Source organism: Candidatus Rokuibacteriota bacterium (genome assembly GCA_016188005.1).
Taxonomy (GTDB): domain Bacteria; phylum Methylomirabilota; class Methylomirabilia; order Rokubacteriales; family CSP1-6; genus UBA12499.
The window spans coordinates 1-48,335 of sequence record JACPIQ010000136.1; the positions used below are offsets into that span (position 1 = coordinate 1).

The following is a 48,335-nucleotide window of genomic DNA, read 5'->3' on the forward strand; positions in this document are numbered from 1 at the left end:
CCGAGCCAGCGCGGCGGCTGGCGGTGGGCTTTGACTTGCTCCCGACTCCGTAGTAACTACGCTCCTCGGGCGAGAATCGCGCGTGATTTCAGCCCGTTTCCCGAAGCGCCCACCAGCTCCGGGGTAAACTCACGCTAGCCGACGCCGTACTGCTCGATGCGGCGATAGAGGGTGCGCCGGGAGATCCCGAGCGCTCGGGCGGCCTGGTCCTTGTCCCCGCCGTGGTGGCGAAGGACGCGGAGGATCAGATCTCGTTCGGCCGCCGCGAGGGTGGGTAGACCGCCTGTCGCCGCGGGCTCTTCGGACCGGGAGCGCAGGACCGGGAGATCCTCGAGCGTGATCTCTTCCCGGGCGCCGAGGGCATAGGCGCGATGCAGGAGGTTCTCCAGCTCCCTCACGTTGCCGGGGAAGTCATACGCCATGAGGGCCTCCATCGCCTCCGGCGCGACCCCGCTCACCCGCCGGCCCAGCTTCTGGTTGAGCTGGCGGAGGAAATGGGTCACCAGGGGCAAGATGTCGGCCCGACGCTCTCGCAGGGGCGTGACCAGGATGCGCACCACGTTGAGCCGGTAGAAGAGGTCCTGGCGGAGGGCGCCGGCCCGGACGGCCTCCTCCACGTTGCGGTTGGTGGCGGCGATGACGCGCACCTCCACCTTGAAGGTCTTGACGGCGCCGACGGGGCGCACGTCCTTGTCCTGGAGCACGCGCAGGAGCTTGACCTGCAGCGCCGCGGGCAGCTCGGCCACCTCGTCGAGGAAGATCGTGCCGCCGTGGGCGGAGCGGATGAGGCCGAGGGCATCTGCCACCGCCCCCGAGAAGGCGCCGCGCGCGTGACCGAAGAACTCCGACTCCATCAGCTCCGCGGGAATGGCGCCGCAGTTGACCGGGATGAACGGGGCCCGGCTGCGGGGCGACCGGTGGTGGATCGCGGCCGCCACGAGCTCCTTGCCGGTGCCGCTCTCGCCCTCGATCAGCACCGGGGAGTCGCTGCTCGCCACCCGGTCGATGAGATCCCGGAGCTGCTTCGTGGCGTCCGACACCCCGACCAGCTCCATGGCACCCAGCTGGTCCCCCACCCGGGCGCGCAGCGCATGCACCTCCTGCCTGAGCAGCCGCCGCTCCGTCAACCCGCCCATGAGGTGGCGGAGCACGTCCAGATTCAAGGGCTTCTCGAGGTAGTCACAGGCCCCCGCCTTCAGGGCCTGGACGGCCGTCTCCACCGTGGGACGGCCCGTCATCATGACCACGTCGACGTCGAGGTCCCGCTGCTTGATCTCCCGGAGGAGGTCGATCCCGCTCATGCCCGGCATCATGATGTCGAGGAGTACCACGTCCACGAGGCTCCGGCCGAGCGCCTCCAGCGCCTCCTCGGCGCTGCCGGCAGTGGAGGCCTCGTACTCCCACGAGGCGAGGACCTCGGCGAGCAGCTCCCGCAGCACCTTCTCGTCGTCCACCACGAGGACACGCGGTCTGTCCATGCCAGACCCAAGTTACCCGAGTCAGGCCAGGTTGCCAACCTCCTCGTCGGCGCCGCTCCTCTCGCTACAGCTTCCGCTCCATGACCACGCAGTCGACACCCGGGCCGGCGTAGTCGGGGACCAGGGGCAGCGTCCCGGACCACGCGGCGCCCTCCTCGCGAAAATGGAAGCCCATCTGACGATGGAAGGCCAGCGACCCCTCGTTGTGAGGCACGGTGATGGCCACCACCTTGACGCATCCGCGGCTGCGCACCAGGTCGAAGAAGTGCTCGTACAGCGCCCGCCCGATCCCCCGCCCCCTGAAGGCCGGGGCGGTGCCCACGAGGTGGACGTACGCCTCCTCGGGCCGCCCCTGGGAGATGAACCCGACCAGGAAGCCGGCCACCTCCCCGGCCTCCTCGCAGACGAAGCAGGTCTGCGGGAAGTGCTCGAGGTAGAGGGGATGGAGGAGATAGCGGACCTGATCGTTCCACCAGGTGTCCACGACCCTGCAGAGGTGGAGGAAGTCGAGCCGGGTCATGGGGCGGATCATCCGCTGGACGGGAGCACTCATGAGCTGCCTCCTGACCTCCTCGAGCACCCGTGCGACAGGGCCACGCACCACGAGGGCCGCCCAGGGGTCGAGACGGGTCTCGGTCCGGTTGAGGATGACGACAGGCATGCCTCGTTCCCGGGTCATCTCGGGGAGGTTCGAAGCCGGCGCCACCTGCAGCGACGTCCCGAGGACGAGCATGAGGTCCGCGCTCCGGGACCACCAGGCGGCCAGCGCCAGCCGGCTCGCGTCCAGCGCCTCTCCGAAGCTCACGGAGTCCACCTTGAGCGCTCCCCCGCAGCGGGGGCAGGTGGGGGGCCTTCCGCTTCCTTGCGGGGGCACGGACGCCGACGGCAGGCGCGCCTCGCAACCGAGACACACGGCCGCACGTGCATTGCCGTGCAGCTCGACCACGCGCTCCGCCGGAAGGCCCGCGGCCTGGTGCAGGCCGTCCACGTTCTGCGTGATGACCCCCAGCAGCTTGCCCTCGCGCTCGAGCTCGACGAGCATCGCGTGGCCGGCATTGGGCGCCGCCCGCTCCAGCGCGCGGCTGAAGCGCCAGTGGAGCCGCCAGTGAAGGCGCCGCGAGGAGGCCGACTCCAGGAAGCGAGCATGGGTCAGCGCCTCGGCATTGGCGTCGTACCAGAAGCCGGTCTGGCTCCGATAGTCCGGGAGTCCGGACTCCGTGCTCATGCCCGCCCCCGACAGCACGACGATGCTCGAGGAGCGGCGGATGAGCCGGACGAGGTCGGCGATCTCTGCCTCGGGCAATGGCCCGGCCGGTGCGACCGCCTCGATCTCTCCCGGCAGCGTCGCCTCCGAGAGGGGGCGCGGGCGAATCCCCAGGGCGGCCGAGGCCGAGGGGCTCTTCGCCGCGACGAGCAGGCCCAGCACCAGGACGTGGGCCATGGCGGTGACGGGGTATAGCCCCAGGGGCGCGAGGGCCCAGACAAGGCCCACCCACCCGAGCACACCAAGCCCTGACATCCCGGCCGCGAGGGCGAGCGTCCGTCCGGTCAGCGGGAAGAACACGCCGGCCGTCCCCAGAGCCACGGGCAGCGCCGTGTAGGCGTAGCCGCCGATCCAGAGCAAGCCCTCGAGGCCCCCCAGGAGCATGGCGGTGCCGAGTCCGAAGGAGAGCCCCGCGAGGCCGACGCCGAGAGCCGCCCGGGACACGCACCAGAGCCCGATGGCGGCCGCCACGGCGCCCGGCAGTGAGGCGAGGACGAAGGACGCGACCATATCCCTGAGCGCCGGGGTCGCCCAGCCCGCCGCCGGTCCTGCGAGCGCCGGAGGGATGATCGGCGCCAGCTGCCCGACGCCGAGGCGCCCGAACAGGAGTCCCGCGCCCCAGATCACCAGGACGAAGGGAACCCCGAGCACCGGTAGCTCCCGCCGCGCGAATGGGGGCAGGAGCCGACCGTGGAGCCAGGTCGCCAGGACGGCAGCCGGCAGCACGAGGAGGAAGGCCGGCGAGGAGGGCGGAAAGAACGCCGCCCACGCGAGCCCCACCATGGCCGCGTTGTAGCCGAACAGCCCCTGGCCCAGCAGCCCCCGGTTCCAGCCCAGCCCCCGGGCCATGGCCGTGGCGACCAGCAAGCCCAGGAGAGCTCCGAGCGCCGCGGGGGGAGAAAAGAGAGTGAAGGCCAGGAGGAACCACGCCCCCGCCGTCGGGGAGGCGGCATAGAGGACCTGGCCGGCCCCGCCGAGTGCCGCGCGGAGGAGGCTCAGCGCCGACCCCGGGCGTGCCCGTTCGCGTGGGCGGCGCCGTTGCCGTTGCCGTTCCCGTTCCGGCTGGCAGCCGCGCGACGCGGCGCGAGATGGACCGGCATCTCGTCCAGACGCACCAGGTCCTCGGTCCGCTCGCCCCTGCGGAGCACATGCGTCTCCCTCCCGGACACGACGACGACGGGAGGCCGCGGGTAGATGAACTGCATGGAGTTGGACACCGTGTAGGCGCCGGCATTGCGGAAGAGGAGCATGCTGCCCCGACTCACCGGCGGCAGCGACACATCCCGCCGCAGCACGTCGATCTGCATGCAGAGGGGGCCGACGATGTCCACACGCGCGGAGTCTCCCTCGGCCTCGCGCCCGGTGACCACGTCGTGCCTGAAGTAGTAGGCCGTGGGCAGGAGGTTCACGCCCCCGTCGACCACGACGAGCGTGCGCCCGTCGGGCGTCTTCTTGACCGCCACGACGCTCACCAGGAGGGAGACGGCGTCGTCCACGATGGAGCGCCCCGGCTCCAGGATGAGCAGCGGGCGGCGGGGCAGCCGCTTGACTCCGGCCTTGAGCGGCCCCGCGATGGCCTCGGCGTACTCGGCGTAGCTCGGGGTCGTCATCTCCCCGGGCAGGAGCTGGCTGAGGATGGTGTTCCGCGAGGCGTAGCCGCCGCCCAGGTCCAGGTACTCGATGTCACCGAGGCGCTGCGCCTCGACGGTCATGGCCAGATCCAGGAGCCCGGTGATGGCGCGCTTGTAGATCTCCACGTTGGCGAGATAGGTCCCGGCGTGCAGGTGGAAGCCCGCGAGCCGCAGGAGCTTCGAGCCGTGGATCCTGCGGCACACCTCCAGCGCCTGGCCCGACTCCATGTTGAAGCCGAACTTGTCCCACGGCGGATCGTTGAGGCGCATGTTCACCCGGATCCCGATCTTGACCGGACGCCTGAGCTGCCGCGAGACCTCCTCGAGGTCGGCCAGCTCCTCGAGGTTGTCCACGTTGACCCGGACGCCCAGCCGGGTCGCCTCGAGGAGGTGATCGAAGGGCTTGTAAGGGCCGTTGTAGACGATCTGGGACCCGGGCATGCCCAGCGCCCGGGCACGCTCCAGCTCGAACCCGGAGACCACCTCGGCCCATGCTCCTTCCTGGTGGAGGGTGGCGCAGATCCCGGACACGTAGTTGGTCTTGTACGAGTAGGCCACCACCGTCTCGGGATAGCGGGAGCGGAAGGCCGAGAGGAACCCGCGCAGGTTCTTCCGGAGCGTGGCCTCGGAGACGACGTAGAGCGGGGAGCCGTACTTGCTCTTGAGGCTCTGGGCGCTCACGCCGTCCACCGCCTCACCGACCGCGATGGGAGGGGCGCCCGGACCGCCGCCGCCCCACTGCTTAGTGAGCGAGCCCAGCTCGCGCCGCATGATCAGAGGCCGCTCGTAGAGTTCCCGCGTGGCTGGTGTCATGGGAGAAGGCTCCTTCGGTGGCCAGCTGGCCTAGCGTGGTGATCGGCATCGCGACGTCCATCGCCACCCGGGACAGGAACAGGCCGTCCCGGTACGTCGCGGGCAGTACGGGGGCTGCCCCCAGGCAGAGCCCCACGTACTGGCGGGCCAGCGGCCGCCCGGCAGCGGCGGCCAGGGAGATCCAGGAAGGAAAGCCGGGCGTCACGCCCGTGAACCAGAGGGCGCCGGCCTCGTCCCGGATCAGGTGAAGCTCACCGGGGCCGGTCCAGCGCGCGACATCCAGGATGCGGCGGGCGGCAGCCAGGACCGCGGGGTCCGCGGTGGTCACGGCGGACCAGAGGGCTCCGTTGCTGCCGCGCTGGAGCGGCAACGCCGCGGCCAGCCCCAGCACCCGCCCGTGGCCGCCGCAGAGGACGGCGACGCTGATCTCCGTCCCCAGCGTGGGCTCGTGGGCGCGCGTCGCCATGCCCCAGGGGCGCGCCATCGCCTGGACCAGGGCCGGGATCTCGGCGAGCGTGGCGGCCGAGGCCAGGCGCCCGTCGGTGGTCCGCAGGAGCAGGGGCCACGCGCACGGTCTGAGCGCCAGCTTGCCCAGGCTTGCGGGATCGAGGCCCGAGCCGCGCGGCAGCCGCACCCCGGCAACCCTCGACACCCCGAGAAAGGGCAAGCCTGCAGCCTGACGGGGCGACGGGAGCAGGTGGCGGACGCCGGCCCGGGCGAGGGCCTCGCGGCGAGGCGCCAGCGCCACCACGTCTCCGGGCGAGCCCGGCAGCAGGACGAAGCGCCGACCCCGGGCCAGCTCGCTGACCGCCGCGACGAAGGCCTCCGGCTCGCGGCGGGGGGAGGGTACCACGACCACCTCGTCGGCAGCGGGGACGGCCTGGAGGCCGTCCGAGAACGCGCTCTCCGCCAGCGCGACCACGCGAAGGCCGGCGGCGCCGGGCCCCCTCTTGAGCGACTGGGCCGCGGCCAGCCCGGCGCTGGGCTCGTCCGCCCCGGTGATGCCAGTGATCGCCACCCAGGTCGGCTTCGCGGTCATGGCCTCACCTCCCCCGCAGGACCACATGACGCGAGGATGTCAGCGCCTCCACCCGGTCGAAGGGATGGAAGGCATCCTCCACCGACCGGACGAAGAGCTGGCCCGGGCGGACCTCGCGGAAGGGGCGGACCTCTCTCCCCATGGCCAGCTGCACCGCCGCCCATGGCAGGTTCTGTCCCGCCGCCGCGGTGAGATAGGTCCAGGCGGGGAAGCGAGGATTGATCTCGATGAGGTAGAACCGGTTCGAGGCGGGATCCCGGATCATCTCCAGCTCGGCAGGACCCACCCAGTCGATGGACCGGAGCAGGTGGCCGGCGCGCTCCACGACCTCCGGCAGCCGCACGGTGACCCCGGCCCAGCCCTTGCCCCGGTCCGTGACTCCCAGCTTCCGCATGGGCACGGCCCCGACCAGCTCGCTCTTCCGGTTGAAGAGCACGGTGACGTTCAGCTCGTCGCCGATCACCCGCTCCTGCGCCAGGAGCGGGAATCCCCACTGGCCCACCAGCCGCTCGAACTCCGCATGCGCCTGCTCCGCCGTGCTGACGAGCCTGGCGTCGGCGAAGGACCCCTTGAGGAAGAACGGGAGCGCGAGGTCGCGGAGCGCCGCCGTCATGGCCGTCTGCGACAGGAGCGTGACCGTGCGCGGGGCGGCAAAGCCCGAAGCCTCGGCCAGCGGCGAGAGCACGGACTTGGCGCGACGGCGGATGGCTGCCGCGTCGGGCACGAGGGTGTGGATGCCGAGCCCCGCCAGCGAGCGGCGCGTCCCGGCGCAGAGCCCGACGTCGGGGTCCAGCGCAGGGATGAGCACGTCGATGGGCGTTTGCCGCCTGACGTCTGCCAGGGCCTGGACGAAGCTCCGGTCCCCGTAGGCCGGCGCCGGGATGAGGAAGACCTCGTCGATCAGGTCCGTCGCGTAGAGCCCGGTGAATCGGTGGTCGAACGCCAGCCCGACCAGGGTCTGGCGGGGCCCGCGCGCCTCCCTGAGGCAGCGGGCCACCGCCACCCCCGGCCCCGGATTGTCCGAGGCCGCGAGCCCCGTGATTGCAACGGTCGGGCTACGATTCGGAGAGGAGTCCATGGATCCGCACCTGGGAGAGGAAGGCCAGCACGTCGGCGAGGGCCCGGGCTGGCGGGATCCCGTGGGATCTCGCCAGCCGCTGGGCAATGTCCTCGGGCGCTGTGCCCTGGCGGTAGAGGCGGTGGACGAGGGCGCCCGTGGCGTTCAGGGTGAACACGTCACCGCAGTCCTCCCTGAAGAGAAAGCGCGACTCCATCAGCGCGCCCCCGCCGTCTTCTTCGGCTCGGTGGCGCGGAGCCCGGCCAGGACCGGCGGATAGGCCGGATACATCTCCTGCGCGGTCAGGAAGATCTCCCGCGCGGCGGGCTGGTCGCCCTTCTTCGCGAGGCAGCTGGCCTTGCCCACCATGGAGGAGACCAGGTCGGGGTCGCGGTCCAGCGAAGCGTCGAAGCGCTCGACGGCCTGCTCGCACTTGCCCGCCAGCACCGAGACCCAGCCGAGAATGGACTGCGCGTCCGTCAACACCGGGTAGCTGCCCGACTCCGGGAACACGACCCACACCGTGCGGTGCTCCGCTCGGCGCTTGGCCTTGAGCGCGCGGTTGAGGCTCGCCTCGGCCTCGGAGGTCTTGCCGAGCTTGTAGAGAGCGTAGCCGTGGCCGAACCACGCATTGCTGTCGGCCGCGTCGTCCTTGGCGATCTCCTCGAAGAGCTTGCGCGCGGGCTCGAAGGCCTGCCATCTGACATAGCCCCAGGCCAGGTCGCTCCGGAGATCGCGGTAGTCCTTGCTGCCTGTCAGCTCCCGGAAGGGCTTGTCGTCCGCGTAGCCCGGGATGAGGGTGAGGGCGTAGCGGTAGGCTGCCTTGGCCTCCCCGGGGCGGTTGAGCTTCACGTAGGTCCAGCCGAGCATGCGATTCACCTCGGGGGAGGCCGGAGCGATTCGGTAGGCCGCCGTGAAGGCCGCCAGGGCCCCCTTGGCATCCCCGCTGGCGAGCAGCGCCCGGCCGTGGGCGGCCTGGTAGTCGAGCGAGCCGGGCACGAGCGCGGCTGCGCGCCCGAGCGCGGGAACTGCCCCACCGTGCTGGCCCAGGCCAGCCAGAGCCAGCCCCTGCCCGTACAGGACATCGGCGTCCTCGCCGGCCTTGACGAGCTCCTCGAACTCGACGGCAGCCTCCTGGAGCTTGCCGCCGTAGTAGTGGCTCCAGGCATGTCCGCGGCGGGCCTCTCGCACGTACTCGGCCGGAAGCCCGGCGGTGCCGCTCACCTTCTTGAACAGCGCTGCCGACTCACCGAACTTGCCCTGGTTGTACGCGGCCCAGGCCCCATCCAGCTCGGGGGCGCGCACGCGCCTCAGCTCGGCGAACCCTCGCAGGGCGGCGGCGTAGCCGGGCGCGTCGGTCAGCGCCTCGGCGAAGAGCTTCTGGGCCTGCTCGGGCTGCTGGCGCCGGAGCGCGATCCAGCCGATGCCGACCTTCGCCTCGGCCGCCTCCAGCTTCGAGGCGGGCCGGATCTGCTTGAAGGCCTCCTCGGCGCGGTCGACCTTGCCGAGCGCCAGCTCGGACCAGCCGATGCCGCCGCGAACGAAAGGAAGCGCCGTGACCGGCAGATCTCCCGGGCTGACCAGGAGCGCCTCGAAGGCCTTGATGGCCTGCTCGTGCTTGCCGAGGTAGAAGAGTTCCCAGGCCCTGTCGTGGGGGCCGAAGCGCGCGGTGCGGAGGGCGGCGAAGCCGTTGGCAGCTGCGGCCAGGCCGGGGATGGTCCCGTTGGCCTGGACGAAGGCCTTCTCGGCCTTCTCCCACTCCTTGCTCCGCAGCGCGATGAATCCGAGCCCGGCCGTGGCCTCGGCGCCGTTCGGCAGCTGGCGCAGCGACTCCCGGAAGAGCTTGTCCGCCTCCTCCGCCTCGCCGAGCCCGAGGCGCGACCAGCCGAGACCGTTGAGCACCAGCGGCTTCATGGTCTCGGGCAGCCGGCCCGGCTCCTTGCGCAGCCGCTCGAAGGCGGCGACGGCCTCTCCGTGCTTGCCGCCGTAGTAGAGCGCCCAGGCATCGTCGAAGGCCTTGTAGCGCTTGCCCCTGAGCTCGCGCATCCCTTCCAGCGCCCGCCCGTATCCGGGCAAGGCCACCAGCGCGCGGCCGAAACCCGCCTCGGCCTCGTCGAGGCGGTCCCGCTTGAGGGCGACCCACGCGAGCCCCGCCTCGGCCTCGGCCGGGCGCATCGTCTTGAGCTGGGTGAAGACCTCCGCGGCCCTCGCGGAGTCGCCCGTCTGCAGGTAGCTCCAGGCGAGGAGGGACTGCACCTCCGGCCATGCGGGCTTGCCCTTCAGGGCCGCCACCAGGTGCGGAATCGCCCTGGCGGGCTCGCCCTTGGCCACGAAGAGATCACCCAGGCCCCGCTGGCCCTCGTGAGGCTTGTTGGTCCCCGACGGCGTCTGGGCCAGGTGCTCGCGGAATGCAGCCTCGGATTCCTTGAACTTGCCCTGGGCGAGATGGACGAACCCGAGCCCCAGGTACGGCTCGTCCCATTTCGACGACAGCCTGTTGAGAGCGGTGAACTGCGCGTGCGCGAGTCGCACCCATCCCTTCTTGAAATAGGTCCAGCCCAGGCCCTTCCGGGCCGAGGCCAGGTCTGGGTTGTTGATGGCCGTGACATCCGCGGCGATGTCGAAGGTGATCATCTCGTCGGTCGTGGGACGCCGCTGGGCCGGAGCCTCGCGCAGGACGCTCTTGAAGCGGACCAGCGCCTCGTCGTAGCGCCCCTGGCCCCAGAGGCTCCACCCCATGAGGAGGCGGGCATCCATCGCGTCCGGCGACTTCGCGAGGATGGCGCCCAGCGCCTTCTCGGCCTCGGCGAACTTCTCCGCCTTGAAGAGCTTGACCGCCTCGTCCTGACTGGGCGCCGCCACGGCGCCGGCGAGCGCGCCGGCGAGCCCGACCAGAACGACGCACGCCACCACCGACACCAGAGATCTCCTGCTCATCGCGGTCCCTCCCCTCGCCCCGACCCGCCTGGTCGCGGTGACTGGCGGATGGAGCGGCCTCCCGGTGACCAGCAGCTGCGGCGCGGCGGCACCCTGTGACAGCGCCCGCACGCCGGATGTTGTGGCATGGGGGACTCAGGTGCACGGGCGATGCCACCGGCCGCATGAGTCAGAGCTCCCTGAAAATCACCGAGTTGGCTCTGGAGGGGACGGGAGGAGCCCCGGGGGAATGCCAGGTTGGCACGCCGCCTTGCCGGGCTGGCACATCCGCGGAGCCTGAACCTTTCCCCGGTGCCGGACGCAGATGGCGGACATCGCGATCGGTCGGGCGGCGGCGCTGGACAAGACCGGGTGCAACGCCCGGGTCTCGAGAGGAATGGCCGCGGGGCCCGCGGGAGAGGCGGCCGGAGCGCGAGGGCGGGCGCCGAGGAACGAGTCTGACGGCTCCTTGACCGTCTCGCAGGTCCGGTGCTAGACTGCGCGAGTTTCACATCCAAGACAATGCGTTCACCCAGTTGAACACCTCGGGCCTGCGCACGCCCGGCACCGGCCTCGCGTACGACGACGACTGGTTCGGGCCGCCGTGGCGGCAGCCCGAGATCGCCGTGCTCCTGCACGGCATCGCGGAGTCCGCGCAGGCATGGCGCTGCTGGGTGCCGCACCTCGCCGCTCAGCTTCGCGTGGTGCGCCCGGACCTGCCGGGGTTCGGCCGCTCGCCGCTGCCCCCGCCGAGCTTCGACTGGTCGCCTCCCGCCTTCGCAGCCGAGGTGGCCCGCCTCCTCGATGCGCTCGGTCTCGACGCCGTGCACGTCGTCGGCGCCAAGTACGGTGGAACGATCGCGATGCAGTTCGCCGCCGACTTTCCCGACCGCACGCGGACGCTCTCCGTGCTCAGCTCCCCCGTCGCCGCGGCCGGATCAGGCGGGCGCGTCGACCTCGCCACGTTCGCCGGGCGGATCCGGCGGGACGGCGTGCGGGCGTGGGCGGCAGAGACGCAGCGCGCCCGCCTCGGCCCCGACGCCTCCGAGGAGCACGTGCGGTGGTGGACCGAGGGGCTGATGGCGCGCGCACGCCCCGAGGCCTGCATCGGGGCCACCGCCGCCGCGGGCCGGCTCGACATCCGGGCCGCGCTGCCGAGGATCCAGGCGCCCGCGCTCATCTGCACGACCGAGGGGAGCGCGCTGCAGTCCGTGGACACCGTCCGTGCCTACCAGGCGCTCATCCCGCGCTCGTCGCTGCGCGTGCTGCCCGGGGCGGCCTACCACGTGGCCGCGGTGCGGCCCGACGAGTGCGCGCGCCTGGTCCTGGAGTTCATCGCCGAACAGAGGAGAACGCCGTGGCATTCCTGACCCTGCCCGACGGCGCGCGGATCGCCTACGACGAGCACGACTTCACGGAGCCCTGGAGGCCGGCGCGCCCCGTCATCCTCGTGCACGGGTTCAGCAAGAACCGCCGCTTCTGGTACGACTGGATTCCCGCCCTCGCGCGCCGGTACCGGGTGATCAACCTCGACCAGCGGGGCCACGGCGACTCGAGCCTTCCGCCCCGCGACTTCACCATGGGGCTGGAGCCGTTCGCCGCCGACCTCGTCGGCGCGCTCGACCAGCTCGGGCTCGACGCCGCCACCTTCGTCATGGCGGAGTTCTCCTCGTCGGTGGCCGTGGAGCTGGCCGCGCGGTATCCGGGGCGCGTGCGCGCCCTCGTGCTCCCCGGCTTCGGCTACAACTGGCGCGCCTCCCCCGCGGTGGACTGGGAGGGCTGGGCGCGCACGGCGGAGCGCGAAGGGGCGGAGCAGTGGGCGCGCCAGACGAACCACCTTCGCCTGCCCAGGGACGCCGACCCCGAGCTGCGCGAGTGGTACGTGACGCAGCAAGCCCGCGTGCCCGGCTGGCTGCTCGCAAAGGTGTTCCGCTACGCCGGGCAGCTCGACCTCACCCCTCGCCTGCCCCTCGTCAAGGCTCCCACGCTGATCCTCACCGGCAGCGAGTCGCAGCAGGACACGCTGGAGAGCGTCCGCCGGGCGGCCGGGCGGATGCCGCGGGCCGAGATGGTGGTCCTCGAGGGAGCGCCCTTCAACGTGATGAGCGCGCGGCCGGCCGACAGCATCGCCGCCACGCTCGCATTCCTCGAGCGGAACGCCTGAACAGGAGACGACGACGAGGACGACGCCGATCCGTGTGATGTCCCTGGGGGCCCTGTGCGCGCTCGCCCTGGGGTGGTCGAGCCCGGCCGCGCCGGCCGAAATCACCGTGAAGATCGCGGACCACTTCCCGGCGGGCCACGTGATCCCGCAGACGCTCACCAAGCCGTGGATGGCGCGGGTCGAGGAGCTGTCCGGCAAGCGCGTCGGGTTCACCCACTTCCCCGCCCAGCAGCTCGTGAAGCAGGTCGAGGCCCTGGGCGCCGTGCAGCGGCGGGTGGTCGACATCGCGCTCGTCAACCCCGGGCTCTTTCCCACCGAGTTCGCCCTCACGGGCGTCACCTTCCTGCCGAACGGCTACGACTCGGTCGCTCACGGTGGCCGCGCCCTCCAGCGGCTGTTCCAGCACGCCGCGATCCAGGACGAGTTCCGGCGAGCCGGCGTGCGGGTGCTCCTCATCGAGCCGCTCGACGCGTACGAGGCGCTGACCGGGAAGCCCGTGAAGACGCCGGCGGACCTGCGCGGGTTGAAGATCCGGGCGGCGGGCGAGGGCCAGGTGGCGGCCGCGCGGGCGCTCGGCAGTACGCCGGTCACGATGGCGGCTCCCGAGATGTACACGGGCATGCAGCGCCGCACGCTCGACGGCCTGCTCTTTCCCTACAGCGTCGCGAAGTCGTACAAGCTCGGCGAGGTGACGAAGCACGGGACCATCGGCGCGAACATCGCCTACGCCCACGTCCTCTACTGCGTGAACGAGACCGCCTGGAGCTCGTGGCCGGCGGAGGTGCGGGCGGCCATGATGAAGGCGGCGGAGGAGATCATGCCGCGGGCGTGGGTGGACCTGGACAAGTCCACGCTGGCGACCATCGAGTCCTTCCGGGCCTCCGGTGTCACGGTCACCGACGTCGCCAAGGGCGGCGCGCGCAAGGAGTGGGAGGACGCGCTCCGGCCCGTGCGCGACCAGTGGGCGGCGAGCATGAAGGCGCGAGGCCTGGCTGGGTCCGAGGCCCTGGAGGCGTGGGACAAGGCGCTCGCCGGGAGCCGCTGAGCCCCGCGTGTTCGCCCTCGTCGATCGCGCCTGCCGTCTCGTCACCGCGGCCGTGACGTTCGCGACGATGCTGCTCATCGTCGCGGACGCGACCGGGCGCAGCCTCCGCATTCCCGTTGCCGGGGCCGTGGAGATCATCGAGGAGTACCTCATGGTCGCCATCGTCTTCCTGGCCATGGGCTTCGCCTATGGCGAGGGGCGGCACATCCGCATCGAGCTGTTCGCGCGGTGGCTGCCGTGGATCGGCCGCGCCCCCGTCCGCATCGGCGTCGCCGCAGTGTCGCTCGTGTACTTCGCGCTCATCGCCTGGCAGGGCCTGGGCCAGACGCGGGAGGCCCTCGCCATCGACAAGCGGTCGGCGAGCGAGCTGGCCTACCCGATGGCCCCCGCCTACGCGCTCGTCGTCGTCGGCTCCCTGATCATGTGCCTCTGGCTGCTGCGCGACATCGCGGCGCTGGCCCGCGGCCGGGTCCGTGGGGCGGAGGGCCACATGTGACGGTCGCGATCCCGATCGGCCTGCTCATGGTCCTCTTCATCGTCGGCATGCCGATCGGCATCGCCCTCGGGGTGGCAGGCCTGCTCGGCCTCTACCTCGCGGGCGGCGCCGACGTGGCCCTCGGGCTCCTCGCCCTCAATCCCTACCGGGAGTCGGCCAGCTTCATCCTGTCCGCGGTGCCCATGTTCGTGCTCATGGCGGAGTTCTCCACGCGCGGCGGTCTCGCCCGTGACCTCTACCACGCGGCGTACAAGTGGACGGGGCACTGGCCGGGGGGCCTCGGGATGGCGGCCATCTTCTCGTCGGCGGCGATGGGCGCGATGTCGGGCGCGAGCACGGCCTCCGCGGCCGCCATCGCCGGCGCGAGCATGGACGAGATGACCCGCTACGGCTACGACCGCTCCTTCGCCGCGGGGACCATCGCCATGGGGGGGACGCTCGCCATCATGATCCCGCCCAGCATTCCGATGGTGATCTACGGCGTCCAGACGGAGACGTCGATCGGCCAGCTCTTCATCGCCGGGGTCATTCCCGGCATCCTCACCGCCCTCCTCTACGCCGCCGTCGTGTGGGGCTGGGTGCGCTTCGTGCCCCGCATCGCCCCGCGCGTCCTCCCCTTCTCGCGACACGAGCACCTGGAGTCGCTCAAGCCCGTCTGGACGATCGTGGTCCTGGTGACCCTCATCATCGGCGGCATGTACGCGGGATTCTTCACTCCGACGGAAGCGGGCGCCGTGGGAGCGGCGGGCGCCCTCGTCATCACGATCGCGATGGGCCGCCTCGGACTGCGTGAGATCCTCCCCGCGCTCTACAACACGGCGATGACGACGACGATGATCATGACGATCGTGATCGGCGCTCACTTCTTCAGCTTCTTCCTGACCATCGCCGGCGTGACGCAGACGGTGAGCAGCATCCTCACCTCCGTGCCCCTCAGCCCCGTGGCCACGCTCGTGCTGATCATCCTGCCGATCTACCTCGTGCTCGGCATGTTCATGGACAACGTGCCGATCTTGCTCCTCACGCTGCCCGTCGTGTTCCCCGCGGTGACGGCGATGGGGTTCGACCCCATCTGGTTCGGCGTCATCGTGATCGCGATGGGCGAGGTGGGCCTGGTCACCCCGCCCGTGGGCCTCACGGTGTTCGTGGTGAGCTCGGTGGCCAAGGTGCCCCTCGACGAGGTGTTCCGCGGCGCCCTGCCCTTCCTGCTCGCCGAAGCCGCCGCCATCGCCCTGCTCATCCTCGTGCCCGGGCTCGCGACGTTCCTGCCCAATCTGATGCGCTGAAGGAGGCTTCCCCATGTCTGATCAACATCGGCGGCGGCATCCCCGGCGAGATCGACAAGGCGATCCTGGGCATGCCGGGCAAGTACACCTTCTGCCTCGGCGAGAACGAGGAGGAGAGCCCGTGGGAGCCCCTTCACGTCGCGCGCGGCCTGTCGCCCGTCATCATGGCGTCCGCCACGAGGTGGAGGGCGCCCTCGGCGTCGCCGGAGAGGATCAGCACGTTGTTCGTGCCCTGGGCGCCCACGACCGTGACGGCGCTCGCCTCTTCGAGCACGCCCGCATCCCGGTGGAGCGCTTCCCCGCCCGCGAGATCGTCCCCAGCAAGCCCATGTCGATCCGCGCTGTCATCGATGGCGCCGTGTGCGCGGTGCGGTCTCCCGAGGACCTCCTCGTCGTGGTGGCGGGCGGCGCCGAGCCGTACCACATCACCTACTGCGCGAGTATCGGCGACTGCCGGGCGATCACCCGCGCCATCGGGGGCTGACGACCTCGTGGAGGTCATCGAGACGTTCGCCGCCTCCCCGGGCGAGCGTGCCGCCGACCGAAGCAGTCCGCGATGCGCGTCCTCGACCTCCTCGAGGTGCTTGCCGCCTCGCCGGAGGCGCTCAGCCTCAGTGACCTCGCCCGCCGGCTGGCGATTCCCAAGAGCAGCGCCTCGGCGCTACTGGCGACGCTGGCGAGGCGGGGCTACGTGACGAGGAACGGTGGGAGCCGAACGACGGCGGGCTGATGGCGCTGCGGTTCGTGCGCGAGCAGCAGTACGATCCCACGATCCTCGCCGCGCATTGCTTCGCCGAGGTGGACCCGGAGTTCGCCGGGCGGGTCAAGCCGGGTGACCTCGTGGTGGCCGGCCGGAGCTTCGGCTACGGCAACGCGCACATCCAGGGCTTCCTCGGGCTCAAGGGGCTGGGCGTCGATCTCCTGGCCGAGTCGATGTCCCGCGGGGCTTTTCGGGCGGCCATCAACGCCGGCGTGCCCCTGGGTGTGCCGGCCCCGGGGCTCTCGGTCGGGAATGCCGGGCCGGCAAGGGCCTCTCGCACCTTGCTCTTCTTCAGCCCGGGGCCAGAGGCCCGCAGGAAGTCGATGACGTCGCAGAGCTGCGCGCCCTCGGTGAGCGCCCACAGGTACTCCTCCTCCTTCTCCCTGACCTCGCGTGCAAAGGCACCGCCCCATGCCCCCTCATCGACCAGGCGCGCCAGCTTCTGGATCCTGGCCTCGTACTCGCCGAAGCGGCGAGGCACCGAGCCGCGGCGAAGGCCAAGGCTTTCGCAGAAGCTCAGCGCGGCCCGCAGTTGCCTGGCAAGGTCGCCTATGGAGACCGTCTGCAACCGGCGCCCCCGATCTGACCGTGGCCGTGTCGGGCCGAAATGTCAGAAAAATGCCAGAAAATCGAAGGGGGCTACGGGCTCTGCCCGTAACCCCCTTGAAGATTGGAGCGGCCGACCGGATTCGAACCGGCGACGTCCAGCTTGGGAAGCTGGCATTCTGCCACTGAATTACGGCCGCTCGACGTCCCTGATTCTAGCCCGTGCGCCCGGGCCCTGTCATCCCCTTACTTCGCGTCCCTGACGGCCATGTCGTAGCCCTTGAGCCGCTCGTCGCCGCGCGCCTTCCACACCAGGCGCTTGGTGGCGCCGTAGAGGTCCAGCTGCTGGTAGAGCGGCATGGCCGCGGCGTCCTCGACCCAGGGCCGGTTGATCTTGTGGTACAGCTCGAGCCGTTTCTTGGAATCCATGGTCTTCTGCGCCTCGTCGACCATGCCGTCGAAGTCGGCGTTGTGGTAGTTGCCGAGGATCCTGCCGGAGCGGAAGAGCGGGCCGTAGACGGTCTCGGCATCGTACGCCGGGGTGCCCCAGCCGATGAGCCACACCGGCCCCGCCTTGTGCACGTAGGCCATGGTGTTGAGGTACGTGCCCCACTCGTGGATCCTCAGCGTCGTGCGGATGCCGGCCTTGGTGAGCTGTCCCGCCACGGCCTCGGCTACCTCCTTGTCGCGCACGTAGCGCCCCTGGGGGCCGTTGAGGACCATGTCGACCCCGTTGGGGAAACCCGCGGCGGTGAGGAGCTGCTTCGTCTTCGCCAGGTCCTGCTTGATGGGCTTGAGCGCGGGGTCGAAGCCGAAGTGCTTGCTCGTGAGCATGGTGGCCACACGCACGCCCTTGCCATCGAGCACGTTCTTGACGATCTCGTCGATGTCCACCGCGTGATTCATGGCCTGACGCACCCGCTTGTCGGCCACCGGCCCCGGGTACGGGCCGACCAGCTTGTGCTGGGCGTCGAACTGATGCGTGTAGTACATGAGCTGGATGGTCCGGACGCTGGGCGCCGTGGAGAGGAAGAGCTTCGGGTGGTTGGCGATGATGTTGGCAAGATGCGGCGGAATGTTCACGGCCACGTCGATCTCGCCGTTCTGGAGCGCCGCCACCCGCACAGCGTCGTCCGGGATGGGCCGGAACACCAGCGTCTTGATCTTCGGGGCACCCCGCCAGTACTGCTCGTTGGCCTCCAGCTCGATCCGATCATCCTTCACCCAGCGGACGAACTTGAAGGGGCCCGAGCCCACGGGGTTCCTCGCCACGTGGGCCAGCTCCTTCTCCTTGTAGTACCTGGGCGGGAGCATCGTCGGCTGGCCCGTGGCCATCAGCGTGTCGAGGATCGGCCACGGCGCCTTCGTGTGGATGCGCGCGGTGTAGGGATCCACGACCTCGACGCGCTCGATGGGCGAGAAGGGGGAGGCGCCCCGGAGCTTGAGCTTGGGGTCCACGAGCCGCTCCAGGCTGAACTTGACCGACTCCGCGTCGAAGGGCTCGCCGTTGTGGAACTTGATCCCCTTGCGCAGCTTGAACTCCCAGACCGTGGGGGCCACGTTCCTGTACGACTCGGCCAGCGCCGGGACGATCGTGAGTTCCTGATTCCGCTCGAGCAGCGTGTCGAAGACGTTCGCCGCCAGGTTGGCGGCGGGGGTCTCCTGATGGTTCATGGGGTCGAGGGTCGTGGGATCCACACCCTGGGCGATCACAACGGTGCCCTTGGGAGCGGCCGAGCCAGGGAACGGCCAGGCGGCCAGCAGCGTGATGAGCAGGATGCCGAGTATCCAGGGCATGGGAGCCTCCTTGTCGTGAGTCACGGGCGCGGCGGGATGGCGCCTACTCTAGGGACTGTCCCCGGCGGAGTCAAGCCGCGCAGCGCCCCCGGTCCGCAGGGAGGCGAGCGCCTCCTCGCGGGTCGTGACCAGACCGAGGGTCTGGGCCTCGCGCGCCCGCGCCAGGAGGCGGCCCACCTCGGGCCCCGGCGCCAGGCCGAAGGCCGCCATCACGTCCTCGCCCCGGAGCAGCGGCGGCTCGGCGGCGAGCGCCTGCTCCTCGGCGACCCCCGACAGCAGCGTGCGGACGACCTCGCCCCCGGGGCCCACCCACACGGCGAGCGGCGACTCGCCGCGCACCGCTGCGGCGTCGGCCAGGGCCAGGAGCAGCAGGTCGCGGGCGTCGTTGCCCAGGTCGCGGAAGAAGCGGTGGCGCGCGCGGCGCGTGATGGTGCCGGCGCGAGTGAGATGCATCGGGCGCAGGTGCTGGCGCACGAGACGCGCGAGGAACTCCGCCGCGCGGCCCGAGAGACGGAAGCGCCGCGCCACGGCGGCGGCCCGCTCCGCGCCGAGCCGGTCGTGGCCGATGAAGCGGACCTGATCCTCCGCGAGGGCACGGGTCTCGGGCTTCGCCACGTCGTGGAGCAGGGCGGCGAGCTTGAGTGCCTCCCGCCGCGTCAGCCGGTCTCCCAGATCCTCGGCGAGGTGGGCCCGCAGCTCGCCGCCCCACGGCGACAGCGCGCCGAGATCCTCGACCAGGAGATCCATGGCCTCCACGGTCCGGAGCGTGTGCTCCCACACGTCGAAGCGGTGCGGCGCGGGCTGGAGCGTCGCCTTCATCGCGGCGCTCTCCGGGAGCAGCACCGCGACGACGCCGAGGTCGTCGAGCATCCGCAGCCCCTGCCCCGCGGCCCGGTCGCCGAGAAGCGCGACGATCTCGTCGCGGACCCGCTCGGCCGCGACTCGGGCCAGGCGCGGCGCGGCGGCCCGCACGGCCGTCTCGACCTCGGCGTCGAGCGTCCACCCGGGAGCGAGCGCCAGGCGCACTCCGCGCAGCGCCCGGACGGGGTCGTCCCGGATCGCCGAGGGAGCGCAGAGCCGGACGCGGCGTGCCGCGAGATCGTCGAGTCCGCCCGTGGCGTCGGTGACGGGCGCCTGCCCGGTGACCACCAGCGCCTCCACGGGCACGGCCAGAGCGTTGACGCTGAAGTCGCGTGCCCGCAGGTCCTCCTCGAGGGTGGGAGCCCGGAAGTCGCCGAGGTCCAGTTGCACCGGAGCGGCGACCCGCCCCATCCCCCGCCCTCCGTCGAGCACCACGAAGGCGGCCGAAAGGCGCGCGGCCAGCGCGCGGCCCAGCCCGAGCGCTCCGGAGGGCACCGCCACGTCCAGCTCGCTCACCGCCCGGCCGAGGAGCGCGTCGCGGACGGCCCCGCCCACGAGCCAGGCTGAGGCGCCCGGACCCAGCAGCGAGGCAAGCTCCGAGAGCGCGTGCCGGATGTCGCCGGGGAAGCGCTCGAGCGATACCTGCGCGGTGGTGGCCGTCACGGCGGGCCGAGCAGGCGTGCCGCGTTGTCGAAGAAGAGCTTCCGGTAGACGGCCAGCGGCAGATCGCGCATCCAGAGCGCCTGGCGCTCGTCCTCGTAGGGCCACGGGAGGTTCGGAAAGTCGCTCCCGAAGAGGATGCGGTCCTGCCACTGCAGCAGGTCGTCGTTGCTGACCTCGATCTGGTTGATGTTGCTGAGCCCTTGGTGCTCGGCGCGGAATGGGGCGAAGGCCATGGTGGTGTCCAGGTAGAGGTTCGGGCACCGCTCCATGAGGGCGAAGAACTCGCGCGTCTCGAAGGAACCCATGTGTGCCACGATGACCTTGAGCCCCGGGAAGCGCTCCATGACGCGCGCGAAGGCGGGGAAGCCGTCGAAGCCGTTGGGCCAGGGGGCGCTCCCCACGTGGATCAGGAGGAGCCGGTCGAGGGCGAGCAGGCGCTCGTAGACCGGCATCACGCGCGGGTCGTCGGGGAAGAAGCGCTGCACGTTGATGTGGAGCTTGAAGCCCTGGAAGCCGTAGTCGGTGAGCGCCTCCTCCGCCACCTCCAGCATGTCGGGATCGTCGGGATGGATCGTTCCGAGGGGCAGGCCACCGGGCACCCGCGCCCGCGTCGCGTGCAGCCAGGCATTGATGTCGCGGGCGATACCGGGCTTGTGGGCGTAGGAGAAGTACAGGAAGCGCTCGACGCCGCGCTCGCGGAGGAACCCCGCGACGAGCGCGGGGTCGGTGGGCGACCGGAGCGTCCAGTTCGAGCGCTCGGCGAACCACCGCCGGATCGCGCGGAAGAGCCACTCCGGGTGCAGGTGGGTGTGGACGTCGATGTAGCGGAAGCCCGGCGGCGGCTCCGTCATCGAGCGCTCACCACGAAGCGGCCGGGCCAGCCGGCCACCTCCACGGCCGCGCGGAGCACCCCGCGTCCCTCGAGCCGCGCCAGCGCCGCCGCCATGTCGCCGGGCGGCAGCCCGAACAGCCGCGCGAGCCGGGCGGGGGTCGACCAGCGGGCCGCGGCGAGATAGCGGGCGAGGAGCCGGTCGACGGCGGCGGCGCGCGTGAGCCGGCGCCCCTCGGCCACGGCCTCGGGCAGCCAGCGCTCGAGCAAGTCCCACCGGTAGGAGAAGCTCGGCTCGTAGCGCTCCTCCGTCTTCGCGATCCACAGTCCTTGCTGCAGCTCCGCCATCGCACGCTCGAACTCGCGCGTCTTCGCCGGCTCCAGCATGTGGCAGTCGGCGCGCAGCCCGCGCGTGTACTGCGGGGACTCGCGCACGAGGCTGTCCATGAGGCGCCGGGCGGTGAGCGACAGCCGGCCCGCCGCGTACTCCGCGCGGTAGTCGCGGGCCCGCTGGCGTCCCCGCCCGAGCGCGTAGAAGGCGGGGAACAGATCCAGCGCGACGAGCACGGGATGTCCCTTGAGGAGCTTGCCGTAGTAGACCTGGCGCCGTGCAGGCAGCGTGTCCTTGAGCTCCCACGTGAGCCCGATCCCGGGGTCGTGGTGCGACCGCCGCGGCCAGCGCGGACGCTCCCGTCCCGCGACGGCTTCCCACAGGCACGCGAGCCCCTCGGGGAAGACGTGGAAGGTGGAGCAGACGCCCACGGCCTCGACGAAGCCGAGCGCGCCGGCCGCGGACCGGATCCGCAGCGCCGGGCGCTGGCGGAAGGCCGTGCGGCGCGCGATCAGGAGCGCCGCGGCGTCCGGTCCCGTCACCGGCTCGGGCCGGCGGGCCCGCGCCGCGCCCGCTCCCTGCGACATCACCCGCCGCTCAGAGGAGGATGCCCTGCTCGGTGACCCGGTACTCGGCGATCTCGTCGCTCATGGCGCTGCCGCGGTGCTTGACCACGGCCAGGAAGCGCCCGATGCGGCTGCCCACGCGCTCGCTGCCCATGACGAGGATCGTGTTGGCGACCGCCCCGATGTCCCCGCTGGCCACCTTGCGCCCGATCAGGTGCTCGAGCTGCGTCTCTTCTGTCGTGACCAGGAGGAGGGTCGTCACCTGCGCGTGGTCGTACCGGTGGGCGTCGATGAACGCGCGATGCTTCCACACGGGCAGGCAGATCTCCATGCCCAGGGTCTCGCTGTCGCGGTGGATCACCTTCCGGTAGAGATCGTCGAAGAGGTAGGGCTGGATGTAGTCGTCCGGGACGTCCATGGGCTCGATGCCGTCCACGACGACGCGGCGGGTACCGGCGCCCAGGTGGAAATACACGAAGGGGCGGACGGTGTAGAGCGCATGGTTGTAGACCGCCTTCCAGTTCCAGTCGAACTCGAAACCGTCGATGGTCGACACCTGGTAGTCGCGCAGCTTGCCCACCCACGGCAGCGCGTCGCAGTAGAAGGCCCGCATCTGCTCGGCGGGCGGATACGGGTCCGTCATGGGCGTGACCGTGTGGGTCCACCGCCTGAGGTCCCATCCGAAGAGGCGCGCCGCATAGGCGTGATGCTGCTGGGAGTCCCCGCGCGCGTTCATGTCGAAGACGAGCCCGGGGGCGCCGTCCGCGACCCGGCCGTGGCTGCCGAAGGTGAGGCCCAGGTGGGTCTTGCCGATGCCGGTGGCCCCGTAGGCCACCGTGAGGGTTCCGGGCAGGAGCCCGCCGCCCAGCATATCGTCGAGCCGCGCCAGGCCCGTGGAGACGCGCGTCGTCATAGGGATTGGATTTTACGGGGGCCGCGCGGCACGGTCAAGCCGCCCGCGCCCGCGGTGGAAGCGCCCGGGCGTCGCTTGACTCGGACGGGGGACGGATCATACTCTCCCTCCATGCCTCGCCGCATCGTGTGGTATCCGGACGGCTCGCCGGTCGCGCAGCTGGCGGCGGCGCTGCCCGTCCCCTTCGAGGGGCACCCCCTCTCCCAGGCCCCGACGCTGAGGAGCCGGGCCGGCGACCCCGAGATCCTGGTGCTGGACGCCGATCACGATCCGCTGGACTCCGCCAGGGCCCTCGGCCAGCGGGCCAACTCCGTGCTCGTGGTGGGCCTGGTCTCGCCGGAGGACGACGGGCCCCGCTGGCCCATGTCGTGGTACGCGTGCCTTCCCCGGCCGGTGACACCGTCGGTGCTCGCAAAGACCCTCGAGAACGCCGCCGAGCACCTCCGGCTCAGCCTCGAGGCCGAGCAGACCAGGAAGGAGCTCGAGGAGCTCAACGCCATCGGCGTGAGCCTCTCGGCGGAGCGCGACACGAACGCGCTCCTCGCGCTGATCCTCACCAAGGCGCGCGCGATCACCCACAGCGACGCCGGCTCCATCTACCTCGTGGACGAGCCCGAGGAGGGGCAGCGCCGGCTCCGCTTCAAGCTGACGCAGAACGACTTCGTCCAGGTGCCCTTCACCGAGTTCACCATGCCCATCAGCGAGGAGAGCGTTGCCGGGCACGTGGCGCTGAGCGGAGAGCTGCTCCACCTGGAGGACGCCTACGCCCCGCCCCCGGGGGCGCGCTACCAGATCAACCGCTCCTTCGACCAGCAGATCGGCTACCGGACGAAGTCCATGCTCGTGGTCGCCATGCGCACGCCCACGGGCGACACCATCGGCGTCCTGCAGCTGATCAACTGCAAGCGAGACGGGCAGCGGCGCTTCCCCTCCGTCGAGGCGATCGAGCGGGAGGCCGTGCCCTACCCGGCGCGGTTCATCGGGCTGGCCGCCTCGCTCGCCTCGCAGGCAGCGGTGGCGCTCCACAACAGCCGCCTAGTGGACAACATCCGGGCCCTCTTCGAGGGTTTCGTCGCCGCCGCCGTGACGGCCATCGAGTCGCGCGATCCCACCACGTCGGGTCACTCCTTCCGGGTGGCGGATCTGACGATGGCGCTGGCCGCGGCGGTGGATCGCGCCGACAGCGGCCCGTTCCGCGATGCGCGGTTCTCGCCCGACGAGATGAAGGCCATCCGCTACGCCTCGCTCCTCCACGACTTCGGCAAGGTCGGCGTGCGCGAGGAGGTGCTGGTGAAGGCCAAGAAGCTCTACCCCGGGCACCTCGAGCTGATCGCTCACCGGGTGGAGGTCATCAAGCGCGGCGTCCAGCTCCGGTCCTGCCGGCGTCAGCTCGACCTGCTGCTGGGCGAGAGCCGGGAGCGCGTGTTGGAGGAGGTCGCCGCGGCCGACGCGGATCTGGCCCTGATCCTCCAGGAGCTGGACCAGCACCTCAAGACCGTGGTGGCCGCCAACGAGCCCACCGTCATGGCGGCAGATACCGCCTCCAGGATCAAGCACCTCGCCCTCACCCGCTTCGAGGACCACCTGGGCGAGAGCCAGACGGTGATCACGCCGGAGGAGGCCCGGATTCTGTCCATCGCCCGGGGCAGCCTGACGCCCGAGGAGTTCGCGCAGATCCAGTCCCACGTGGTCCACACCTTCCAGTTCCTCTCCCAGATCCCGTGGACCAGGGAGCTGAAGCTCGTGCCCGAGATCGCCCGGTCGCACCATGAGAAGCTGAACGGGAGCGGGTACCCCGACCGGGTCAAGGGCGGCCAGATCCCGATCCAGAGCCGCATGATGACCATCGCGGATATCTTCGACGCGCTCACGGCCAGCGACCGCCCCTACAAGGCGGCCGTGCCCGTGGAGCGGGCGCTCGAGATCCTCGCCCTCGAGCGCAACTCCGGCGCCCTCGACCCCGATCTCCTGGATCTCTTCATCGCCCTCCGCCCGTGGGAGTCCCGCTCCCCCTAGCCGCCGAGCAGTCCAAGCACCACGCCCCAGGACACCAGCCCCGCGAGCATCGCCACGCCGCCAAGCCAGGGCTCGAGCCTGGAAGTCGTCGTCACGTGTAGAGGTGTGCGAGCCGGAAACAAAGACATCCGCGGACGCCCCCGGCCACGCGCGCCCACGGGCAGGCGTCGCGAGGAGTGCGCGTGGCCGCGCGAAGGGACGTGACCGCGCCCCGCGCGGGCGCGTGCGCACTGCACGTGGCGTTTCCTGCGAGCCAGCATGTCGGGCCTCCTGTTCAGCTGCCGCACCTAGAGTCCCCGGAAGAGCCCCATCACCTTGCCAAGGATCCGGAAGTCCTTCCGCCCGGGCTCGACGACGAGGGGCTGCATGGTCGGATGCTCGGCCTTGAGCACGATCGCCCGGCCGTCGCGGCTGAAGCGCTTGACCGTCGCCTCGTTGTCGAGGAGCGCGGCCACGATGTCGCCCGGCTGGGCCGTCTCCTGCCGCCGCACCAGGACCATGTCGCCATCCATGATGTGGGCGTCGATCATGCTGTCGCCGCGCACCCGGAGCGCGAAGAGATCCTCGCCCTTGCCCTGCAGCCACTCGGCGGCCACCGGAATCCGCTCCTCCACCTCCTGCTCCGCATGACGGGGCACGCCGGCGGCGATGCGCCCCATGACAGGGATCTCGCGGACCGCGCCCGTGCGGGCCGGCGGGCGGTCGGTGAGCACGAGGGTCCGCGACACCCGCCGATCGGAGATCCGGCGCTGCAGCATGCCCTTGCGCTCGAGCGCCCGCAGGTGGTCGAAGGCCGCGCGCGCCGTGAAGCCGAAATGCTCCCCGATCTCCCGCACCGTCGGAGGGGCGCCGTGGCGCTCCGTGAACATCCGGATGAACCCCAGCACCTCTCGCTGCCGGGCCGTCATCTCTCTCATGCGCTCCTGTCCCCCCGTCCCCTGGAATGCTATGGCTCAACAGGATAATAGTCAACACCCGTTGAGTTTCAAAAGCAAAAAAAATCACGCCGCTTCCCAGGGGTCGCAGACGGGGCAGACGAGGAACCCGGCTTCCTTGGCATCGGCGACGCGCTTGAAGTACAGCCGCTCGGGCTCTGACAGCTGCCTGGCCCAGCCGCAGTCGCGGGCGTGGAAGAGCTTCCCGCCGCGCTGCGCCAGAAAGGGCTCGCCGGCCGCTGCCTCCGCCCCCGTCGGCGGCGGCACGTCGGAGGCCGACAGCGCATCAGGGGCGTCGGCCGTGGCCGGGGTGGTGGCCGCTGGCACCGGCTCCGCCGGAGCGGGCTCGGGGAAGGGGCCCGGCACGGGGTCGGGGGCATTGATCTCGAGGTTGGTCTCAATGGTGGAGCGGAACTCATCGCTGGCGCGCCTGAATTCCCGCATGGCTCGGCCCAGCGACCGGCCCAGCTGGGGCAGGTTCCTGGGCCCGAAAACCAGCAGGGCGAGAACAAAGACGACGACGAGCTCCTGGAGGCCGATGTCGAACATGGAGGCGCCTGCTCAGCGTTGGATGATACCACCGGCGCCCCGACCTTGGGGGCAGCTTGACGCCGATGAGCCGTCCCTGATAGCGTGCCCGCGTGGCGACGGTCAATCGCTCGCGGCCCCTGCTGCCGGCCTAGAGCGGCCGGCGTGGCCCGGGAAGGGAGAGCCATGCACGTCGAGGTGGAGCTGACCGAGGAGGAGACCGGGTTCTTCCGCGCCACTGCGGTGGCCTATCCGGCGGTGAGCGTGACGGGGCGCACCGAGAAGGAGGCGCTCGGCCTCCTCATGGAGGCCATGGAAAAGCACATGCGGGCGGAGGCGCGCAGGGGCGAGGAACACCGCCGTGCCTGAGCCGCAGGGCGGGCACGCGCTCGCCGAGCTCCGTGTCGTCGACTGCTCGCGGCTCATCGCTGGCGGCGTGCTGGCCACGGTGCTGGCCGATCTCGGCGCCGACGTGGTGAAGGTGGAGAACCCGCGCGGCGGCGATCCCCTCAGGACGTGGTCCCGATCGATGGGCGAGCTGTGGTGGAAGGTGTACGGCCGTGGCAAGCGCTCCATTACCCTCAACCTGACGCACCCCGAAGGGCAGGCGCTCCTCCGCCGCCTCGTCAGCGGGGCCGATGTGCTGATCGAGAACTACGTCCCGGGGACGTTCGAGAAATGGGGGCTCGGCTGGGAGGCGCTGTCGCGGGAAAACCCCGGGCTCGTCATGGTCCGCGTCTCCGGCTGGGGGCAGGACGGGCCGTACCGCGACCGCCCCGGCTTCGGGACCATGGTCGAGGCCATGTCGGGCTTTGCCGCGACGACCGGGCCGCCCGAGTCCCCCACCCTGCCCTCCTTCCCCATGGCCGACATGGTCGCCGCCCTGGCCGGCGCCACGGCGGTACTGGCGGCGCTGCGCCACCGGGACCGTGTCTCGGGCCGCGGGCAGATGATCGACGTGCCGCTGTACGAGCCTCTGCTCTCCATCCTGGGACCCAACGCCGCGGAGTACCGAAGGCACGGCCTCGTGCGCGGGCGGATCGGCAACCGCTCGCACAACGCGAGTCCGCGCGGCACCTACCGGACGCGGGACGGCAAGTGGGTAGCGCTGTCGGCCTCGACCCCGGCCTCGGCGGAGGCGCTGTTCAAGGCGCTCGGGATCGGCCACCTCCTCGCCGACCCACGCTTCGCCACCAACGACGCGCGCGTCGCCAACGGTGAGGCCGTGGACGGCGCGCTGGGCACGGCCATCGGCGCCCGCACGCGGGAGGAGATCATGGGGCTCTTCGAGACGGTGGGGCTCACCGCCTCGCCCGTCTACGACATCTCCGAGATCCTCGAGGACCCGCACTTCAAGGCGCGCGGCACCTTCGTGGAGCTACCCGACCCGGACGGCGGCACCGTGACCATGAGCACGCCCACTCCTCGGCTGTCCGAGACGCCGGGGGCAATCCGCTGGGCCGGCGCCGCGCTGGGGGCGCACAATCGCGAGGTCTACGCGGGCGAGCTCGGGCTGTCGGACGCCGAGATGGAGCGACTGCGTCAGGCCGGCGTCATCTGAGCGGCCAAATGACCTAGCCGCGCGCCCACGTTGAACGAGCCCCCGGGCGTCGCGTATGCTCAGGGGGCGCATCCGGTTCCCTCATCCCCTGGACAAGGAGACCCACCGTGAAGCTCGACGTCGGCATGCTCGTCCACGACCTGAAGACGATCTCGGACTACGCGCGCAAGGTTGAGGCCATGGGCTACGACTGCCTCTGGTGCGCGGAGACCCAGCACGACCCCTACCTGCCGCTGGCCGTGGCCGCCACGTCCACCTCGCGGGTCAAGCTCGGCACCAACATCGCGACCGTGTTCTCGCGGAGCCCCATGATCACGGCCCACATCGCCTGGGATCTCCAGAAGGCCTCGGGGGGGCGCTTCATGCTGGGCCTCGGCACCCAGGTCAAGGGGCACAACGAGCGCCGGTTCTCGGTGAAGTGGGAGTCGCCGGGCCCCAAGATGGCCGAGGCCGTGCGGGCGCTGCGCACCATCTGGAACTGCTGGCAGACGGGCGCGGCCCTCAACTTCAAGGGGGAGTTCTATACCTTCGACGTGATGACACCCTTCTTCAACCCGGGCCCCATCGAACACCCGAAGATCCCGATCTACATCGCCGCGGTGAACCCGTACATGGCCGGCATCGCGGGGGAGTTCTGCGACGGCATGCACGTGCACCCGTTCAACAGCCCCACGTACCTGCGGGAGGTCGTCCATCCCGCCGCGGAGCAGGGCCTGCGCCGCGCGGGACGGACGCGGCAGGAGTTCACCTTCGTGACCAGCACGTTCGTCATCGTGGGGGACACGGAGCAGGAGCGCAGCGAGCAGGCGCAGATGATCCGGCAGCAGATTGCCTTCTACGCCTCCACGCGCACCTACCGGCCCGTGCTGGCCATCCACGGCTGGGAGGACGTGGCCACGAAGCTCCACCGCAAGTCCGTGGAACAGGACTGGGCGGGCATGGCGAGTCTCATCACCGACGAGATGCTCGACACCTACGCCCTGACGGCCACCTACGACAAGCTCGCGGCGAAGCTCAAGGAGCGCTACGCGGGGCTGCTGGACCGGGTTTCTCTCTATCAACCCTATCTGCCGAACCAGAACGATCCGCGCCTGCCCGCGCTGGTCAAAGCCTTCAACGGCTGATGACGGGACGGTCGTCCCCACCGGAGACAGCCATGCCAGACCTCTACGACCTCGGAGCCCGACCCCCGCTGGGCGAAGTCCCGGCGCGCATGCACGCCTATGTCGTCAGGCAAAGCCGCTTTGGCCAGCCGAGGGAGGCCTGGCAGCGCGAGGTCATCCCGACGCCCGCCATCGGCCCGGACGAGGTGCTCATCTACGTGATGGCTTCGGGGATCAACTACAACAACGTGTGGGCGGCCCTGGGCACGCCGGTGGACGTGATCGCGGAGCGGCAGAAGCTGGGCGAGCCCGAGGATTTCCACGCCGGCGGCAGCGACTGCTCCGGCATCGTCTGGGCCACGGGCAAGGACGTGAAGACCGTCAAGGTCGGCGACGAGGTCGTCGTCCACAGCGGCTGGTGGCGGCCGGACGACCCGTGGGTGCTCTCGGGCCGCGACCCCATGCTCGCCGAGAGCACGCGCATCTGGGGGTACCAGACGAACTACGGCAGCTACTGCCAGTTCGCCAGGGCCCAGGCGCATCAGTGCCAGCCCAAGCCCCGGCGGCTCACCTGGGAGGCGGCGGGCTGCTTCCTCCTCTGCGCCTCGACGGCCTACCGGATGCTCATGGGCTGGGCGCCCAACGTCATCGAGCCGGGCGACGTCGTCCTCGTCTGGGGTGCGGCCGGCGGGCTCGGCAGCATGGCGCTGGAGATCACGCGGGCCCTCGGCGGACGCGCCGTGGCCGTGGTCTCGGACGAGGCCAAGCGGAAGTTCTGTCTGGAGCACGGGGCCGTCGGCGTCATCGACCGCAGCAACTTCAAGCACTGGGGGCGGATGCCGGACACCAACGACGCCCGGGCCTACGGCGAATGGGTCAAAGGCGCGCGGGCCTTTGGCAAGGCGATCTGGGACGCCGTGGGCGAGAGGGTGAGCCCGCGCATCGTCTTCGAGCATCCCGGCGAGGCGACCCTGCCGACCTCGGGCTTCGTCTGCGCCACGGGCGGCCTGATCGTCATCTGCGCCGGCACCACCGGCTTCAACGTCACCATGGACCTCCGGTACCACTGGATGCGCCAGAAGCGCTTCCAGGGCAGCCACCTCTCCAACGACGCGCAGGCCGCCGCTGTCACGCGCCTCGTCGCGGACGGCGAGATGGACCCGTGTCTGTCGCACACCTACGGGTTCGATGACATCCCCGGCTGCCACCAGCTCATGCTGGAGAACAGGCACCCCTACGGCAACATGGCGGTGCTCGTGAACGCGCCCGCGCCCGGACTCGGCGCCGCGTGAGAGCGCGTCGCCGCCCAGGCTGCTAGTACCAGCGGGGGTCGCCGGGCAGGACGGGGACGGGCCTGCCGTCCACCATGAAGAGGCGGGGGCGGATCGGCGTGACCTCGCGCCTGCCGAGGGCCGAGAGCAGCGCCGTCGCCGAGGTGGCCGCCCGGAGCAGTTCCAGGTTCTTGATCGTCGGCAGCCGGAGCGAGATCTCCTGGCGCTTCATGGCCGCGAACGCTTCCTCGGCCGTCAGCCACTTGACGTCCGTGATCTCCCGGCCGTCGGCCTCGGCGTCCTGTCCGGGCGGCATCGCGGCGGCGAAGAAGCGCGTGTCGAAGCGGATCGGGCTCTCCTCGGGTGTGATCCAGTGGGCGAAGTACGTGAGCCGGTCGGTGGCCAGCGCGAGCCGCTCGCTCCGGAGCATGTCGAAGAAGGCCGGGTTGGAGGCGTGGCAGGCCGCGCGATGGGCGGCGTAGCGCGGCCGATCCTCGGGCCCCCAGCGAGCGAGGTCGCCGGAGGCCGTGTAGGCCAGGAGCGCTCCGACCTCCTCGAAGGCCTCGCGGATGGCGCCGACCCAGAAGCCGAGCGCCTCCCGCGGACCGGTGTCGGCCCCCAGTCGCGCGGCGGCCTCCGCGGCCGTCAGCGCCGTGCAGAACCCCTCCACGTCGTCCGGTACGTCGTCCGTCTCGACCTTGCCCCCCGCGAAGACGTAGTCGCCTCCGGCGAACTTGCTCTTCGCATGCCGCTGGATGAGCAGCGTCTCGACCCCGCCGGCGGGTCGATCGCGCAAGAGGACGAGCGTGGCGGCCGGCGACGGAGTGACCGGACCTGTCATGGCCCTGGCTGAGACCTCATGACCGCATCTTGTCACAGGAGACGTGCTGCTGTCCAAGCCGACGCGTCGGGCCGCACGCGCGAAACGGGCCGCCGGGAACTTGCGTGACGAGAGCCCGGGGGTGCCGGGAGCCTTGACAAGGGGTGGGAACACTTGACAACATACCCGGCATCCGTTCTCCCTATGCACCCGCCAAAGGGCAGTGGAGCCTCATGAGCGACGCGACGGCCGACCTGCGGAGGCACCCACGGTCGAGGGTCTCCTGGCCTGTCACCGTGGAGACCGGCGGCCAGTCCTTCGAGCGGCACACGGTCAACCTGAGCCCCATCGGCGCCAAGGTGCAGCTCGAGGCGCGGCTGCCGGTCGGGACGCCGGCGACGCTCCGCTTCCGCCCCCCTCACGGCCGGCCGCTGGAGGTGGAGGCCATCGTCTGGCGCTCGGACTCCGATGGGCCGGCGTTCTTCTTCGTGGGCGTCGGCGGCGAGGCCGTGGCTCTCCCGAGGTAGCGGCGGCGTCACGGGCCCCACGCCCGACGGGCTCGTCAATCCCAAGGAGACCCCCATGGGTGCGGAAGCGCGAATCAAGGAGCTCGGCATCACGCTGCCCCAGCCGGCCAAGCCGGTGGGCAACTACATCCCGGGAGTACGCGTGGGCAACCTCCTCTTCCTGTCCGGGCATGGGCCCGTGCGGGTGGACGGTCAGCCGACCGCGCGCGGCAAGGTCGGGCGTGACCTCTCCATCGAGGAGGCCTACAAGGTCGCCCGGGAGGTGGGCATCAACCTGCTCGGCTCGGCGCGCGCCGTGCTCGGCAGCCTGGACAGGGTGAAGCGCATCGTGAAGGTCCTGGGCATGGTGAACTCCGCCGACGGCTTCGGGGAGCAACCGAAGGTCATCAACGGCTTCTCCGACCTGATGGTGGAGATCTTCGGGGAGAGCGGACGTCACGCGCGCTCGGCGGTGGGGATGGCCGAGCTGCCCATGGGGATCCCCGTCGAGATCGAGATGATCCTGGAGGTCGAGTAAGCCCGCCTCCCTGGCCGGGGGTGGGCTATCGCTGGAGCAGGGCGGGCAGGGTCGTGAAGGCCTCGGCCATGCGCGGGCCGAACCACGACGCGAGCCGCCCGTCCACCAGGCGGACACGCCCGTTCCGAACGGCGGGCATGTCCCGGTAGGGCGTGAAGTCCGCCGCGTGCGCCTCCCGGAAGCGATACGGCTCGTCCGGCAGCAGGATGACCTCGGGCCCCGCCGTGGCCACCGCGTCCAGCGTCACCTCCGGGTACCGCAGCTCGCAATCCGCGAAGACGTTCTCCCCGCCGCAGGCCGCCAGGACATCGTGGACATAAGTGTCCCGGTTGATCGTCATGTACGGGTGGCGCCAGATCGGATAGAACACGCGCGTGGGGCGCCCTCGGCCCCGCGCGCGCGCCGTCACTTCCGCCAGGCGCCGCGCGAGGTCGTCGGCCAGCGCGGCACCTCGCTCGGCCGCACCCGTCACCTCCCCCAGCTCCCGCACGAGCTGGATGCCGCCGGCCACGGTCCGCGGGTAGCTGACGTGGACGGCCATCCCCCAGCCGCGGAGCGTCTCGACGTGCTCGCGGTGGTTCTCCTCGATGTTGGCCAGGATGAGATCGGGGCGGAGCGCGCGGACCAGCTCCAGCCGGGGAGTCTTGGTGCCGCCGACGCGCACCGTGTTCAGCACCCCCGCGGGGGGCTCCGTGCAGAAGGTGGTGCAGCCGACCACCGCGGGGCCGACGCCCAGGCTGAAGAGAAGCTCGGTGACGCTCGGGACCAGGGAGACGATCCGCCGCGGCGGCCCGGGGAGGGCCAGGGCGACGCCCGAGGCGTCGACGAAGGGGCCCCGCCTCACGACAGCTTCGCGGCGCGCTCCGAGAGGCGTTCCACCAGCGCGATGATGTCCCGCATGCGGGCGCGCAGCTCGAACTCCGCCTTCTTCGCCCCGTCGGCGCCGCCGGCCGCCACCGCGTCCTCCAGGTTGGTCACGGCGACTCCGAATGCCTTGAGCAGGTGGCGCGTGCTCTCCTCGCCCATCGCACACTCCCGTGAGGGGGTTCCCTGAGGCGGACCGGCCGCCGCAGCCGGTGACCCGCGCGTGGACCACCACGCAGCGTCAGGATACCATGGGGGCGTGAAGAACGCGGAGATCGCGGGCCTGTTCGGCGAGATTGCGCAGCTCCTGGAGATCAAGGGCGAGAACGTCTTCCGCGTCCGCGCCTACGAGCGCGCCGTCCAGAGCCTCGAGAGCCTCGCCGAGGACGTGGCGCGCGTCGCCGCGCGCGGCGAGCTCTCGTCCATCCCCGGCATCGGCAAGGGCCTCGCGGCCCACATCGCGGAGTACCTCGCGACCGGACGCATCGCGGAGCTGGAGGCACTGCGCGCGGAGCTGCCCCGCGGGCTGCTCGAGGTCCTGGCGGTGCGCGGCGTCGGCCCCAGGACCGCCAGGCTCCTCCACGAGCAGCTCGGCGTGGACAGCGTGGAGAAACTCGAACAGGCGGCCGTCTCCGGCGAGATCCTGCGCGTGCCGGGCATCCGTGCCAAGACCCGCGCAAACATCCTGGCCGGCCTCCGCACGCTCCGCGCGGGGCAGGAGCGCCTCCCGCTGGGCCTGGCGCTGGCCCGCGCGGAGGAGATCGTCGAGGCGCTCCGAGGCACGGGCGAGGTGACCGCCATCGAAGTGGCCGGCTCCGCCCGCCGCCGGCGCGACACGGTGGGGGACCTCGACATCCTGGTCGCCTGCCGCCACCCCGAGCGCGTGATCGAGCGCTTCGTCGGCCTGTCCGCGGTGACGACGGTGCTCGCCCGCGGGGAGACCAAGGCCTCCGTCGAGTTCAAGGCGGACGACCGCGCCGCGTCCATCCACGTGGACCTGCGCGTGATCGCCCCCGACACCTACGGCGCCGCGCTGCAGTACTTCACGGGCTCCAAGGACCACAACGTGCGCCTCCGGGAGCTGGCGCAGAGGAAGGGACTCAAGATCTCGGAGTACGGGGTCTTCAGCGAGCGCACGGGCGCGCGGGTGGCCGGCGCCACGGAGGCGGAAGTCTACGCGGCCGTGGGTCTGCCGTGGATCCCGCCGGAGCTGCGCGAGAACTCGGGCGAGATCGAGGCGGCGCTGGGCGGGGGGCTGCCCGATCTCGTCGCCGCGGAGCACATTCGCGGCGACCTGCACGCCCACACGGACTGGTCCGACGGGCGCCAGCCGCTGGAGCGGCTGGTCGCCGAGGCCGAGGCGCGCGGGTACGAGTACATCATCGTCTCCGACCATTCCCGCTCGTCCACCGTGGCGGGCGGGCTCCGGCCCGAGGAGCTGCGCGAGCAGCTCCGGCGCATCCGCGCGCTGCAGCCCCGGCACCGCATCCGCATCCTGGCCGGCAGCGAGTGCGACATCCTCGCCGACGGGCGCATGGACTTTCCCGACGATCTCCTCGCCGAGCTGGACGTGGTGCTGGCGGCCGTCCACTCGCGCTTCAAGCAGCCCCGTGCCGAGATGACGGCGCGCATCGTCCGGGCGCTGGCCCATCCGTGCGTGGACATCCTCGTCCACCCCACGGGGCGGCTCCTCGGCGAGCGCGACCCCTACGACGTGGACCTGGAGCAGGTCTTCGCCGCCGCCCGCGAGCACGACAAGGCGATGGAGATCAACGCCTCCTGGCAGCGGCTGGACCTCAAGGACACCCACGCCCGGCGCGCGGCGGAGCTGGGGGTGCGGATCGCCATCAGCACCGACACCCACGACCTGTCGCAGCTCGAGGGCCTGGCGCTCGGCATCGCCACGGCGCGCCGCGCCTGGATCACGCCTGCGCAGGTGGTCAACGCGCTGCCGGTCAAGCGCCTGCTGGCCTGGGCGCGGGGGCACCGGCGGTAACCTCCTCGCGCCCGGCGGGCGCGTGTTTGCCCCGTCCGGAGGCGAGGTGTAGACTCGACGACCATGAGCGCTGCGCTGAGCTTCGCCCTCGCCGGCCTGCTCCTCCTCGCTCCCCTCGCCGTGTGCGCCCAGGACAGGCCCATCCAGCCCGTGGAGCCGGCTCCGGCGGCCCCTGCCGCCACCGCATCGTCTGGCCCGGCCATCGCGAAGGGGTCGAGCGTCGGGCTCGAGTACACGCTCACGGACGAGGCCGGGGCCGTGATCGACTCCAACAGGGGCCGGGCTCCGCTGCGCTACACTCACGGCGCTCGGCAGCTCATCCCGGGGCTCGAGCGGGAGCTGGTGGGGCTGCACGCGGGTGACGAGAAGAAGGTCGTGGTGAAGCCCGAGGACGCCTATGGCGCCGTGAACCCGGCGGCGCAGACCGAGGTGCCCAAGACCGCCATCCCGGAGGCCGCGCGCAAGGTCGGTGCCCGGCTCCTGGCCCGCAACCATGCCGGTGAGGCCCGGCCGGTGGTGGTCAAGGAGATCCGGCAGGAGACGATCCTCCTGGACCTCAACCACCCCCTCGCCGGCAAGACACTCTTCTTCGACGTGAAGGTGCTCGACGTCGCCGCGCCGGCGGCACACCCACCGCAGAAGGACGCCCCGCCGGCGCCGTCCGAGAAGTAGCCGGCGCCGTGGCCGCCGCCGCGGGAACTGCCGCCGGGCTGTCGCGCGACGCGGGGCCCGTGAGACCCGACGAGGGGATCTCGCCGAGCGCTCGGGCCTCTAGGCCAGGCCGCGCAGGGCGTCCACGAAGTCGCGCGAGAGGGTTCCCGAGTAGACTTCCTCGACGGGCCCCTGCAGCCGGATCGACCAGTCGGGTCGCACGTCCACTGACAGCGCGCCCCCTGGCATGCGCACCGTGACGAGGCCGTGGTCGCAGAGGCCGTTTCTCACCGCGGCGCAGGCCACGGCGCTCGACGAGGAGCCCGAGGCCAGCGTCCACCCGGCGCCCCGCTCCCAGATGAGGATCTCCACCTCGGCGCGCGAGGCCACGCGGGCGAACTGCACGTTCGTCCGGTTCGGGAAGGCGGGATGGGTCTCGATGAGCGGGCCGAGGCGGCGCGTCTCCGCCTCGTCGAGGCGGTCGGTGAAGACCACGCAGTGCGGGTTGCCCACCGACACCGCGGTGACGCTGAGCGTCCGGTCGGCTACCTGGAGCGGCTCGCGCACCACCTCCCGTCGCGGCCCGCTCATGGGGATTTCCGGGGCGACGAAGGTGCAATGCCCCATCTCGACGGTCACCTCGTTGACCCGCCCGCCCGCCACGTGGCACCGGCACTCGACGCGGCCGCCCTTCGTGTCCACGGTGAAGACCGACCGGCCGGCGCGCCCATGCTCGTGGAGGAACTTGGCGAAGATGCGAAGGCCGTTGCCCGACTTCTCGGCCTCGCTGCCGTCGGGGTTGAAGATCCGCAGCCCGAAGTCCGCGCCGGCCCAAGCGGGAACGAGGAGGAGAATCCCGTCCGAGCCCACGCCCCAGTTCCGGTCGCAGATGCGCGCCACCTGCCGCGGCGTGGGCGGGGCCGGCAGGTCTGCTGAGTCCATGACAATGTAGTCGTTGCCCAGCCCGTGCCCCTTGACGAATGGGATCATGGTCGGCGCGGCTCCTGCGTGGCGGGGGCGCTCCCGGGAGAGACGCCCGGCACCCGTGAGTGGGCGTGAAGGGGACGATCCGCGGTCAGGCTCATCCTCTCGGCCTCCCGGCGGGCGAGAGGAAGTCTGCGATGCGCTCGGGCACGCGGCGCACGTCGGTGGGGAGGCGGTGGCGCCACTTGCGGGCGAAGCGCGCCAGGGCCTCGCGCCGCTCGGACAGGTCGCGGTCTGGCGGGCGCGGCGCCTCGGCGCCGGTGCGGGTGCCGCCCCCACGGTGGACGAAGGGCGCCCGGACGACGACGCAGCGGTGGCCGGCCTCGCGCACCGCGAAGGAGAGGTCCCGATCGTAGCCGTGGAAGAAGCCGTAGCCCTCGTCGAAGCCTCCAACGGCAGCGAGTAGCGGGCGCGCGATGAAGAGGCAGACACCGTCCACGGCCGCGACCTCGGTCACCGGCGCACGGAGATTCCCGGTCCCCTCGAGGCTCGAGACGATGGTGCGGCCCACGTAGCGTCCGTCCCGCCTGAGGCGACGGGCGCCGTAGAGGCCCGCCAGCCCGGCCGCGGACTGCCCGTCCACCGCGGTCCGGAGCCGGTCGAGCCAGCGCGGATCTCGCATCTCGGTGTCGTTGTGGAGGAAGCAGAGGTGGTCCGACTCGGAGAGTTGCGCGCCCTGGTTGAGGGCCCGGATCAGCCCGACGTTCTCGGCGTTCCGGCGGTAGCGGAGTGGCCGGCCGGCCGGCCACTCGCGGAAGTACGCCTCCGTGCCATCGGTCGAGCCGTTGTCCACCACGCAGAGGTCGAAGGGGAGCGTCGTCGTCACGAGGCTGTCGAGGCAGGCCCTCGTCAGCGGCAACTGGTTATGGACCACCAGGACGACGCTGATCGTCATCTCCGGGTGTGGCGCGGCACGGCAGGAGCGGCGTCAGCGCTGGGCGAGGGGGATGTAGGGGGCGTCGAGGGCTCCCGTGTACTCGGCGCGAGGACGGATCAGGCGGTTGTTGCCGTGCTGCTCGAGCACATGCGCGGCCCAGCCGGCGACGCGGCTGAGCGCGAAGATCGGCGTGAACTGGTCCGTCGGGATCCCCATGGACGCGTAGGCGGCCCCCGAGAACAGGTCCACGTTGGGGAAGATCTGCTTCTCCGCCGACACGACGCGCGCGATGGTCTCCAGGATCTCGACGTTCGCGGTGCTTCCGGTCTGCCGCCCAAGCTCCACCGCCAGGCGGTGGAGATGCTTGGCCCGTGGGTCCTCGACGCGGTAGACGCGGTGGCCGAAGCCGCTGATGCGCGCCTTCTCGGCCAGCGCCTTGCGGATCCAGCCCTCGGCCTTCGCCGGGTCCTTCACCTGCTGCACCATGCGCATCACCTGCTCGTTGGCGCCGCCGTGGAGCGGCCCCTTGAGGGCGCCGATTCCCGACACCACCGCCGAGTGGATGTCCGACAGCGTGGCGGCCGTCACGCGGGCAGCGAAGGTCGAGGCGTTGAACTCGTGATCCGCGTGGAGGATGAGCGCGACGTCGAGGGTCCTGGTGGCCAGCTCCGAGGGCGTCTTGCCCGACATCATGTAGAGGAAGTTCCCCGCCAGCGACAGCCGCGGGGTCGGCGCCACGACAGGCTTGCCTCGGCGGATGCCCTCCCAGGCGGCCACGAGGGTCGGCATCTGCGCCGTGAGCCGGGTCGCCTTCCGGAGCGTGGCCTCGCGGGAATTATCCCCCGCGTCGGGATCGAAGGACGACAGCGCCGAGACCCCGGTGCGGAGCACCTCCATGGGCGTCGTCCTCCGCGGCAGCTGTCGGAGGATGGCGAGGAGCTTCGGGGAGAGCTTGCGGTTGGCGGTGGCGGCCAGCGCCTTCCGGTGGGCATCCAGCTCCTGTCGCGAGGGCAGCCGGCCATGCCAGAGGAGATGGACCACCTCCTCGAAGGTCGAGTGCGCGACGAGATCGTCGACGTCGAAGCCGCGGTACACGAGCCGGCCCTGCTTCCCGTCGATGAAGCAGATCTCGGAGGTGGACACGACGACGTCTTCGAGACCGGCCTTCTGGGGAGCTCCCGCAGCGTCCGTCATCGCCTCAGTGGCACTCCCTTGGCGGTATGGGGCAGAGTCAAAACGCCTCCTTGTACCATACGGGTGGAGGCACTTCAAGGCTTGTCGGCGCCCGGCCGGCGGCCTAGGATCTTCCCCGTGCTCCCGAGGGTCATCGACTTCTACGATCGGCATCCCATCAGCCTGTCGCAGGTGCTGGAGGCGCTCCGCCGTCAGGGCAAGGACATGCGCGCGCTGGCTCCCGAGGATCTCTACGAGTGGGACCAGGACCACTACGGCGGGCTCGAGGCCGTGGAAGCCCTCGCGCGGCGCGCCGGGGTCGGGGCCGACTCCCGAGTGCTCGACGTCTGCGCGGGGCTCGGCGGCCCGGCGCGCTTCCTGGCCCGGCGCTTCGGGGCGCGCGTCACGGCGCTGGACCTGAACGCCGGCCGCAGCCAGGGCAACGTCAGGCTGTCGCGGCTGGTGGGGCTCCAGGGTCTGGTCCGGAGCGTGCGCGGGGATGCCCAGATCCTGCCCTTCCGTGCCGGCGCCTTCGACGCCGTCATCAGCCAGGAGGGACTGCTCCACGTCCCCGACAAGGGGCGCGTGCTCGCCGAGTGCGCGCGGGTGCTCGGTCCGGGCGGGCGCATCGCCTTCACCGACTGGATCGCCACGCCCAGGCTCTGGGAGGGCGAGCGCCGCCGGCTCCAGGAGTGGATGGCGGCCGTCTCCGTCGAAACCATCTCCGGCTACCGCGCTCTCCTGGGGCGCGCCGGCTTCGCCGCCATCGAGGCCGAAGATCTCTCGGCGGCGTGGATCGAGATCCTGAGGCGCCGGCTCGAGATGTACCGGAGCCTGCGTGAGGACACCGTGGCACGGCTGGGCCAGGCCCGCTACGACGAGTACAGCCAGCTCTACGCCTTCTTCGTGGGGCTCGTGGAGGCGGGCAAGCTCGGCGGCGCCCGCCTTTGGGGTCAGGTCTTGCATTCCGACATCGGCAGGGGTGCAGCCTGCCATTGGGGTGCGGATCCGGGCATTGCTCATCCTGTCCCGCGGGGATTGCGGCGGTGGAGCGGGGGCTACGTGTCGTATTTCAAGACCTGACCCCCGACACGGGGGACCAGCGCGAGCACGAGGAGCGTCGAGAGCAGGAGGCCGGCGCAGAGGGCATAGGCGGCGCGGAGCCCCGCGGTCCCCAGCAGGGCATATCCCACCAGCGGGCCCAGCGCCGCGCCGAGATCGCCGGCGGTGGCCAGTCCGCCCATCACGACGCCGCGCAGCGGAGGGGGCGCGCTGTCCCCCGTCCAGACCACGACGGCCGGGTGGAGCAGCCCCTCGCCCACCGCGACGAGCACCACCCCCGTCACGATCGGCCCCACCCCGCGCCCGGCCGCCAGGACCACGAACCCGCCCAGGCTCACGACCACGCCCACCCCCGCGACGAGCCGCCGGGCCCCCAGGCGATCGAGGACATGGCCCGCGAGCGGCGCCTCCACCATGCCGGCGAGCCGCCGCGCGGCGAGGAGGGCGCCGGTCAGCGAGGCCACGGGCACGACGAGAGCGCTGGGCTCCGCCGCGAGCTGCGTGAGATGAACACCGAGCGTGCTCATCAGGACGCCGCTGCCAGCGAACAGGCTCGTGAAGCTCACGTACGCGGGGGCAAGGAGTCGGGGATCCAGGCGACGGAGCGCGGCCAGCGTCCCGAGGCCGGCGACGCCATGGCTCGTGCTGCCGCGATCCCCGGGGCCCAGCGGGCGCAGCGCCCAGACGGCGGCGCCGAAGCCCAGGGCGGCCAGCGGCACGTACACCGCCAGGGTGCCGCGATAGCCGAGGAGATCCGTGAGCACGCCCGACAGGACGAGACCCAGGAGGGTGCCGAGCTGGAGCAGTGACTGATAGGTGCCAACCGTCCGCCCGCGGACCTCGGCCGCGGACAGGTCCAGCACGATGGCCAGACCCCCCACCGAGATCAGCGCGAAGGCGATGCCCCAGACGATGCGCCAGACAAGCAGCGGCCAGAAGCTCTCGGCGGCCAGGTACCCCGCGGTCGAGACCAGCGCCAGCCCCATGCCGAGCAGATACGGACGGCGCCGCCCAAGCCGGTCGGACAGGAGCCCGGCCAGCGAGTTGGCGACCAGGCGCACGAAGCGATTGGCGCTGAGAATGATGCCGAGGCTCGCCGCCGCGATCCCAGCCGCCCCTGGGTGCGAGGGCAGGAAGACGTAGAGCATCTGGTCGCCCAGGAGCGCCAGCGAGTAGGCCAGGGCCAGCCCCGAGGCCAGCGCATAGCGTCGGGTCGCCACCGCGGGGTCAGGCTCTGTTCATCGGGTTCCGCCTGGAGCGCAGCAGCGTCGGAGCAGGAGCTCCATGTTGTAATGCAAGACCTGACCCCTGGCTCAGCGCAGCAGCCGCTCGAGGAGCTTCCTGATCCCGCCGCGCTCGCCCGACCTGATGGCGGTGGGAATCACGCGCAGCGTGCCCGCGCTCGAGCCCGTGACCTCCGCCTTGACCTGGGTGCGCCCACTGCTGAGGGTGACGGCCATGTCCACCCAGCCGTCCAAGAGCCTGTAGGTGCCTGCGCCCGCCACCGTCATCGCGCGGCTCCGGTACAGCAGGTCCTCGGTGCTGACGACCCCGCCCGCGATCCTGTACGTGGCGGTGATGGCATCGAAGTCGAGCGGCGAGTTGCCCGGGCGGAGCTCCTTCTCCCCGGCGAACAGCGGCGTCAGGACACCGGCCAGCTCGGCGACGTCGCGCAGGACCCGCAGCGCGCCCGCGCCCACGACCTTCCCGTGTCCGATCTGGAGCCGGCCCGCCCCGCCGAGCGTCCGCCAGGGGTCGGCGGGACGCAGCAGCGCCTCGCCCGTGAGATCCAGCGGGCCCGAGACCGCATAGCTCTGGCAGAGGTAGTCCACGAGGATCGGCGACAGCTGCACACCCTTGGCGCTGATATCCCTGAGCGCGAGCGTCCTGACCAGGGCGCCGGGCACCGTCTGCAGGTCGGCCGTCACGCTCACCGAGAGACTGCCCCCGGCGACCTGCGCCCGGAGCGGCTGGCTCTCGAGCCGCGCGGGCAGGAGCGTCACGGGTACGCGGAGGTCCTGGAGCGCCAGCGTGCGCCGCGAGGGCCGCGAGCATTGCGGTCGCTGCTCGGAGAGGTTGAGGCGCTCGAAGCGGAGCTCACCCGTGGCGGCGGGCTTCGCGACTGTGCCGCCGAGCTCGAGCCGCGCCTTGATGGGCCCAGCCACCGTGGGGGACCCGAAGAGCGCGGCGGCGAGTGCCGCCACATCCCCGGCCTCGAGGTCCACGCGCGCGCGGAGCGGCGCCTCGGCGAGCGGACGGCCCGCGGCGAGCGAGAGCGTTCCCTCGGCGATCCTCAGGTGGATGGCGCCCGGCTGCCCCACGGCCCGTCCCTCCACCGCCAGCCCGTCACCCCGGCCGGTGATGGCAAGCGTGACCGCGATGTCCTCGAGACGCCACTCCCCGCCCCGGGCGCCGCGCCTCTGGTAGCGCAGCGCTCCGTTGGCAATGCGCACCTGGGACAGGAGTCCGGCGACTGCCGGGCCGCCGGCCGCAGGCCCCCCGCCGGGCTTCGGGGCGGCGCGCGGGGCCGAGGCCCCGGCGCCGAGGGTGGCGATGTTGAGCCGGCCGCCGTCCTCCACGATCTCGGCCCGGAGCCCGTCAAGGGTGAGGTGGGTGAGCTCCACCCGGCCGGAGAGGAGCGGTCTGAGGCGCATGGCGAGTCGCCCTTCCTCGACGGTGAGGAAGGGCGTCGCGCCGAAGCGGGGGTCGTCGGCCACCGAGAGGCCGCGCAGCCTCACGGCCGGGCGCGGCAGCAGCGCGATCGAGAGCGAGGCGAACCTGACGGGGCGCCCCAGCGCCTGGCTCGCCTGCTGGGAGATGTAGGCCTGCACCTTCGGGGTATCCACGAGCCACGGCAGCGCGGCCAGCGCGCCGGCGAGGACCACGAGCAGGGCGCCGGCCGCGACGAGGAGCCACCGGAGCTTCACTGCGGCTTCCGCATGTCCTTCTTGAGGATCTTCCCCGTGGGGCTCTTGGGGAGCGCGGCGATGAACTCGATGGCCTCGGGCACCTTGTAGGCAGCGACCCTGTCGCGGCACAGCGCGCGGAGCGCCTCGGGGTCGGCCGAGGCCCCCTCCTTGAGGACCACGAAGGCCTTCACGGCCTCGCCGCGCACCGGATCGGGGGTCCCGAGCACGGCGGCCTCCTTCACCGAGGGGTGAAGAAAGAGCACCTCCTCGACCTCGCGGGGGAAGACCTTGAAGCCGGAGACGTTGATCATGTCCTTGACGCGGTCCACCACGTAGAAGTAGCCGTCCGCATCGCGGGAGCCGATGTCCCCCGAGTGCAGCCACCCGTCTCGCACCGCTTCCGCCGTGGCCTGCGGGTTCCGGAAATAGCCCTTCATCACGTTGGGGCCCTTGATGAGAATCTCGCCCAGCTCGCCATCGCCCACCTGCTGCCCCGTGGCGGGATCCACGACCTTCATCTCCACGTTCTCGATGGGGGTGCCGATGGAACCCGGCCGGAAGGCCGTGTCGTGGTTGTAGGAGGCGAAGGGAGAGCACTCGGTGAGACCGTATCCCTGGTGGATGTCGTGGCCGGTGTGCTCCTTCCACCGCCGCTCCGGCTCGGCGGGCAGGCTCGCCGCCGCCGAGAAGCACAGCCGGAGCGAGGACCGGTCCCAGCGCGCCATGTCCGAGCCGAGCATCAGGATGTACATGGTGGGCACCGCGTACAGGAGCGTGATCCCTTCGGCGCCGATGGCGGCCGTGAAGTCGTCGGGGACGAACCGCTCCTGGAGCACGAGCGTGCCCCCGCAGGCGACCAGCGCGTTCATGATGAAGTTCTGACCGAAGCAGTGGAAAAGTGGAAGCGCACAGAGGCCCCGGTCATCGGGCGTCATCCGGAGGTGGTGAATCGTGGCCCAGGTGTTCGACACCACGTTCTCGTGGGTGAGCATGACCCCCTTGGGGCGTCCGGTGGTGGCCGAGGTGTACAGGATGGCGGCGGTCTCGCTCCGGTCCCGCTCCATGGCGCGCAGCCCCGGGTCGCCGGCGAGCGAGCGGAAGTCCACCTCGCCCTGCCCGCCCACCTGGATCAGGTGCCGCACCGACGGCAGCTCCCGGCGCGGCGGCAGGTTGGCAGCCACGGGCCCAGCCGTCACCACGGCGGCGGCCTCGCCGTCGTTGATGATGTAGCCGAGCTCGTCCCGCTTGTAGACCACGTTCAGCGAGATGGGAACGAGCCCGATCTTGCTGGCCGCGTAGTATGTCAGCACGAACTCGGGCCAGTTGGGCAGGTGGAGTCCGAGCCGCTCTCCCGGCCTGAGGCCGAGGCCGGCGAGCCCGGCAGCCAGCGAGGAGGCGGCCCGGTCGAGCTCCCGGTACGTCCAGCGCCGGTCCCTGAAGACCAGCGCCGGCCGCCCCGGATGGTGGAACGCCGACCGCTCGAGATTTCTCGCGACGTTCATGGGCCCACCTTCAGGGAATGAGCCGGCCCGTCGGCTTCGCCGTCGGGGCGCTTCCGCGCCCGACGGTCGGGCCCGCAACCCGTCCGGTCGTCATGGCAGCAGGAGCATTCTCCTCCTTCGCCGTCGGGGCGCTTCCGCGCCCGACGGTCGGGCCCGCAACCCGTCCGGTCGTCATGGCAGCAGGAGCACCTTTCCTGTGGTCTTCCGGCCCTCGAGGGCGCGGTGCGCATCGGCGGCCTGCGCCAGCGGGAAGGTGATCTCCACGCGCAGCCGGAGCTTCCCCTCGCGGATCCAGCCCAGGACGTCGCCCGAGCGCTGGACCAATTCCTCGCGGGTGGCGATGTGATGGTTGAGGCTCGGTCGTGTCACGAAGAGGGATCCCTTCACGTTGAGGAGCTGGAGATCGAGCGGCGGCACGGGACCGCTCGCCGCCCCGAACAGCGCCAGCGTGCCGCGGGGCCTCAGACAGTCGAGGCTCCCGCTGAAGGTCGTGGCGCCCACGCCGTCGTAGACCACGTCCACGCCGCGGCCGCCGGTGATGCGCTTCACCTCGGCCACGAAGTCCTGCGTGGTGTAGACAATGACGTGGTCGGCCCCCGCCGCTCGGGCCAGGGCGGCCTTCTCCTCCGTGGACGCCGTGCCGATCACGGTCGCGCCGCGCATCTTCGCCATCTGGCAGAGCAGGAGCCCCATGCCGCCGGCCGCGGCGTGCACGAGGCACGTCTCGCCCTTCCGGAGTGGATAGGTCGAGACCACGAGGTAGTGGGCCGTCATCCCCTGGAGCATGGCCGCCGCCCCGTCCCGGAAGGAAAGGCCGTCCGGGAGCTTCACGAGGCGGTTCGCGGGACAGACGTTGAGCTGGGCGTAGGAGCCCGGGATCCCCGTGTAGGCCACGCGGTCGCCCACCTTGACGTCGCTGACGCCGGCCCCCAGGGCGGTGACGGTGCCCGCACCCTCGAGACCGGGCGTGAACGGCAGGGGCACCTTGTTGGCGCCGGTGCGGAAGTAGACGTCGATGTAGTTGAGCCCGGCCGCCTCGAGCTTGACGAGGGCCTGGCCGGCCCCCGGGGTGGGCTCCGGGACATCCTCGAGCCTCAGGACCTCGGGCCCCCCGGGTGTGTGGACGCGAATGGCCTTCATGTGTGTCCTCCTCATGGAGCGCGCGGAGCGACGGGGTCCCGCCGCTAGCGCATGGCCGAGAGATCCACCGTGAACCTCGATAGCTCCTTCTCGTCCGGGTCGCGAATCAGCAGGGTGAAGCGGCCCCTGGGATCGAGGCGCGCGGCGGGAAACACGTAGAGACAGCGGGCGCTGAACCGCCCGTCCTCCCCGCGCAGCGCCGTCTGCTCGTTCTGCACGAAGCTCGGCTTCACCTCGATCTTGCCGTCGAGCAGCGCCGGCTCCAGGAAACGCGCGAAGTCGGGCTTGCCCCCGCGCAGGGTAACCCACAGCGTGAGCCTCCCCGCGGTCGCCTTCAGCACCGCGCCGATCTCCCTCGGCTTGAGCGGCGCCTTCTTGAAGGCGGCGATGCGCGCCGCCTGGGCGAGGCGGTGGAATGGCGTCACCACCGTCAACGTGTCACCCGAGCCGTTGCGGCTCGTCCACTCGTCGCCGAGCACCTCGCTCACGACGCTCCTGCGTCCGAGGCCGATCGCCTCCTTCTGCTCCCGCTCGGTCAGGGCGAAGGAGGCCGCCGCCGCGGGCTGGCTCGTGACGGGCCACAACGCGATTCCAGCGAGGGCGACGATCCAGACGCGCCGCATGATCCGACTCACGCCGCGCCATTGTAGCATGGCGTCACGGCTCGTCCGTCGACCCGCGCGGGCCGCGCCTCGCGCGCACCCGCGCCTGCATTGCTCCCGGAGACGGCCCGCGGTACGGTAGACGTATGCGCCGCGCCGGGCTCCTTCTCTCGGCCCTGCTTCTCGCTGGGTGCGTCTCCGCGTTCCCCGACGAGATGCTGCACGCGGTGAACCGCGCGGTGACCGTCTCCGAGCTGCGCCGCGCTCCAGGCGCGCACACCGGCGCGCGCGTGATCCTCGGCGGCGAGATCCTCGCCACCCGTCCCCGGGTGGGCGAGACCGAGATCGAGGTTCTCGCGCGGAACCTCGGGTCCGACGACAGCCCCGACCGGAGCGACCGATCCGAGGGGCGCTTCCTGGTGACGACGAGGGGCTTCCTCGATCCCGCCGTCTATGCCGCCGGCCGGCGCATCACCGTGGTGGGCACGGTCAAGGGCGAGGAGGAGCGCGCGATCGGCGAGCTGCCGTACCGCTACCCGGTGATCACAGCCGAGCAGATCAAGCTCTGGCCGCGCGACGTGGCAGCGAGGCATCTCGTCCCGGTCTACCCGCTGGGCTCCTACGACTGGCCGCCCTGGCCCTACTGGCCCTACGGCCCCTACCAGCCCTGGCCCTTTCGGTGACCCGACCCCGGGCCTAGGGAGCCTTGCCCCGCACGGTGATCACCGAGAACTGCGCCGGGTCCAGGTAGCGCGCCGAGACGCGCTGCACGTCCGCCGCGGTGACGCGGCCGATGCGCTCCCGGTAGCGATCGGGGTAATCGAGCCCGAGGCCGTGCTCCTCCACGGCGATCAAGAGCCGGGCCACCTTCCCCGAGGTGTCCATGCGCAGCGGGAAGCTCCCGACGAGGTAGGCCCGTGCCAGCTCCAGCTCGGCGGCTGCCACCTCTTCCCGCCCCATCCGGCGCATCTCCTCCTTCGCGAGGCGCACGGCCTCGTCCACCCCGTCGTTGCGGGTCTGCAGCCCGACCACGAAGGAGGCGCCGTAGCGCGCGGGGGAGAGCGAGGAGTAGATCGAGTAGGCGAGCCCCCGGTCCTCGCGCACGCGCGTGTAGAGCCGCGACGCCGAGCCGCCGCCGAGAATGTAGTTGGCGACCGCCAGCGGGAAGTAGTCCGGGTGATCCTGGCGGATCGCCGGACGGCCGAGGTACACGGTGGCCTGGGTGAGGTCGCGCGTGAGGGTGCGCGCGACCGCAGGCGGCAGCGCGGCGATGGCCGAGGGAATCGCCGCGGGCGGAGCGGCCGGCGGCGCCCAGCCCGTGAGGCGCTGTTCCAGCTCGCGCCTGATCCCATCCCGCGTGACGTCGCCCACGACGGCGATCACAGCCGCGTCGGGCCGGTAGTGCTCCCGGTGGAAGCGGGCCACCTGTTCGCGCGTGAGCTTGCCGACGGACTCGACGGTCCCGGGCGTCGGGCAGGCATAGGGATGGCCCGGGTAGAGGACCTGCGCCAGATCGCGCCCCGCCACGGCCTCGGGGTTCGCCTCCGAGCGCTTGAGCGCCGCCTGCACCTCCGCCACCCGGCGCCTGAGCTCGTCCTCGGGGAAGGCGGGCTCGCGCAGCACCTCGGCGAGGAGATCGAGGCCCAGCGCCAGGTCCTTCTTCAGCACCGCGAGGGAGATCGTGACCCCGTCCTTCCCCGCGCCGGCCTCGAGGCTGCCGCCAACGAACTCGATGGCGCGGTCCAGTTCCGGGCCCGAGCGCCGGGCCGTGCCGCGGGTGAGGAGGTCCGCGGTGAGGCTCGCCAGCCCGGGGGCATCCGGCGGGTCGAAGGCGGAGCCCGCGCGCAGGTAGGCGCTCACGGAGACGATGGGGATCGCATTCCGCTCGGCCACCAGGAGCGTGGCGCCGTTGCCCAGGACCGCGCGATGGGCGATGGGTGCGGCGCCCGCGGGGGCGGCGAGCAGCAGGAGCGCAGCGCCAAGGCTCGAGAGTCGTCTCATGGGTTCCCCTTCAGTCGAGCTGCTTGCGGAACTTGATCACGGCCAGCGAGAAGATCACGACCCCGAAGGCCAGCAGCGGCAGCAGGCTCGGCCAGAGATCGCCGAACCCGACGCCCTTGAGGATGATCCCGCGCACGATCCGCAGGAAGTACGTGAGCGGGATGATCGAGGCCAGGTACTGGGCCCCCGTGGGCATCCCCTCGATGGGGAAGAGGAGCCCGGAGAGGTAGATGGATGGCAGGAATGTCAGGAAGGCCATCTGCATCGCCTGCGGCACCGTGCGCGCGGCCGCGGAGACGAAGATCCCGATGCCGAGCGTGCCCATCATGAAGACGAGCGCGAGCCCGTACAGCAGCGGCAGGCTGCCGCGGATGGGGACGTCGAAGACGAAGTGGGCCACGATGAGCGCCATGGTCATCTGGCCGTAGGCCACGAGCAGGTTGGGGATGATCTTGCCGAGGAGCAATTCCCAGCGCCGGATCGGGCTCACGATCAGGGCCTCGAGGGTCCCCTTCTCCCGCTCGCGCACCACGGACACCGCCATGGCCGTGATGGTGGTCTGCATCAGGAGCGCGCCGATGAGGCCGGGGACGATGAAGATGGCGGAGACGAGGTCGGGGTTGTACCAGGCGCGGACCCGCACGTCGAAGGGCACCCCGGTCCGACGGCCGAGCGTGGTGCCCTCCAGCGTCTTGGTGATGATCTCCAGCGACCGCTGGGCGCCCAGCGAGCTGGCGGCGTTGATGGCGGACGTGGCCACCTGCGGGTCGGAGGCGTCCACGATCACCTGGACCTCGGCCGCCTGGCGCGCCAGCCGCCGGGCGAAGTCGGGCGGGATCAC

47 protein-coding genes and 1 tRNA gene are annotated in these 48,335 nt (G+C 71.4%); 18 read left to right on the forward strand and 30 right to left on the reverse strand.

Going from position 1 to position 48,335, the window contains the following annotated elements:
* Positions 1-134: 134 nt before the first annotated feature.
* From HYV93_25725 to HYV93_25755, 7 genes are all read right to left on the reverse strand, one after another.
* The gene (locus tag HYV93_25725) at positions 135-1,478 is read right to left on the reverse strand and encodes a sigma-54-dependent Fis family transcriptional regulator (protein ID MBI2529375.1); all 1,344 of its coding nucleotides are present in this window, start codon (positions 1,476-1,478) and stop codon (positions 135-137) included.
* 64 nt (positions 1,479-1,542) lie between these two features.
* On the reverse strand, positions 1,543-3,609 hold the full coding sequence (locus HYV93_25730) for an urea transporter (protein ID MBI2529376.1): 2,067 nt from the start codon (positions 3,607-3,609) through the stop codon (positions 1,543-1,545).
* Between the two features lie 128 nt (positions 3,610-3,737).
* The gene (locus HYV93_25735) at positions 3,738-5,186 is read right to left on the reverse strand and encodes an alanine racemase (protein MBI2529377.1); all 1,449 of its coding nucleotides are present in this window, start codon (positions 5,184-5,186) and stop codon (positions 3,738-3,740) included.
* Positions 5,116-6,225: a hypothetical protein gene (locus HYV93_25740; GenBank protein MBI2529378.1), complete on the reverse strand. Its 1,110-nt coding sequence runs from the start codon at positions 6,223-6,225 to the stop codon at positions 5,116-5,118. The genes HYV93_25735 and HYV93_25740 overlap by 71 nt, the downstream gene beginning before the upstream one ends.
* Before the next feature lie 4 nt (positions 6,226-6,229).
* The gene (locus HYV93_25745) at positions 6,230-7,303 is read right to left on the reverse strand and encodes an ATP-grasp domain-containing protein (protein ID MBI2529379.1); all 1,074 of its coding nucleotides are present in this window, start codon (positions 7,301-7,303) and stop codon (positions 6,230-6,232) included.
* On the reverse strand, positions 7,281-7,499 hold the full coding sequence (locus HYV93_25750; GenBank protein MBI2529380.1) for a PqqD family protein: 219 nt from the start codon (positions 7,497-7,499) through the stop codon (positions 7,281-7,283). Before HYV93_25750 ends, HYV93_25745 begins: the two co-directional genes overlap by 23 nt.
* The gene (locus HYV93_25755; GenBank protein MBI2529381.1) at positions 7,499-10,219 is read right to left on the reverse strand and encodes a tetratricopeptide repeat protein; all 2,721 of its coding nucleotides are present in this window, start codon (positions 10,217-10,219) and stop codon (positions 7,499-7,501) included. Before HYV93_25755 ends, HYV93_25750 begins: the two co-directional genes overlap by 1 nt.
* A 515-nt stretch (positions 10,220-10,734) precedes the next feature.
* Between HYV93_25755 and HYV93_25760 the strand changes: the two genes are divergently transcribed.
* Genes HYV93_25760 through HYV93_25780 form a run of 5 tightly spaced genes read left to right on the forward strand, consistent with a single transcriptional unit; the run spans position 10,735 to position 15,189 of the window.
* Positions 10,735-11,568, forward strand: a complete 834-nt coding sequence (locus HYV93_25760) for an alpha/beta hydrolase (GenBank protein MBI2529382.1) — start codon at positions 10,735-10,737, stop codon at positions 11,566-11,568.
* A complete protein-coding gene (locus tag HYV93_25765) occupies positions 11,556-12,362 on the forward strand; it encodes an alpha/beta fold hydrolase (protein MBI2529383.1) in 807 nt (268 codons plus the stop codon). The genes HYV93_25760 and HYV93_25765 overlap by 13 nt, the downstream gene beginning before the upstream one ends.
* A 37-nt stretch (positions 12,363-12,399) precedes the next feature.
* Positions 12,400-13,407 (forward strand): TRAP transporter substrate-binding protein DctP, encoded by a 1,008-nt coding sequence (dctP, locus tag HYV93_25770; GenBank protein ID MBI2529384.1) that lies wholly within the window; start codon positions 12,400-12,402, stop codon positions 13,405-13,407.
* A gap of 7 nt (positions 13,408-13,414) precedes the next feature.
* Entirely contained in the window at positions 13,415-13,903 is a 489-nt protein-coding gene (locus HYV93_25775; protein MBI2529385.1) for a TRAP transporter small permease, read from the forward strand.
* Positions 13,900-15,189 (forward strand): TRAP transporter large permease, encoded by a 1,290-nt coding sequence (locus HYV93_25780; GenBank protein MBI2529386.1) that lies wholly within the window; start codon positions 13,900-13,902, stop codon positions 15,187-15,189. The genes HYV93_25775 and HYV93_25780 overlap by 4 nt, the downstream gene beginning before the upstream one ends.
* A gap of 133 nt (positions 15,190-15,322) precedes the next feature.
* On the opposite strand, the gene HYV93_25785 is transcribed toward HYV93_25780, so the two are convergent.
* Positions 15,323-15,463, reverse strand: a complete 141-nt coding sequence (locus HYV93_25785) for a hypothetical protein (GenBank protein MBI2529387.1) — start codon at positions 15,461-15,463, stop codon at positions 15,323-15,325.
* Between the two features lie 12 nt (positions 15,464-15,475).
* Between HYV93_25785 and HYV93_25790 the strand changes: the two genes are divergently transcribed.
* Together HYV93_25790 and HYV93_25795 are read left to right on the forward strand one after the other, a co-directional pair.
* Positions 15,476-15,673 carry a hypothetical protein gene (locus HYV93_25790; GenBank protein MBI2529388.1) on the forward strand — a complete coding sequence of 66 codons (198 nt, stop codon included), beginning with the start codon at positions 15,476-15,478 and terminating at the stop codon, positions 15,671-15,673.
* A 72-nt stretch (positions 15,674-15,745) separates the two neighbouring features.
* Positions 15,746-15,919: a helix-turn-helix domain-containing protein gene (locus HYV93_25795; GenBank protein MBI2529389.1), complete on the forward strand. Its 174-nt coding sequence runs from the start codon at positions 15,746-15,748 to the stop codon at positions 15,917-15,919.
* Between the two features lie 133 nt (positions 15,920-16,052).
* Here the strand turns inward: HYV93_25795 and HYV93_25800 are convergent, their stop codons facing one another.
* The 7 genes from HYV93_25800 to HYV93_25830 form a co-directional block, all read right to left on the reverse strand.
* The gene (locus tag HYV93_25800) at positions 16,053-16,430 is read right to left on the reverse strand and encodes a hypothetical protein (GenBank protein MBI2529390.1); all 378 of its coding nucleotides are present in this window, start codon (positions 16,428-16,430) and stop codon (positions 16,053-16,055) included.
* Between the two features lie 190 nt (positions 16,431-16,620).
* Positions 16,621-16,695 (reverse strand) — tRNA-Gly (locus tag HYV93_25805).
* Between the two features lie 46 nt (positions 16,696-16,741).
* Positions 16,742-18,292, reverse strand: coding sequence for an ABC transporter substrate-binding protein (locus HYV93_25810; protein MBI2529391.1), 1,551 nt, complete (start codon positions 18,290-18,292; stop codon positions 16,742-16,744).
* A 48-nt stretch (positions 18,293-18,340) separates the two neighbouring features.
* Entirely contained in the window at positions 18,341-19,816 is a 1,476-nt protein-coding gene (locus tag HYV93_25815; GenBank protein ID MBI2529392.1) for an HD domain-containing protein, read from the reverse strand.
* Complete coding sequence (locus HYV93_25820; GenBank protein MBI2529393.1) at positions 19,813-20,667, reverse strand: amidohydrolase; 855 nt, start codon at positions 20,665-20,667, stop codon at positions 19,813-19,815. Before HYV93_25820 ends, HYV93_25815 begins: the two co-directional genes overlap by 4 nt.
* Positions 20,664-21,563, reverse strand: coding sequence for a winged helix DNA-binding domain-containing protein (locus HYV93_25825; protein MBI2529394.1), 900 nt, complete (start codon positions 21,561-21,563; stop codon positions 20,664-20,666). Before HYV93_25825 ends, HYV93_25820 begins: the two co-directional genes overlap by 4 nt.
* 10 nt (positions 21,564-21,573) lie before the next feature.
* Positions 21,574-22,455, reverse strand: a complete 882-nt coding sequence (locus HYV93_25830; protein MBI2529395.1) for a recombinase RecA — start codon at positions 22,453-22,455, stop codon at positions 21,574-21,576.
* 111 nt (positions 22,456-22,566) lie between these two features.
* On the opposite strand from HYV93_25830, the gene HYV93_25835 reads away from it, so the two are divergent.
* A complete protein-coding gene (locus HYV93_25835) occupies positions 22,567-24,471 on the forward strand; it encodes a GAF domain-containing protein (protein MBI2529396.1) in 1,905 nt (634 codons plus the stop codon).
* 287 nt (positions 24,472-24,758) lie between these two features.
* Here the strand turns inward: HYV93_25835 and lexA are convergent, their stop codons facing one another.
* Positions 24,759-25,388, reverse strand: coding sequence for a transcriptional repressor LexA (gene lexA / locus HYV93_25840; GenBank protein MBI2529397.1), 630 nt, complete (start codon positions 25,386-25,388; stop codon positions 24,759-24,761).
* Between the two features lie 84 nt (positions 25,389-25,472).
* The gene (locus tag HYV93_25845; protein ID MBI2529398.1) at positions 25,473-25,955 is read right to left on the reverse strand and encodes a twin-arginine translocase TatA/TatE family subunit; all 483 of its coding nucleotides are present in this window, start codon (positions 25,953-25,955) and stop codon (positions 25,473-25,475) included.
* Positions 25,956-26,120: 165 nt separating this feature from the next.
* On the opposite strand from HYV93_25845, the gene HYV93_25850 reads away from it, so the two are divergent.
* The 4 genes from HYV93_25850 (at position 26,121) to ccrA (ending at position 29,890) form a co-directional block, all read left to right on the forward strand.
* The gene (locus HYV93_25850; protein MBI2529399.1) at positions 26,121-26,303 is read left to right on the forward strand and encodes a hypothetical protein; all 183 of its coding nucleotides are present in this window, start codon (positions 26,121-26,123) and stop codon (positions 26,301-26,303) included.
* Positions 26,296-27,495 (forward strand): CoA transferase, encoded by a 1,200-nt coding sequence (locus HYV93_25855; GenBank protein MBI2529400.1) that lies wholly within the window; start codon positions 26,296-26,298, stop codon positions 27,493-27,495. Before HYV93_25850 ends, HYV93_25855 begins: the two co-directional genes overlap by 8 nt.
* 107 nt (positions 27,496-27,602) lie before the next feature.
* A complete protein-coding gene (locus HYV93_25860) occupies positions 27,603-28,619 on the forward strand; it encodes a TIGR03617 family F420-dependent LLM class oxidoreductase (protein MBI2529401.1) in 1,017 nt (338 codons plus the stop codon).
* A gap of 89 nt (positions 28,620-28,708) precedes the next feature.
* The gene (gene ccrA / locus HYV93_25865) at positions 28,709-29,890 is read left to right on the forward strand and encodes a crotonyl-CoA carboxylase/reductase (protein MBI2529402.1); all 1,182 of its coding nucleotides are present in this window, start codon (positions 28,709-28,711) and stop codon (positions 29,888-29,890) included.
* Positions 29,891-29,912: 22 nt separating this feature from the next.
* Here the strand turns inward: ccrA and HYV93_25870 are convergent, their stop codons facing one another.
* Entirely contained in the window at positions 29,913-30,710 is a 798-nt protein-coding gene (locus tag HYV93_25870) for an NUDIX hydrolase (protein MBI2529403.1), read from the reverse strand.
* 212 nt (positions 30,711-30,922) lie between these two features.
* Here HYV93_25870 and HYV93_25875 point away from each other — a divergent pair, with 212 nt between their 5' ends.
* Positions 30,923-31,216 carry a PilZ domain-containing protein gene (locus HYV93_25875; GenBank protein MBI2529404.1) on the forward strand — a complete coding sequence of 98 codons (294 nt, stop codon included), beginning with the start codon at positions 30,923-30,925 and terminating at the stop codon, positions 31,214-31,216.
* 55 nt (positions 31,217-31,271) lie between these two features.
* Positions 31,272-31,733, forward strand: a complete 462-nt coding sequence (locus tag HYV93_25880; protein ID MBI2529405.1) for a RidA family protein — start codon at positions 31,272-31,274, stop codon at positions 31,731-31,733.
* 25 nt (positions 31,734-31,758) lie between these two features.
* On the opposite strand, the gene HYV93_25885 is transcribed toward HYV93_25880, so the two are convergent.
* The gene (locus HYV93_25885; protein ID MBI2529406.1) at positions 31,759-32,577 is read right to left on the reverse strand and encodes a cobalamin-binding protein; all 819 of its coding nucleotides are present in this window, start codon (positions 32,575-32,577) and stop codon (positions 31,759-31,761) included.
* Complete coding sequence (locus HYV93_25890) at positions 32,574-32,759, reverse strand: hypothetical protein (GenBank protein MBI2529407.1); 186 nt, start codon at positions 32,757-32,759, stop codon at positions 32,574-32,576. The genes HYV93_25885 and HYV93_25890 overlap by 4 nt, the downstream gene beginning before the upstream one ends.
* A gap of 97 nt (positions 32,760-32,856) precedes the next feature.
* Between HYV93_25890 and polX the strand changes: the two genes are divergently transcribed.
* Positions 32,857-34,593, forward strand: a complete 1,737-nt coding sequence (gene polX / locus HYV93_25895) for a DNA polymerase/3'-5' exonuclease PolX (protein ID MBI2529408.1) — start codon at positions 32,857-32,859, stop codon at positions 34,591-34,593.
* Positions 34,594-34,656: 63 nt separating this feature from the next.
* Entirely contained in the window at positions 34,657-35,265 is a 609-nt protein-coding gene (locus tag HYV93_25900; GenBank protein MBI2529409.1) for a peptidylprolyl isomerase, read from the forward strand.
* Positions 35,266-35,364: 99 nt separating this feature from the next.
* Here the strand turns inward: HYV93_25900 and HYV93_25905 are convergent, their stop codons facing one another.
* The 3 genes from HYV93_25905 to HYV93_25915 form a co-directional block, all read right to left on the reverse strand.
* A complete protein-coding gene (locus HYV93_25905; GenBank protein MBI2529410.1) occupies positions 35,365-36,234 on the reverse strand; it encodes a diaminopimelate epimerase in 870 nt (289 codons plus the stop codon).
* 91 nt (positions 36,235-36,325) lie between these two features.
* Entirely contained in the window at positions 36,326-37,123 is a 798-nt protein-coding gene (locus HYV93_25910) for a glycosyltransferase (GenBank protein MBI2529411.1), read from the reverse strand.
* Between the two features lie 33 nt (positions 37,124-37,156).
* A complete protein-coding gene (locus HYV93_25915; protein MBI2529412.1) occupies positions 37,157-38,299 on the reverse strand; it encodes a citrate synthase in 1,143 nt (380 codons plus the stop codon).
* A gap of 117 nt (positions 38,300-38,416) precedes the next feature.
* On the opposite strand from HYV93_25915, the gene HYV93_25920 reads away from it, so the two are divergent.
* Positions 38,417-39,361, forward strand: coding sequence for a methyltransferase domain-containing protein (locus tag HYV93_25920; protein MBI2529413.1), 945 nt, complete (start codon positions 38,417-38,419; stop codon positions 39,359-39,361).
* Here the strand turns inward: HYV93_25920 and HYV93_25925 are convergent.
* The 5 genes from HYV93_25925 to HYV93_25945 form a co-directional block, all read right to left on the reverse strand.
* Positions 39,337-40,560 carry an MFS transporter gene (locus HYV93_25925; GenBank protein MBI2529414.1) on the reverse strand — a complete coding sequence of 408 codons (1,224 nt, stop codon included), beginning with the start codon at positions 40,558-40,560 and terminating at the stop codon, positions 39,337-39,339. The two genes, HYV93_25920 and HYV93_25925, sit on opposite strands and share 25 nt — an antisense overlap.
* A gap of 93 nt (positions 40,561-40,653) precedes the next feature.
* The gene (locus HYV93_25930; GenBank protein ID MBI2529415.1) at positions 40,654-42,267 is read right to left on the reverse strand and encodes an AsmA family protein; all 1,614 of its coding nucleotides are present in this window, start codon (positions 42,265-42,267) and stop codon (positions 40,654-40,656) included.
* Positions 42,264-43,751, reverse strand: a complete 1,488-nt coding sequence (locus HYV93_25935) for a long-chain fatty acid--CoA ligase (GenBank protein ID MBI2529416.1) — start codon at positions 43,749-43,751, stop codon at positions 42,264-42,266. The genes HYV93_25930 and HYV93_25935 overlap by 4 nt, the downstream gene beginning before the upstream one ends.
* Positions 43,752-43,922: 171 nt before the next feature.
* A complete protein-coding gene (locus tag HYV93_25940) occupies positions 43,923-44,891 on the reverse strand; it encodes a quinone oxidoreductase (protein ID MBI2529417.1) in 969 nt (322 codons plus the stop codon).
* Positions 44,892-44,935: 44 nt separating this feature from the next.
* The gene (locus HYV93_25945) at positions 44,936-45,526 is read right to left on the reverse strand and encodes a hypothetical protein (GenBank protein MBI2529418.1); all 591 of its coding nucleotides are present in this window, start codon (positions 45,524-45,526) and stop codon (positions 44,936-44,938) included.
* Positions 45,527-45,639: 113 nt separating this feature from the next.
* On the opposite strand from HYV93_25945, the gene HYV93_25950 reads away from it, so the two are divergent.
* Positions 45,640-46,176, forward strand: coding sequence for a Slp family lipoprotein (locus HYV93_25950; GenBank protein MBI2529419.1), 537 nt, complete (start codon positions 45,640-45,642; stop codon positions 46,174-46,176).
* Positions 46,177-46,189: 13 nt separating this feature from the next.
* Here HYV93_25950 and HYV93_25955 read toward each other — a convergent pair whose 3' ends face one another.
* Both HYV93_25955 and HYV93_25960 read right to left on the reverse strand, forming a co-directional pair.
* Positions 46,190-47,494, reverse strand: coding sequence for an insulinase family protein (locus tag HYV93_25955; protein ID MBI2529420.1), 1,305 nt, complete (start codon positions 47,492-47,494; stop codon positions 46,190-46,192).
* A gap of 10 nt (positions 47,495-47,504) precedes the next feature.
* On the reverse strand, positions 47,505-48,335 hold an 831-nt coding region (locus HYV93_25960; GenBank protein MBI2529421.1), incomplete at its 5' end, for an ABC transporter permease.

Coding starts and splice junctions, on each gene's coding strand:
- HYV93_25725 (MBI2529375.1), bottom strand. CDS start 1,478: ATGGACAGACCGCGTGTCCTCGTGGTGGACGACGAGAAGGTGCTGCGG.
- HYV93_25735 (MBI2529377.1), bottom strand. CDS start 5,186: ATGACACCAGCCACGCGGGAACTCTACGAGCGGCCTCTGATCATGCGG.
- HYV93_25740 (MBI2529378.1), bottom strand. CDS start 6,225: ATGACCGCGAAGCCGACCTGGGTGGCGATCACTGGCATCACCGGGGCG.
- HYV93_25745 (MBI2529379.1), bottom strand. CDS start 7,303: ATGGACTCCTCTCCGAATCGTAGCCCGACCGTTGCAATCACGGGGCTC.
- HYV93_25750 (MBI2529380.1), bottom strand. CDS start 7,499: ATGGAGTCGCGCTTTCTCTTCAGGGAGGACTGCGGTGACGTGTTCACC.
- HYV93_25755 (MBI2529381.1), bottom strand. CDS start 10,219: ATGAGCAGGAGATCTCTGGTGTCGGTGGTGGCGTGCGTCGTTCTGGTC.
- dctP (MBI2529384.1), top strand. CDS start 12,400: ATGTCCCTGGGGGCCCTGTGCGCGCTCGCCCTGGGGTGGTCGAGCCCG.
- HYV93_25795 (MBI2529389.1), top strand. CDS start 15,746: ATGCGCGTCCTCGACCTCCTCGAGGTGCTTGCCGCCTCGCCGGAGGCG.
- HYV93_25810 (MBI2529391.1), bottom strand. CDS start 18,292: ATGCCCTGGATACTCGGCATCCTGCTCATCACGCTGCTGGCCGCCTGG.
- HYV93_25820 (MBI2529393.1), bottom strand. CDS start 20,667: ATGACGGAGCCGCCGCCGGGCTTCCGCTACATCGACGTCCACACCCAC.
- HYV93_25825 (MBI2529394.1), bottom strand. CDS start 21,563: ATGTCGCAGGGAGCGGGCGCGGCGCGGGCCCGCCGGCCCGAGCCGGTG.
- HYV93_25830 (MBI2529395.1), bottom strand. CDS start 22,455: ATGACGACGCGCGTCTCCACGGGCCTGGCGCGGCTCGACGATATGCTG.
- HYV93_25835 (MBI2529396.1), top strand. CDS start 22,567: ATGCCTCGCCGCATCGTGTGGTATCCGGACGGCTCGCCGGTCGCGCAG.
- lexA (MBI2529397.1), bottom strand. CDS start 25,388: ATGAGAGAGATGACGGCCCGGCAGCGAGAGGTGCTGGGGTTCATCCGG.
- HYV93_25845 (MBI2529398.1), bottom strand. CDS start 25,955: ATGTTCGACATCGGCCTCCAGGAGCTCGTCGTCGTCTTTGTTCTCGCC.
- HYV93_25850 (MBI2529399.1), top strand. CDS start 26,121: ATGCACGTCGAGGTGGAGCTGACCGAGGAGGAGACCGGGTTCTTCCGC.
- ccrA (MBI2529402.1), top strand. CDS start 28,709: ATGCACGCCTATGTCGTCAGGCAAAGCCGCTTTGGCCAGCCGAGGGAG.
- HYV93_25870 (MBI2529403.1), bottom strand. CDS start 30,710: ATGACAGGTCCGGTCACTCCGTCGCCGGCCGCCACGCTCGTCCTCTTG.
- HYV93_25875 (MBI2529404.1), top strand. CDS start 30,923: ATGAGCGACGCGACGGCCGACCTGCGGAGGCACCCACGGTCGAGGGTC.
- HYV93_25880 (MBI2529405.1), top strand. CDS start 31,272: ATGGGTGCGGAAGCGCGAATCAAGGAGCTCGGCATCACGCTGCCCCAG.
- HYV93_25890 (MBI2529407.1), bottom strand. CDS start 32,759: ATGGGCGAGGAGAGCACGCGCCACCTGCTCAAGGCATTCGGAGTCGCC.
- HYV93_25900 (MBI2529409.1), top strand. CDS start 34,657: ATGAGCGCTGCGCTGAGCTTCGCCCTCGCCGGCCTGCTCCTCCTCGCT.
- HYV93_25905 (MBI2529410.1), bottom strand. CDS start 36,234: ATGATCCCATTCGTCAAGGGGCACGGGCTGGGCAACGACTACATTGTC.
- HYV93_25910 (MBI2529411.1), bottom strand. CDS start 37,123: ATGACGATCAGCGTCGTCCTGGTGGTCCATAACCAGTTGCCGCTGACG.
- HYV93_25915 (MBI2529412.1), bottom strand. CDS start 38,299: ATGACGGACGCTGCGGGAGCTCCCCAGAAGGCCGGTCTCGAAGACGTC.
- HYV93_25935 (MBI2529416.1), bottom strand. CDS start 43,751: ATGAACGTCGCGAGAAATCTCGAGCGGTCGGCGTTCCACCATCCGGGG.
- HYV93_25940 (MBI2529417.1), bottom strand. CDS start 44,891: ATGAAGGCCATTCGCGTCCACACACCCGGGGGGCCCGAGGTCCTGAGG.
- HYV93_25950 (MBI2529419.1), top strand. CDS start 45,640: ATGCGCCGCGCCGGGCTCCTTCTCTCGGCCCTGCTTCTCGCTGGGTGC.
- HYV93_25955 (MBI2529420.1), bottom strand. CDS start 47,494: ATGAGACGACTCTCGAGCCTTGGCGCTGCGCTCCTGCTGCTCGCCGCC.